This window comes from Longimicrobium sp., from assembly GCF_035474595.1.
Classification (GTDB): Bacteria; Gemmatimonadota; Gemmatimonadetes; order Longimicrobiales; family Longimicrobiaceae; genus Longimicrobium.
In genome coordinates this window covers 1-57,671 of the sequence record NZ_DATIND010000061.1, presented here as the reverse complement: position 1 = coordinate 57,671, position 57,671 = coordinate 1, and the positions used below count along the sequence as shown (strand labels likewise).

46 protein-coding genes (1 of these 46 running past the window's edge) are annotated in these 57,671 nt (G+C 71.7%); 26 read left to right on the top strand and 20 right to left on the bottom strand.

Annotated elements, in window-relative coordinates; all coding sequences use genetic code 11:
- The 8 genes from VLK66_RS10780 to VLK66_RS10745 form a co-directional block, all read right to left on the bottom strand.
- Positions 1 to 1,011, bottom strand: partial view of an MFS transporter gene (locus VLK66_RS10780; RefSeq protein WP_325309416.1) — the 5' portion only. Its footprint begins 420 nt before the window's first position; only the first 1,011 of its 1,431 coding nucleotides appear in the window; the start codon lies at positions 1,009 to 1,011; the stop codon falls past the left edge of the window.
- A gap of 375 nt (positions 1,012 to 1,386) precedes the next feature.
- The gene (locus VLK66_RS10775) at positions 1,387 to 3,012 is read right to left on the bottom strand and encodes an alpha-amylase family glycosyl hydrolase (protein ID WP_325309415.1); all 1,626 of its coding nucleotides are present in this window, start codon (positions 3,010 to 3,012) and stop codon (positions 1,387 to 1,389) included.
- A gap of 269 nt (positions 3,013 to 3,281) precedes the next feature.
- Positions 3,282 to 4,559, bottom strand: coding sequence for an alpha/beta hydrolase-fold protein (locus tag VLK66_RS10770; protein ID WP_325309414.1), 1,278 nt, complete (start codon positions 4,557 to 4,559; stop codon positions 3,282 to 3,284).
- Entirely contained in the window at positions 4,556 to 5,038 is a 483-nt protein-coding gene (locus tag VLK66_RS10765) for a hypothetical protein (RefSeq protein ID WP_325309413.1), read from the bottom strand. Before VLK66_RS10765 ends, VLK66_RS10770 begins: the two co-directional genes overlap by 4 nt.
- Before the next feature lie 5 nt (positions 5,039 to 5,043).
- Positions 5,044 to 7,089, bottom strand: coding sequence for a glycoside hydrolase family 97 protein (locus VLK66_RS10760; protein ID WP_414676467.1), 2,046 nt, complete (start codon positions 7,087 to 7,089; stop codon positions 5,044 to 5,046).
- A gap of 343 nt (positions 7,090 to 7,432) precedes the next feature.
- Positions 7,433 to 9,007, bottom strand: a complete 1,575-nt coding sequence (locus VLK66_RS10755; protein WP_325309411.1) for an alpha-amylase family protein — start codon at positions 9,005 to 9,007, stop codon at positions 7,433 to 7,435.
- Positions 9,008 to 9,122: 115 nt separating this feature from the next.
- Positions 9,123 to 10,694 carry a RagB/SusD family nutrient uptake outer membrane protein gene (locus VLK66_RS10750; protein ID WP_325309410.1) on the bottom strand — a complete coding sequence of 524 codons (1,572 nt, stop codon included), beginning with the start codon at positions 10,692 to 10,694 and terminating at the stop codon, positions 9,123 to 9,125.
- Positions 10,695 to 10,731: 37 nt separating this feature from the next.
- Positions 10,732 to 13,725 carry a SusC/RagA family TonB-linked outer membrane protein gene (locus tag VLK66_RS10745; RefSeq protein WP_325309409.1) on the bottom strand — a complete coding sequence of 998 codons (2,994 nt, stop codon included), beginning with the start codon at positions 13,723 to 13,725 and terminating at the stop codon, positions 10,732 to 10,734.
- 803 nt (positions 13,726 to 14,528) lie between these two features.
- On the opposite strand from VLK66_RS10745, the gene VLK66_RS10740 reads away from it, so the two are divergent.
- From VLK66_RS10740 to VLK66_RS10690, 11 genes are all read left to right on the top strand, one after another.
- On the top strand, positions 14,529 to 15,614 hold the full coding sequence (locus tag VLK66_RS10740; RefSeq protein WP_325309408.1) for an AAA family ATPase: 1,086 nt from the start codon (positions 14,529 to 14,531) through the stop codon (positions 15,612 to 15,614).
- Positions 15,615 to 15,915: 301 nt separating this feature from the next.
- Positions 15,916 to 16,821 carry a DUF58 domain-containing protein gene (locus tag VLK66_RS10735; protein ID WP_325309407.1) on the top strand — a complete coding sequence of 302 codons (906 nt, stop codon included), beginning with the start codon at positions 15,916 to 15,918 and terminating at the stop codon, positions 16,819 to 16,821.
- Complete coding sequence (locus tag VLK66_RS10730) at positions 16,794 to 18,224, top strand: BatA domain-containing protein (protein ID WP_325309406.1); 1,431 nt, start codon at positions 16,794 to 16,796, stop codon at positions 18,222 to 18,224. The genes VLK66_RS10735 and VLK66_RS10730 overlap by 28 nt, the downstream gene beginning before the upstream one ends.
- Positions 18,221 to 20,536: a hypothetical protein gene (locus VLK66_RS10725; protein WP_325309405.1), complete on the top strand. Its 2,316-nt coding sequence runs from the start codon at positions 18,221 to 18,223 to the stop codon at positions 20,534 to 20,536. The genes VLK66_RS10730 and VLK66_RS10725 overlap by 4 nt, the downstream gene beginning before the upstream one ends.
- Positions 20,533 to 21,216: a DUF4159 domain-containing protein gene (locus VLK66_RS10720; RefSeq protein ID WP_325309404.1), complete on the top strand. Its 684-nt coding sequence runs from the start codon at positions 20,533 to 20,535 to the stop codon at positions 21,214 to 21,216. Before VLK66_RS10725 ends, VLK66_RS10720 begins: the two co-directional genes overlap by 4 nt.
- 211 nt (positions 21,217 to 21,427) lie before the next feature.
- A complete protein-coding gene (locus VLK66_RS10715; protein ID WP_325309403.1) occupies positions 21,428 to 23,086 on the top strand; it encodes a hypothetical protein in 1,659 nt (552 codons plus the stop codon).
- Positions 23,087 to 23,448: 362 nt separating this feature from the next.
- Entirely contained in the window at positions 23,449 to 24,375 is a 927-nt protein-coding gene (locus VLK66_RS10710; RefSeq protein ID WP_325309402.1) for an NAD(P)-dependent oxidoreductase, read from the top strand.
- Between the two features lie 142 nt (positions 24,376 to 24,517).
- Positions 24,518 to 24,739, top strand: coding sequence for a hypothetical protein (locus tag VLK66_RS10705; protein WP_325309401.1), 222 nt, complete (start codon positions 24,518 to 24,520; stop codon positions 24,737 to 24,739).
- Between the two features lies 1 nt (position 24,740).
- A complete protein-coding gene (locus tag VLK66_RS10700) occupies positions 24,741 to 24,992 on the top strand; it encodes a hypothetical protein (protein WP_325309400.1) in 252 nt (83 codons plus the stop codon).
- A 44-nt stretch (positions 24,993 to 25,036) separates the two neighbouring features.
- Positions 25,037 to 25,261 carry a hypothetical protein gene (locus VLK66_RS10695; protein WP_325309399.1) on the top strand — a complete coding sequence of 75 codons (225 nt, stop codon included), beginning with the start codon at positions 25,037 to 25,039 and terminating at the stop codon, positions 25,259 to 25,261.
- Positions 25,262 to 25,361: 100 nt separating this feature from the next.
- Positions 25,362 to 25,583, top strand: coding sequence for a hypothetical protein (locus tag VLK66_RS10690; RefSeq protein ID WP_325309398.1), 222 nt, complete (start codon positions 25,362 to 25,364; stop codon positions 25,581 to 25,583).
- An 87-nt stretch (positions 25,584 to 25,670) separates the two neighbouring features.
- On the opposite strand, the gene VLK66_RS10685 is transcribed toward VLK66_RS10690, so the two are convergent.
- Positions 25,671 to 26,096 (bottom strand): GNAT family N-acetyltransferase, encoded by a 426-nt coding sequence (locus tag VLK66_RS10685; protein WP_325309397.1) that lies wholly within the window; start codon positions 26,094 to 26,096, stop codon positions 25,671 to 25,673.
- 233 nt (positions 26,097 to 26,329) lie between these two features.
- The gene (locus VLK66_RS10680; protein WP_325309396.1) at positions 26,330 to 28,522 is read right to left on the bottom strand and encodes an ATP-dependent helicase; all 2,193 of its coding nucleotides are present in this window, start codon (positions 28,520 to 28,522) and stop codon (positions 26,330 to 26,332) included.
- 371 nt (positions 28,523 to 28,893) lie between these two features.
- Here VLK66_RS10680 and VLK66_RS10675 point away from each other — a divergent pair, with 371 nt between their 5' ends.
- The 12 genes from VLK66_RS10675 (at position 28,894) to VLK66_RS10620 (ending at position 42,154) form a co-directional block, all read left to right on the top strand.
- Positions 28,894 to 30,492: a class I adenylate-forming enzyme family protein gene (locus tag VLK66_RS10675; protein WP_325309395.1), complete on the top strand. Its 1,599-nt coding sequence runs from the start codon at positions 28,894 to 28,896 to the stop codon at positions 30,490 to 30,492.
- Between the two features lie 221 nt (positions 30,493 to 30,713).
- Positions 30,714 to 34,049 carry an NYN domain-containing protein gene (locus VLK66_RS10670; RefSeq protein ID WP_325309394.1) on the top strand — a complete coding sequence of 1,112 codons (3,336 nt, stop codon included), beginning with the start codon at positions 30,714 to 30,716 and terminating at the stop codon, positions 34,047 to 34,049.
- On the top strand, positions 34,046 to 34,708 hold the full coding sequence (locus VLK66_RS10665) for a DNA-3-methyladenine glycosylase (RefSeq protein ID WP_325309393.1): 663 nt from the start codon (positions 34,046 to 34,048) through the stop codon (positions 34,706 to 34,708). Before VLK66_RS10670 ends, VLK66_RS10665 begins: the two co-directional genes overlap by 4 nt.
- A gap of 365 nt (positions 34,709 to 35,073) precedes the next feature.
- Positions 35,074 to 35,691 (top strand): hypothetical protein, encoded by a 618-nt coding sequence (locus VLK66_RS10660; protein ID WP_325309392.1) that lies wholly within the window; start codon positions 35,074 to 35,076, stop codon positions 35,689 to 35,691.
- Positions 35,692 to 35,724: 33 nt separating this feature from the next.
- The gene (locus VLK66_RS10655; protein ID WP_325309391.1) at positions 35,725 to 36,336 is read left to right on the top strand and encodes a hypothetical protein; all 612 of its coding nucleotides are present in this window, start codon (positions 35,725 to 35,727) and stop codon (positions 36,334 to 36,336) included.
- Positions 36,337 to 36,369: 33 nt separating this feature from the next.
- Positions 36,370 to 37,500 carry a hypothetical protein gene (locus VLK66_RS10650; RefSeq protein WP_325309390.1) on the top strand — a complete coding sequence of 377 codons (1,131 nt, stop codon included), beginning with the start codon at positions 36,370 to 36,372 and terminating at the stop codon, positions 37,498 to 37,500.
- Positions 37,497 to 38,234, top strand: coding sequence for a hypothetical protein (locus tag VLK66_RS10645; RefSeq protein WP_325309389.1), 738 nt, complete (start codon positions 37,497 to 37,499; stop codon positions 38,232 to 38,234). Before VLK66_RS10650 ends, VLK66_RS10645 begins: the two co-directional genes overlap by 4 nt.
- A gap of 10 nt (positions 38,235 to 38,244) precedes the next feature.
- Positions 38,245 to 39,027: an inositol monophosphatase family protein gene (locus VLK66_RS10640; protein WP_325309388.1), complete on the top strand. Its 783-nt coding sequence runs from the start codon at positions 38,245 to 38,247 to the stop codon at positions 39,025 to 39,027.
- Positions 39,028 to 39,116: 89 nt separating this feature from the next.
- Positions 39,117 to 39,338, top strand: coding sequence for a dodecin (locus tag VLK66_RS10635; protein ID WP_325309387.1), 222 nt, complete (start codon positions 39,117 to 39,119; stop codon positions 39,336 to 39,338).
- A gap of 476 nt (positions 39,339 to 39,814) precedes the next feature.
- Positions 39,815 to 40,777, top strand: a complete 963-nt coding sequence (locus VLK66_RS10630; RefSeq protein WP_325309386.1) for an SMP-30/gluconolactonase/LRE family protein — start codon at positions 39,815 to 39,817, stop codon at positions 40,775 to 40,777.
- Between the two features lie 251 nt (positions 40,778 to 41,028).
- Positions 41,029 to 41,388, top strand: a complete 360-nt coding sequence (locus VLK66_RS10625; protein ID WP_325309385.1) for a DUF4019 domain-containing protein — start codon at positions 41,029 to 41,031, stop codon at positions 41,386 to 41,388.
- A gap of 22 nt (positions 41,389 to 41,410) precedes the next feature.
- Complete coding sequence (locus tag VLK66_RS10620) at positions 41,411 to 42,154, top strand: hypothetical protein (RefSeq protein WP_325309384.1); 744 nt, start codon at positions 41,411 to 41,413, stop codon at positions 42,152 to 42,154.
- A 449-nt stretch (positions 42,155 to 42,603) separates the two neighbouring features.
- On the opposite strand, the gene VLK66_RS10615 is transcribed toward VLK66_RS10620, so the two are convergent.
- The 3 genes from VLK66_RS10615 to VLK66_RS10605 all read right to left on the bottom strand — a co-directional run bounded on the left by VLK66_RS10615 (position 42,604) and on the right by VLK66_RS10605 (position 47,178).
- Positions 42,604 to 43,971: a solute carrier family 23 protein gene (locus VLK66_RS10615; RefSeq protein ID WP_325309383.1), complete on the bottom strand. Its 1,368-nt coding sequence runs from the start codon at positions 43,969 to 43,971 to the stop codon at positions 42,604 to 42,606.
- A gap of 136 nt (positions 43,972 to 44,107) precedes the next feature.
- Positions 44,108 to 44,977, bottom strand: a complete 870-nt coding sequence (locus tag VLK66_RS10610) for a hypothetical protein (protein WP_325309382.1) — start codon at positions 44,975 to 44,977, stop codon at positions 44,108 to 44,110.
- Between the two features lie 248 nt (positions 44,978 to 45,225).
- Positions 45,226 to 47,178: a DUF885 domain-containing protein gene (locus VLK66_RS10605; protein WP_325309381.1), complete on the bottom strand. Its 1,953-nt coding sequence runs from the start codon at positions 47,176 to 47,178 to the stop codon at positions 45,226 to 45,228.
- Positions 47,179 to 47,563: 385 nt separating this feature from the next.
- On the opposite strand from VLK66_RS10605, the gene VLK66_RS10600 reads away from it, so the two are divergent.
- Both VLK66_RS10600 and VLK66_RS10595 read left to right on the top strand, forming a co-directional pair.
- On the top strand, positions 47,564 to 48,667 hold the full coding sequence (locus VLK66_RS10600; RefSeq protein WP_325309380.1) for a type I restriction endonuclease: 1,104 nt from the start codon (positions 47,564 to 47,566) through the stop codon (positions 48,665 to 48,667).
- Between the two features lie 300 nt (positions 48,668 to 48,967).
- A complete protein-coding gene (locus tag VLK66_RS10595; RefSeq protein ID WP_325309379.1) occupies positions 48,968 to 49,534 on the top strand; it encodes a hypothetical protein in 567 nt (188 codons plus the stop codon).
- Positions 49,535 to 49,857: 323 nt separating this feature from the next.
- Here the strand turns inward: VLK66_RS10595 and VLK66_RS10590 are convergent, their stop codons facing one another.
- Positions 49,858 to 51,288 carry a hypothetical protein gene (locus tag VLK66_RS10590; RefSeq protein ID WP_325309378.1) on the bottom strand — a complete coding sequence of 477 codons (1,431 nt, stop codon included), beginning with the start codon at positions 51,286 to 51,288 and terminating at the stop codon, positions 49,858 to 49,860.
- 340 nt (positions 51,289 to 51,628) lie between these two features.
- On the opposite strand from VLK66_RS10590, the gene VLK66_RS10585 reads away from it, so the two are divergent.
- The gene (locus VLK66_RS10585; RefSeq protein ID WP_325309377.1) at positions 51,629 to 51,835 is read left to right on the top strand and encodes a DUF1059 domain-containing protein; all 207 of its coding nucleotides are present in this window, start codon (positions 51,629 to 51,631) and stop codon (positions 51,833 to 51,835) included.
- Between the two features lie 359 nt (positions 51,836 to 52,194).
- Here VLK66_RS10585 and VLK66_RS10580 read toward each other — a convergent pair whose 3' ends face one another.
- From VLK66_RS10580 to VLK66_RS10555, 6 genes are all read right to left on the bottom strand, one after another.
- Positions 52,195 to 53,157, bottom strand: coding sequence for a hypothetical protein (locus tag VLK66_RS10580; RefSeq protein ID WP_325309376.1), 963 nt, complete (start codon positions 53,155 to 53,157; stop codon positions 52,195 to 52,197).
- An 80-nt stretch (positions 53,158 to 53,237) separates the two neighbouring features.
- Positions 53,238 to 53,687: a gamma-glutamylcyclotransferase family protein gene (locus VLK66_RS10575; RefSeq protein WP_325309375.1), complete on the bottom strand. Its 450-nt coding sequence runs from the start codon at positions 53,685 to 53,687 to the stop codon at positions 53,238 to 53,240.
- A 347-nt stretch (positions 53,688 to 54,034) separates the two neighbouring features.
- The gene (locus tag VLK66_RS10570) at positions 54,035 to 54,937 is read right to left on the bottom strand and encodes a surface-adhesin E family protein (protein WP_325309374.1); all 903 of its coding nucleotides are present in this window, start codon (positions 54,935 to 54,937) and stop codon (positions 54,035 to 54,037) included.
- A gap of 262 nt (positions 54,938 to 55,199) precedes the next feature.
- The gene (locus tag VLK66_RS10565; RefSeq protein WP_325309373.1) at positions 55,200 to 55,811 is read right to left on the bottom strand and encodes a multicopper oxidase domain-containing protein; all 612 of its coding nucleotides are present in this window, start codon (positions 55,809 to 55,811) and stop codon (positions 55,200 to 55,202) included.
- 204 nt (positions 55,812 to 56,015) lie between these two features.
- Positions 56,016 to 56,375 carry a hypothetical protein gene (locus tag VLK66_RS10560; RefSeq protein ID WP_325309372.1) on the bottom strand — a complete coding sequence of 120 codons (360 nt, stop codon included), beginning with the start codon at positions 56,373 to 56,375 and terminating at the stop codon, positions 56,016 to 56,018.
- On the bottom strand, positions 56,372 to 57,220 hold the full coding sequence (locus VLK66_RS10555; RefSeq protein WP_325309371.1) for a succinate dehydrogenase/fumarate reductase iron-sulfur subunit: 849 nt from the start codon (positions 57,218 to 57,220) through the stop codon (positions 56,372 to 56,374). Before VLK66_RS10555 ends, VLK66_RS10560 begins: the two co-directional genes overlap by 4 nt.
- Between the last annotated feature and the right edge of the window lie 451 nt (positions 57,221 to 57,671).

Sequence of the window (57,671 nt, the reverse complement as noted above, 5' to 3'; positions counted from 1 at the left end):
GTTGTGGATGAGCGGAACGCTCAGCAGGCCGATGGCGCCGCACACCAGCGCCAGGGCGTGCGTGGTCTTCCGGCTGCTGGCCGCCGCCAGCTTCGGCAGCGCGAACGCCACGGCGAAGCAGGTGATGGAGTAGATGGCGAAGCCCACGCCGCCCCACTCCGTGCCGCGCGCGTACTGCTCGCTCCCCGCCGAGGTCGCGCCGAACACGTGCCGGGCCACCGACGGCCCGAAGAACATCCACATGCAGAACAGCCCCAGCCAGGTGAAGAACTGCACCACCGCCAGCTGCTTCATGGTGGCGGGCATCTCGCGGATGGACGAGCCGATCTCGCCGAACAGCGTCCCGATCCCGCTCCGCCCCCGCTCCGCGCGGTCCAGGGCGCCCATGTCCTCGGGGGGGAACTCGGTGGTGGTGAACACCGTCCACAGCACGCAGACGATGAACACCACCGCGCCCGCCTGGAACGAGTACTTCACCGTGAGCGGGATCCCGCTGGCGGTGTTCCCGGTGACGCCCATCTGGCGGAGCAGGTACGGAAGCACGTTCGCCAGGCTCTGCCCCACGCCGATGAAGAACGACTGCATCACGAAGCCGGCGGTCCGCTGGCTCACGTCCAGCTTGTCGGCCACGAACGCGCGGAACGGCTCCATCGAGATGTTGATCGAGGCGTCCAGGATCCACAGCAGCCCCGCCGCCATCCACAGCGTGCGCGACGTGGGCATGAAGAACAGGGCGATGGAGGCCAGGATGGCGCCGACCAGGAAGTACGGCCGGCGCCGCCCCAGCGGCCCCCAGGTGCGGTCGCTGAGCGCGCCCACGATCGGCTGCACCAGCAGGCCGGTGAGCGGGGCGGCCAGCCAGAGGATCGGCACGTTGTCGGGCGTGGCGCCCAGCCGCTCGTAGATCGCGGACATGTTCGCGAGCTGCAGCCCCCATCCGAACTGGATGCCGAGGAAGCCGAAGCTCATGTTGAACATCTGCGGGAAGTTGAGACGCGGTCTCCTGGTCACGGCCGGCCCTCGGTTCGGATGGATGTGGAGATGGGGATGCTGGACGACGGCGAAGTCCTGAGTCCTGAGTCCTAAGTCCTAAGTCCTAAGTCCTAAGTCCTAAGTGCTGAGTGCTGAGTGCTGAGTGCTGAGTGCTGAGTCAACACAGCACGCCGATCGAGCAGTTACACCAGATCTGGCAATCACCTGTGCACTGGAAGCACCCAGAGAGACGTCATCCTGAGGCCGGCCACACCGCCGTTATCCCCGCACGAGCGGCTGCAGGCCGAAGGATCCATAGGCAAGGTCGCACGTGCGCTGCCGGATCGCACGATGGCTCCCCCGAATCCGGTATCACCACTTAGGACTTGGCACTTGGGACTTAGCACTTCTTTTCTACCGCCCCACGCGCGTGAGATCGAGCACGTGCACCTCGCCCGGCACCAGGGTGCCGAAGGGGACGTATCCGCTCACCGCACCGGCGCGGCCCACCGTCAGCGGCGTGGCGGAGGCGTGGGTCAGCAGGTCCGTCGGCAGGTAGCGGCCCGGCTGCAGCGCCCCGGCCGCGGCGGCCAGCGTCGCGCCGGAGACCGGCGTCTTCCCCAGGTTGGCGACGACGAGCACGGCGCGGCCGCCATCGCGGCGCAGGTACGCCGCCACGGCGTCGTGCGAGGCAGTCACGGGAATGAGCCTGCCGGCCGCCAGCGCGGGGTTGGCCGCGCGCCCGTGGATCAGGCCGCGGTAGAGATTGAGCAGCGAGCGGGGATCGCGCTCCTCCGCGGCCACGTTCGCGGTGGCCGAATCGGGCTGCAGCGCCTCCCACGGCTTCGCGGTGGTGAAGCCGGCGCCTGGCGCGCCGGTCCACTGCATCGGCGTGCGCAGGCGCTCGTCCGGCTTGTCGCCGCTCATCCCGATCTCCTCGCCGTAGTAGACGAAGGGGATGCCGGGAAGGGTGAGCAGGAGCACCGCCGCCAGCCGCGCCTTCGCCCGGTCGCCGCCGAAGACGGTCATCGTGCGCGTCTGGTCGTGGTTGCGCAGGAACGGCGAGTAGCGCGTGGGCGGAAGCGCCTGCTGCAGGCGGAGATAGCCGGCCAGCAGGTTCTTCGCCGAGCCGCGGTTCACCGCCGCCAGCAGCGAGTCCGACACCTCGAAGGTGAAGTACGACGTCAGCTGGTCGGGGTAGTACTGGAGCATCGCCGCGGTGCTGTCCCACACCTCGCCCACGGTGTAGGCGCCCGGCTTCACGCGGTTCACGTGCGCCGCGTACTCGCGCAGCAGCGCGTGCGTCCCCGGCGAGCCGGAGAGCACGGTGCCTTCCTCGACCAGGTACGGCACGGCGTCCAGGCGGAAGCCGTCGACGCCCATCTCCGTGAGCCAGAAGGTGGCGACCTTCTTCGCCTCCTCGCGCACCGCGGGCGTCTGGTAGTTCAGGTCCGGCATCCCCTCCCAGAACACCCCGTAGAAGTACTCGTCGCGCACGGGCGACTTGCGCCACGCGGGGCCGCCCCACGGCCCGGGCCCCGGCTCGGTGGGCGAGAAGCGGTACCAGCTGCGGTAGGGGGAACTGGGGTCGCGCAGCGCGGCCTGGAACGCCGGGTGCTCGCTGGACGAGTGGTTCAGCACCATGTCCACCAGCACGCGGATGCCGCGGCGGTGCGCCTCGGCCATCAGCCGCTTGAAGTCGTCGTTCGTCCCGTAGTCCGGCTCCACGCGGTAGTAGTTGCTGACGTCGTAGCCGTGGTAGCTGGGACTTTCGGCCACCGGCATCAGCCAGATGCAGTTGGCGCCCAGGTCGCGCTGCGACTGCGGGTTGCCGTCGTTGATGTAGTCCAGCTTCTGGATCAGCCCGTTCAGGTCGCCAATTCCGTCGCCGTTGCTGTCCTGGAAGGAGCGGACGAACACTTCGTAGCAGGTGCCGCCGCGCTCCCACGCCGTGTCGGGCGCGGCCGGCACCTGCGCGGTGGCGGGCACGGCGACCACCAGGGCGGCGATGGAGAGCGAGGCGAGTGCGTTCCGGCGCATGTCGGGTCCTCAGGTGGAGATGGCGCCGCGGGAGATGGGCCCGCGGCGGTTGGTCTGTCTCGCACGGACGTCGGGAGATGCGCCGCCGTCCGCGTCCTTCTCGTATCGATCCCTACGATCGCTGTGCAAACCGTAAAACGCACAGAGACGTCATCCTGAGGCCGACCACGCCATGTGTGTCCCCGCACCAGCGGTTGCAGGCCGAAGGATCTATAGCCGAGGCCGCACGTGCGCTGACGATTCGCACGATCGGCTCCGCGTTCCTGCCTTCAGTGCGTTCCCGTCGGAGTTGCGCGGGGATGGCGCGTCCGGCGCGCGTGCCGCCGCCCCGCGGACGCATCTCCATTCCCCGTCGTGGGAGATGCGAAGAGCCAGCGGTAGGCGAGCGGGAACTCGCGGCGCCAGAACCACTCGCTGTGCTGCCCGTCCGCGCGGACGGCGGAGTCCACCTGCGCTCCCACGCGGAAGCCGGACGCGGCGAGGGTGGCGATCATCCGCCGCTGGTCGTTCACGTACACCTCCGGCGTGTCGCCCTCGTGCGCGCCGGTGACGAACCAGATCCGCGTTCCCGGCAGCGGCGGCCGCGCCGCGCGCGCCATGGCGAAGATGGAATCGGAGAACCAGAGCGCGGGAGAGAACACGCCCGCCCGGCCGAAGACGCGCGGGTACTTCAGGACGGCGTAGAGCGAGATCAGCCCGCCCATGCTCGATCCCGCGATCCCCGTGTCCAGCCGGTCCGGCAGGGTGCGGAAGCGCCGGTCGACGAACGGCTTCAGCGTGTTCACCAGGAAGTCCACGTACACGCCGCCCTCGCCACCGCCGTAGCGCGCGTTGCGCCACGGCGAGTATTCGTCCAGCCGCTTCGCCCCGCCGTGGTCGACGGCGACGACGATGACGCTGCGGTCGCCGCGCGCGCGGAGGCTGTCCAGCGTCTCGTCCACCCCCCACTCGCCGAAGCCGCTCGTCGCGTTGTCGAACACGTTCTGCCCGTCGTGCATGTACAGCACGGGGTACCGGCGGTTGGACGATGCGTAGCCGGGCGGAAGGTAGATCCACACGCGCCGCGCCCGCCCCAGCTGCGGGATGGCGAAGGCGGTGTCCAGCACGGCGACCGAGGCCGTCCGCGAGGGGGCGCGCGGCTGGATCTTCGCGGGGTCCTGCCACGCGGCGACGGCCCCGGTCCACGCCGCCGCGCCCTCGGCGGGGACGATGAAGTGGCGGTTGTTCACGCCGCCGCCCGCGCTGTCCGTCTCCACCCGCTCCCACGAGCCGCGCGTGAACTTGAACTCGATCCCCCCGCGGACGTCCGCCGGAAGGGTGATGGAATACTCTCCATCTCCCGTCCGCGTCAGGCGATAGCTGGCGTTCGCCGGATTCCAGACGTTGAAGCTGCCGGCGACGAAGACGCTCGCCGTGTCCGGCGTCCCCGCCGGCACGCGCACCCGCATCGTCAGCTGCGCTCGCGCGCCGGTCGAGACCGCGAGGAGCGCGAGGACGGCCGCGGCGGCGGCCCGGCGGCCGGGGCGATCGACCGGCAGGCGGCTCACGGGCGGGACCGCTCCTCGCCCAGCGGCGCGCGCCCGACGGCCGCGCACGCGGCGACGGGGGCGCCCTGCGTGGCGCACTCCACCGCCGGCGCGGATGCGGGCGCGCACGCCGCGCGCAGCTCGCCCAGCAGCCCCGCCGCGGCGGCCACCATCCCCGGCTCCTCGTCGGCACCGGGGCGGGAGTACAGCAGGTAGTTGTAGCGCACGCTGGCCACGTGCGCCGAATCGCGGCGGGGGCGCAGAAGCTCCAGCGTCGCGGACCAGGTTCTGCCCGCGCCGTCGCGGAGGGTCACGCCGAACCCGTTTTCGGCGCCGGTCCACGATTGGCTGACGAAGCGCGACGTGGAGAGCGTCCGCGCCACGCACGCGGCCTCCGGCGCGGGCCCGAGCGGCTGGCGCAGCGTCATGGTGAACCCCGGGTCGCACGCGGCGGTGGCGAACGCGAGCAGGGTGGCCGGGGTGGCGAGACGGAAGCGCATGGCGGTCACGGCGCCGGGCGGATGCGGACGGCCTGCCCGCCGCCGGGGGCGAGGACGACGTGGAGCCGCGAGGCGGACGTCACGTTCTGCCGCGAGATGGCGACGGGGAGCGGGTTGTCGCGCCAGCTGGCGCCCGGCCCGTCGGCGTAGATCTCGGCCACGTAGCGGTGCCCCGGCGCCAGGAACCCGAGCGGCACGTCGAAGGTGCGCGCCTCCTCGTCGGTGATGGCACCCAGGAACCAGCTGTCCGCGCCCTTCTGCTTGCGCGCCACGATCACGTAGTCGCCGATGCGCCCCTGGATCACCCGCGTGGTGTCCCAGTCGACGGCGACGTCGCGGATGAACTGGAAGGCGGGCTGCCCCTGGTAGTTCTCGGGGAGGTCGGCCGCCATCTGGAAGGGCGAGTAGAGCACGACGTAGAGGGCGAGCTGCTTCGCGAGTGTCGTGCGCGGCCGCGCCTCCTCGGGGGTGTGCGGGTGCCCGCTCGACTTCAGCAGCAGGTCGAAGATCCCCGGCGTGAAGTCCATCGGCCCCGCCAGCATGCGGGTGAAGAAGAGGATGGTTTCGTGCTCGGGCGGGTTGCCGCCCTCGCCGCCCCACGCGTTGTACTCCATCCCGCGCGACCCCTCGCGCGCCAGGATGTTGGGGTACGTGCGCCGCTCGCCGGTGTCCTTCACCGGCTCGTGCACGTCCAGCATGATCCCGTAGCGCGCCGCCGTCTCGATCACGCGGCGGTGGTGGCGCACCATGTACTGCCCCTGGTGCATGTGCCCCTGGTCGGTCAGATCGCTCACGTAGCCGGTCTTCACCGCGCGCACGCCGACCCGCTGGTACAGCGCCATCGCCGAGTCCAGCTGCCGCTCGTAGCCGGTGACGTTGCCCCCCGTCTCGTGGTGGCCGATGAGCGTGATCCCCTTCGAGCGCGCATAGGCGGCCAGCGCGGGAAGGTCGAAGTCGGGATAGGAATGGGTGAAGTCGAAATTCGCCTTTCCCGTGTTGAACCAGTCCACGTCCCAGCCGAGATTCCATCCCTCCACCAGCGTCCCGCCGAAGCCGTTCGCCGCGGCGAAGTCCAGGTAGCGCCGGGTGTTCTCCGTCGTCGCGCCGTGCTTCGGCCCCGAGCCCCAGGTCCACGCGTTGAGGTGCATCGCCCACCAGATCCCGTTGTACTTCATGGGATGGATCCAGCCGGTGTTCCGGATGACGCTGGGGGGATTGAGGTTTAGGCCGAGGACGGACGGGGCGAGGTCCTCCACCCGGTCGGCGAGCTGGATGGTGCGCCAGGGGGTGACAAAGGGCGCCGTCCCGCGCACGGCCACGCCGTCGGCCCACTTCGCCAGCGTGGTGCGCAGCGTCCGGTTGTCGGTGCGGGCCAGGTACATCCCCGCGTAGTCCACCAGGTTGGCCTCGTGGATGACGACCTGCACGCCGCTGGTCGTCTGCAGGGTGAGCGGCGTCTGCACGGTGTCGAGGCGCGAGACGGGGCCGCTGCTGTACAGGCGCTCCTGGCGGTCGGGGTCGCAGCACTGTGCCGGGATCCACCAGGCGCGCGCGTTGTCGGCGAAGGCGAACTCGGTGAGCTCGTCCATCATCTCGTAGGCGCGGAAGCCGGCGCTGTCGGCCACCTCGTAGCGGAAGCCCACGCCGTCGTCGAACGCGCGGAAGACCACGGCGAAGCGGCGGCCGGGCGCGCGGTCCTCGGCCACGTTCACCCGCAGCTCACGGTGATGGTCGCGCACCCGCGCCACCTCGCCCCACGGCTGCGTCCACGTCTCGTCCGCCGAGTCGCGCGTGGCCGAGACGATGCGCAGCGACGTCCGCAGCGTGTCGCCGCCGCGGAAGGCGAAGCCCAGGCGCGAGGGGAGAAGGATGGGCCGGCCGTTGCGGCTGACCGCGTAGTACAGCTGCCCCTCGTGCGTCCCCACCGTCACCACGTTCCTGCCGTCCGGCGAGGCCACGCGCATCTCCTGCTGCGCCGCCCCGGCCGTGGCCGCGAACGCCGCCAGCGCCGCGCCCAGCGCCAGCACCCGAACCCTGCTCGGCATCTCCATCCCCTTCATCCGTAGTTGTGGAAGGGCGATTGAAATCGCGGCAACAACGGCCCGAAGTCCGCCTTCGCGGACTCCCACCCTGCCCATCTCCGCGCGTGTCAAGCCGCCAGACAGCCTCGAACTTGCCTCCCCCGCCTGAACCGAGCCGAACAGCCTCGCGCAGTTTGCGAGGCTTCCCGTAGTTGTTGTGACTTCAGTCGCCGGTGACCGGCTGCGCCCAGACTTTCCATTCAGGCCGGCCACACCATCGCTGCCCCCGCACGAGCGGTCGCAGGCCGAAGGACGTGTGGGCGAGGCCGCACGTGCGCCTGCCGGACCGCACGATCGATCCCGAATCCCGAGATCAGATCTTCGCCGCCGCGGTCACGGCGACCGCGGTGTTGGCGGCGAGGTCGAGCCGCGCCATCCCCGCGGCGTCGATCGTCACGCTCGCGCCCGCGCATCCCCCGCCCGCGCGGCCGCCCGCCAGCAGGTCGCAGTACGTCCCCGCCGGCAGCCCCGTCCCCACCGTCGCCGTCACCCTGGCGGATTCGCGGTTGATGGCGACGAATCCCCGGTCGCCGCGCGAGAAGGCGATGGCGTTGGCGCCGTCGTCCCACCAGTGGTTCACGTCCGTCCCCGCGACGAAGCGGCGGAAGGCCACCATGCGCCGGATGGCCGGGTCGCGGTGCTCGCAGACCCAATCCCCGTTCGCCGCCGTCTCCAGGCTGGCCGCGCAGGCGACGGGCTTCGTCCACCCGCCCGCGTCCGACGGCGGCCCCATCTCCCGCCCCGCCTGCGTGCTCCGGTCGAAGGCGTAGCCCGACAGCACCGAGGGGTAGCCGTACGGCTGCGCCAGCATCCACACGTTGGCCAGCCGGAACGCCGCGCCGTCGCGGTACGAGATGCCGCCCTGCCGCTGCGTGTCGTGGTTCTCCAGGAAGACGACGGCCTTGTCCGCCGGCATCAGTCCCCACGCGCTTTCCGAGAACCGGCTCCCGGGCGGACCGCCGGGGTTCAGCTGGGAGACGTGCTCGCCGTTCACGCCCAGGAACTTGTTCCCCGTGCCGCGGAAGACGAACTCGGTGATGTCCGCCGCGGCGCCGGAGCCGTATCCCACCCCGAAGTAGTCGCGCGGCCCCAGCGCCTCGCCGGCGCCGGCGGAGACCTCGGCGAACCAGTAGGGGAGGGGACGTCCTTCGGCCGCGAGCGTCCGGTCCACGCGGGCCACGATGGAGTCCAGCTCCACCTGCTGGACGTGCTTCGCCGCGTCGATGCGGAAGCCCGCCACGCCCATCCGCGCGAGCGAGACGAGGTAGTCGGCGATCTTCGCGCGCACGGACGCCGAGCCGGTGTTCAGGTCGGGGAGCCCGAAGAGCTCGCAATCCTGCACGTTGGCCGCGCTCGCGTAGTCGGCGACGGTGCAGGGCGGGTGGAAATCCCCGTCTCCGTAGAGACCCGGATAGCTGTACTTGCTGTACGCCGTCCCGTTGCTCCCCACGCCGGGGCTGGGGACGTTCGTCATGTGGTTGATGACCGCGTCCACGTAGATGGCGACGCCCGCCGCGCGGCACCGTCCGGCCATCTCCCTGAACTCCGCCCCCGTCCCCGAGCGGCTGCGCTCGACGGAGTACGAGACGGGCTGGTAGCGCTCGCTCCAGGTGCCGCCGGCCTGCACCGCGTGCTCCTGCGGGGGAGACACCTGGACCGCCGCGAACCCCGCGGGGCCGAGCACGTTCTCGCACTCGGCGGCCACGTCCGCCCACCGCCACTCGAACAGGTGCACGAACACGTCGCCCGCGGCCCCGTGCCCGCTGGGGCGGTACGTCTGCGGGAGCGCCGGACGCCCGGCCGGAGGCGTGGGGACGGGCGGCGGGGTGACGGAATCGCCGCCACCCCCGCACCCCGCGAGGAGGAGGGAGACGGCGGCGGCACCCAAACGCCGTGCAGCCCCGCCGCCGGGGCGACGGAGCTGCAGGCGGACCTCCGGACGATGGAAGAAGATCGAGCGCCCGCGCGGCCCGGGAAGGTGCCCCGGGCCGTGCGGAACGGGCTCAGTAGCCCGCATTCTGGTGCAGGTTGGGGTTCGCGCCCAGCTCCGACGAGGGAATCGGATACAGGTTGCGGAAGCCCTGCGTGGTGGTCCCCGCCTTCACGTTCCCCTTCCACTGCCAGACCCCCGCCGTGGTGAACTGCCCGAAGCGGATGAGGTCGGTGCGGCGGTGGCCCTCCCACAGCAGCTCGCGCGCGCGCTCGGCCTTCAGGAAGTCCAGCGTGAGCTGCGCGTCGGTGATGTTCTGGCTGGCGTCGCCGAAGGCCCGCTGGCGCAGCGCGTTCACGTACGCCAGCGCCTGCGCCCGCGTGCCCCCGCCGCCGCGCAGCACCGCCTCGGCGTACATCAGGTACGCGTCGCCCAGGCGGAACATGGGGTAGTCGGTGTCGGGGAAGCCCGCCGCCGACCCCGGCGCCCCGCCGGAGGTCACGTTCTGGTACTTCGGCGCGCCCACCCCGTCGGTGAAGTTGCCGATGCTGTTGATGTCGTTGGTCTGCCCGTTGGTGAAGAACATGTAGGCGCGCCTGTCGGAGCCGCTGTACAGGTTGTACACCTCGGGGCGCACCCGCACCCCCCACCACCCGCCGTCCAGCCCGTAGCTGGCCGGGTTCATGTTCCCGCCCACCGCCGCGTGCGTGAGGAAGGTCATCCCGCCGTAGGTCTGCGTGTGCAGCCCGTCGAAGGGAATGGCGAAGATGATCTCGGGCGAGGTGTGGTTGTCGGCCAGGAACAGGTGCTTGTAGCTGGGGTCCAGCGAGTAGGCCCCCGACGCGATCACGCCCTGCACCGCTGACAGCGCCTCGGCGTAGCGTGCCGTGCCGGTGTACACCGCGGCGTTCAGGTACAGCTTGGCCAGCAGCATGTCGACCGCGCCCTGGTCCACGCGTCCGTACTGGCCGTGGTGCGCCGCCGGCAGCTCCGGGCGGATGGCGTTCAGCTCGCCGACCACGTAGGTGAAGATCGCCGCGCGCGTGCTCTGCTGGGGCGGCGTGGCGCCGATGGCGAAGCTCTCGTCCACCAGCGGGATGTCGCCGAACAGGTCGATGCCGTGCCAGTAGCTGAGCGCGCGGAGGAAGCGCGCCTCGGCGCGGTACTGGTGCACGGTGCTCACCAGGTCGCTGGTGGCGCCGCGCGAGGCCAGCTTCTCGTCGGTGCTCTCGCGCAGGAACTCGTTCACCAGCCCCACCTGGAAGAACACCCGGTAGTACATGGCCGCCACGAAGGCGTTGCCCGGGCCCCACAGCTGGGTGTTCAGCTCGGGAAGGCCGGGGTCGCCCCAGGCGATGATGGCCTCGTCGGTGGGAAGCTCCTCCAGCTGCCAGAGCTGGCGCAGGTACGACGAGAAGCCCTCGTCGATCCCCTCGATGTCGCCCGACCCGGCCGGCCCCGACTGCCCGGTGAGCGACAGGCCGCCGTAGATCTTGGCCAGGAACGCCCGGTACGAGCTGGGGTCGTTGAAGATGTTGGCCCCCGTGGGGTTGCTCACGGGGTTGGTGGTGATGTCGGTGCACGCCGCGCTTCCCAGGAGGAGGAGCGCCGCGGCCAGGGCCGTGGTGCGCAGTCTCGTTTTCATCTCTCTATGTCCTCGCGAAGTCCGTGGGTTGCGCCGCTCAGAACGCCAGGCTCACGCCGGCCGAGAAGGTCCGGGAGCGCGGGTAGATGCTGTTGTCGATCCCGTTCAGCCCCGCCTCGGGGTCCACGCCGCTGTAGCCGGTGAGGGTGAAGGCGTTCTGCACCGTGCCGTACACCCGCGCCTGGCGCACCCCGCGCAGCCGCGGAAGGGTGTAGCCCAGGGTGATGTTGTCCATGCGCAGGAACGAGGCGTCTTCCACGTACACGTCCGAGTAGTACTGCGGCGCGGTGAAGTTGTACTTCAGCACCGAGGCGTGCAGGTTCAGCAGCCCCGCCGCGTTGTTCAGCTGGTTGAAGTAGCCGTTGGCCGAGGCCACGTTGTTGTACACGTAGCTGCCCAGCTGCGCGCGCATGGTGAAGCCCAGGTCGAACGAGCGGTAGCCGAAGTTCGAGGTGTGCGCCAGGATCCACTGCGGCGTGGGGCTGTGGAAGGGCCGGCGGTCGTCCTGGGTGATGGCGCCGTCGCCGTTGCGGTCCACGTACAGGTCGGTGTCGGGGCGCTGGTGCCCCTGGGCGTCCACGTCGGGCACCGGGTTGCCGCTGGCGTCGCGCCGGTGCTCCAGCACGTAGAAGGCGAACACCGGCACCCCCGGCTGCAGCACCTCGATGTTGCCGCCCACGCCCCCCGCGATGCCGCCCACCAGCTGCTGCTGCGCCGTGCTGGCGTTGGGGTTGATGGTCAGCAGCCGGTTCTTGTTGGTCGAGGCGTTGAAGCTGGCGTTGTACGACAGGCCGCGGGGGGAGCCGCGCAGCACCTGCGCGTTCACGCTCAGCTCCAGCCCCTTGTTGCGCATGCTGCCGATGTTGGTGGTCACGAAGTTCGACAGGTTCGTGCCCGCCGGCACCGCCGTGCGGAAGATCAGGTCCTTGGTGTCCTTCACGTAGTAGTCCACCGAGCCGGTGATGCGGTCGTCCCACAGCCCGTAGTCGAAGCCCACGTTGGTCGACGTGGTCTCTTCCCACTTGATGTTGGGGTCCACCGCGCTGGGGCGGATGGTGGTCACGAAGGTGTCGCCGAACTGCACCTGGCTCAGCGCGTCGCCGTAGCGGTAGGTGCTGGTCCACTGGTAGTCGGCGAACGACTGGTTGCCGTTCACCCCCCACGAGCCGCGCAGCTTCAGCTCCGACAGCGGCGTGCCCTCGGGGAACCAGGGCTCCTCGTTCACCCGCCACCCCAGCGCGGCCGCCGGGAAGTTGCCCCACTGGTTGCGGGGCCCGAAGCGCGACGAGCCGTCGCGGCGCAAGCTGAGCGTGAGCAGGTAGCGGTCCTTCAGCGTGTAGTTCACGCGGCCGAAGAACGAGGCCAGCCGGCTGTCGCGGATCGAGTCGAAGGGCACCACCTGCGTGGCCGTGGGCACGCCGTTGTCGCCCAGCAGGTTCGACGTCAGCCCCTTGGCGGTGAACGAGGTGTACTGCCCGCGCGTTTCCTCGTACGAGTAGCCGCCGGTGACGTCGATCTCGCTCGCGCGGATGCGGTTGTTGTAGTTCAGGAAGGCGTCGATCACGCCCGTCTGCTCCGACGGGTTCGAGCGGTAGGCCGAGCCCGGGGTGGTGCTGGTGATCTGCGAGTGCAGGGTGGTGGGGGTGAAGCTGCGCCGCTCCGAGCGGGCGTAGTCGTACCCCGTGCGCAGCGTGCCCGTGAGCTGCTCCAGGAAGGGCATCCGGTAGCGCGCCTCGATGTTGCCGATGCTGCGGAAGGTGCTGCCGTTGTCCACCACGCCGGCCAGCTGCGCCACCGGGTTGTCGGGCGCCTGCTGGAAGGGCTGCTCGAAGAAGCCGTTGGCCACGGTGATCGGCACCGTGGGGTCGTACACGGTGGCCGCGCCCAGCACGCCGCCGGGGGTGAAGTCGTCGCGGGTGCGCGCCGCGCGGATGGTGCCGCGCACGTTCAGCCGGTCCGAGAACAGGCGGTTGCTGTAGTTCAGCGCCGCCGACAGGCGGTCGGTCTCGGAGCCGCGCAGCACGCCCGACTGCTCCAGGTAGTTCAGCGACAGCCGGTAGCTCATGGCCGGGCCGCCCACGCCGCCGATGGCCAGCGCGTGCTCCTGCCCGAAGCCGTTGCGCTCCACCGCGCCGCGCCAGTCGGTGCTGGTGTTGCCCAGGAACTGCACGCGCCCCGGCGCGTGCGCCGCCACCACCGCGCGGAACTGGTCGGCCGACAGCATGTCGGGCCCGCGGATCACGTTCGAGGTCGACACCGAGTTGGTGTAGCTGAACGCGGGCTCGCGCGCGTTGCCGTTCCTGGTCTCGATGATGATCACGCCGTTGGCGCCGCGCGAGCCGTAGATGGCGGTCGACGCGGCGTCCTTCAGCACCGTCACCCGCTCGATGTCCTGCGGGTTGATGAAGTTCAGCGGGCTGCGCGAGATGTCGGACGACAGCCCGCCGCCCGGCTGCAGCGGCACGCCGTCCACCACGAACAGCGGCTCGTTGCTCGACGTCACGCTGGTGCCGCCGCGGATGCGGATGGCGCTGCCGCCGCCGGGCTGGCCGTTGTCGATCACCTGCACGCCGGCCACCTTCCCCTGGATCAGGTGCTCGGGGTTCACCACCCGGCCGGTGTTGAACTGCTCCTGGCCCACGGCCTGGATCGAGCCGGTCACGTCGCGCACCCGGCGCTCGCCGTAGCCGATGGCCACCACCCCCTGCAGCGCCACCGCCGAGGGCGACAGCGCGAAGTTCAGCGTGGCGGTCTGCCCGGCGGCCACGGCCACCGACTGCGTGGCCGGGGCGTGCCCCAGCACGGTGGCCGTCAGGCGCTGCGTGCCCGCGGGAACGCCGCTCAGCGTGTACCGCCCGTCGGGGCCGGTCACCGCGCGCAGCGTGGTGCCCGCCACGGTCACCGCCGCCCCGGAAAGCGCGCGCGCGCCCTCGGACGACGTCACGCTGCCGGTTACCTGCCCGGTCTGTGCGTACAGTGGTCCGCCCGCGAGCAGGGCGGCAAACACACTCAACACTACGTTCCGCCTCATCTTGGCTCTCCGAAGGAGGGTGGTCGGGCAGCCCGCGGGGGCTGCGGCAGGTGCGTCGCGCGCGGGCGCCCGGTGGTGGGCGCGGCGCCAGTTCGCACCCCGGGGTTCAGGGGCCGGTGGTCCCCGGCGGCCACGGGGCCACGCGCGGGGGCAATTTCACTGCGATGGGAATCGGGTGCCGGCCGGCACGCCGGAAGCGGACCCGCTCCCGCCCGGGTCCGCAGGGCCCCCGCCCGGCGGGGGTTCGGCGCGTTCGTCAAGAGATCCAACAAATTCAGCCCGGCGGTCCCGCCGCGGCGGCCGGCGGTCGAAGCGGGTCCACGACGTCGCGGACCTGCTTTTGTTAACGAATCCGACAAAATACCGCACGCACGCTCCGGCGGGGACGGACGGCTTCGGGAACCTGCTCGGAATGCGTGCGGGAAGATGCTGCGAGCTCGCGGTTTCTGCTGGGGCTTGATCGGGTGTATCGTAATCGCGCAAAGTTCTCGTGTCAACAAGATTTCGCATGGGTTTCGGAGCGCGTAAACCGATGGGGGGCAATGTAATCGTTTACATCGCGACCGCTCCTCGCGTCGGCCGGGAACCGGGTGCGGCGCACCGTCGGCGGGCCCGCCGGCGGCCGCCGGAAGCCGGTCCGCGGCGGGTGCATCGGAAGGCGCTCCGGCGGCGTCCGCACCGGGCGCGTTGCGGCGGCGCGAGGGGGGCGCGATTTTCCGCGTCTCGTCCCCATCCCCCAACGATCTCCGGCGTCCATGCGTCCTATCGGGGGAGGATCCTGGTCCTATCGGGGAGGATCCTGGGTGGGATGGCGATTGTACCGCAGCGCGCCGCCGGTCCCCATCTCCATTCCCCGGCGCGGCGAACGTTCACGCGAGGTGCGTCCCCTGGCTACTGCCGAGAAGGAAATCGAGACCCTGCTGGGCGATGCGGCGCGGCTGCGCGCGCAGGTGCAGCGCCGCATCGTGGGGCAGGAGCGGGTGCTGGAAGAGGTCATCATCTCCCTGCTGGCGGGCGGGCACGTGCTCCTGGTGGGCGTTCCCGGGCTGGCGAAGACGCTGCTGGTGCGCACGCTGGCGCAGGCGCTGGAGCTGGACTTCAAGCGCGTGCAGTTCACGCCGGACCTGATGCCGGGCGACATCACCGGCACGGAGGTGATCGAGGAGGACCGCTCCACCGGGCGCCGGTCGGCGCGCTTCATCCGCGGCCCCGTGTTCACCCAGGTGCTGCTGGCCGACGAGATCAATCGCACCCCGCCGAAGACGCAGGCCGCGCTGCTCGAGGCCATGCAGGAGGGGCGGGTGACGGCGGGCGGGGAAGACTGGGAGCTGCCGCGCCCCTTCTTCGTGCTGGCCACGCAGAACCCCATCGAGCAGGAGGGAACGTACCCGCTCCCCGAGGCGCAGCTCGACCGCTTCATGCTCGACATCCGGCTGGACTACCCCAGCGTGGACGAGGAGGTGGAGATCCTCCGCTCGACGACGGGGACGAAGGATGCCGACATCCAGCCGGTGCTGGACGCCGGGCGGGTGCTGACGCTGCAGCGGTGGGTGCGCGAGGTGCCGGTGGCCGAAAACGTTCTCTCCTACGCCGCCTCGCTGGTCCGCGCTACCCGCCCCGCGGACGCGAGCGCGACCGACGACGTGAAGCGCTGGGTGCGCTGGGGCGCCGGCCCCCGCGCCGGACAGGCGCTGATCCTGGGCGCAAAGGCGCGCGCCCTCCTCGCCGGCCGCTTCCACGTCACCCCGGACGACGTGCGCCGCGTGGCGCTTCCGGTGCTCCGCCACCGCGTGCTCGTGAACTTCCACGCCGAGGCCGAGGGTGTGGCGACCGACGACGTCATCGCCCGCCTGCTGGAAACGATTGCGCCGCCGCGGAGCGGGTTGTGAGCGCAAAGCCAGGACCCGTGCCCCGGCGGATGAATCCGCGGCAACAACGGCCCGAAGTCCGCCTTCGCGGACTCGAAATCCGGCATCGGGGCGACTCGGCCAGCGCGGGCGCATCCGGCCCGGTTGGAACGGCGGGTGAGCGGAAGCACATGCCTCACCGCGCGAATGGCGGAGAGGGAGTCCGCGAAGGCGGACTTCGGGCAGTTGTTGCAGCGAATTCATTCGCCCTCCCCAGCCTCAGCCTTCCCGAGCTCGGCCCGGCTCCATCGGCTCGGGTACACTCCGGGAGCGAGGGAGCGCCGTGACCTCCGCCCCCTCCACCGCCTTCCTCCCCCCCGGCCTCCTGGAGCGCCTCGGCGGGCTGGAGCTCATCGCGAAGACGGTGGTGCGTGGCTTCCAGGCGGGCATCCACCGCTCGCCCCTGCGTGGCGCGGGCGAGGACTTCGCGAAGCACCGCGACTACCAGCAGGGCGACGACGTCCGCTACCTGGACTGGAAGCTGTACGGGCGCACCGACCGCCTGTACGTGCGCGAGTTCGAGGAGCGCTCCAACCTCCAGGCGTTCGTGGTGGTCGATACCTCGGCGTCGATGGAGTACGCGGGCGCTGGCGGCGTGACGAAGCTGCGCTACGCCTCGTACGTGGCCGCCGCGCTCGCGCACCTGATGATCGGCGCGGGCGACTCGGTGGGGCTGGCCGCGTTCGGCGCCGAGGCGCGGCTGCTGCTGGCGCCAAGGGCGCGCTCGGGCCATCTCCACGATCTGCTGCTGTCGCTGGAGCGGCTGGCCCCGGGTGGCTCGGAAGGGGCGGCGGACGTGCTGGACCGGGTGGGGGTGACGATGCGCCGCGGTGGGCGCGTCATCCTCATCTCCGACCTGCTGGAGGACGACGGGGGCGAGGCGCTGGCCGCCGCCGCCGGCCGCCTCCGCGCGCGGGGGGACGAGGTGATGGTGCTCCGCGTGCTGACCCCCGAGGAGTCGGGCGAGGCGGCGCCGGACGCGGGGCTCTTCTTCGACCCCGAGCACCCGGCGCGGGAGGTGCCGGCCACGCCGCGGCTGGATCCCGGCTACGCGCGCCGCGTCGGCGCGTACTACGCGGCGCTGGCGGACCGGCTGCGGCAGCGCGGCGTGGAGTACGTTCCGCTCTCCACCGAGCAGCCGGTGGAGCAGGCGCTGGTCGCGTGGGTGAACCGGCGGCGCGGCGCGTGATCACCTTCGGCACCCCGGCGTTCCTCCTGGCTGGCGCCTTGGGCGCGCTCGTTCCGCTGGCGCTGCACCTGATCCGCCGCCGCCCGCCCAACCGCGCGCCGCTCCCCACGGAGCGTTTCCTAGCGCCCGACCCGCGCACCGCCGTGCGCGTGAGCCGGCCCACGGACCTGCTCCTGCTGGCGCTCCGGATGCTGCTGCTGGTGCTCGCCGGCGCCGCGTTCGCGCACCCGGTCTGGTTCCCGGCGGCGCGGGGGACGCGCGAGGTGGTGCTCCTCGATACCGGCACGGGAATGGGCGCGGCGTGGCCCCAGGCGGTCGCCGAGGCGCGCCGCCTCCTCCTCGGCGCGGATGGAAAGCCGCGGGGCGAGCTGGTCCTGTTCGATACGATCGCGGTCCCGATGCGCCGCCTCGACGCGCGGTCGTTCGCCTCGCTGCAGGCCACGCCGCCAACCGGCGCGGAGAGCCGCTACGCCGCCGCGCTGGAAATGATTCCCGCCGCCACGCGCGAGCTGCGCGGCGCGGACTCGGTGCGGGTGACGCTGATCACCCGCGCGCGCTGGGCCGCGTGGAGCGAAGGGCTGTCCGCGCTGCGACGCGCCGCCTGGCCGGGCGCCATCGGCCTCGTCTCCATCCCCGTCCCCCCGGCGACGGATTCGGCGCGCGGCGATACGGCCGCACGTGAAGCGATCCGCATTGCGGGAGATGCGCGTACTCCCGTGTCGTACACGAGGGCCGCGCTGCAGGCGACCGGGTGGAGCGTGCGTGACGTCCCCATCGCGGACGCAGTCTCTGTCGAGGGCGCGCGTCTCGTCGTCGTCGAGGACGCCGTCCCCGCGCCGCTGGCCGGCGCGGTCCGCCGCGGTGCGGAGGGTGGCGCGACGGTGCTGGTGACCGCGCCCGCCGCCGCGTCCCTCCGCGGCCTCATCCCCTGGCGCGGGACGCTGCGCGCGGACAGCACCGGCGGCGCGATGTGGCTGGCGTCCGGCGAGCACATCGGGCGCGCGGCGGTGCGGGTATCGGGAGATGCGGCGCCGGGCGCGGCCCTGATCGCGTCGTGGGAGGATGGCCGTCCCGCGGCCGCCGCGCGGCGGATGGGGCGCGGCTGCATCGTCTTCGCGGCGGCCGATCTGGAGCGGGGGGAGATGACGATGGATGCCGCGTACCCGCGCGTGGTCGACCGTTTCGCGCGCGGCTGCGAATCTCCCGGACCGGCGGACGGAGATGCGCCGCTCGACGCGGGGGCGCGGGCCGTGCTGCATGGATCGGGACCGGCCGCCGTCGCCGCGAGCGCCATCCCGGGCGCGGGGGGCGGCATCGCGCTGGGGCGCTGGGTGATGGCCGCGGCGCTCCTCGCCGCCCTGGCCGAAACGTTCTTCGCTTACTCCCGCAGGAGTGCGGCATGAGAACCGCCCTTCGCCGTCCACCGCCCGATGGCCCGCCGGTGCTTGCGCCGGTGGAGCGCATCATCGCGCGCGTGCGGCGGGTGTGGCGGTGGTCGGTGCTCGTCCGCGCGCTCGTCGTCGCCCCCGCGCTGCTGGCCGCTTCCGCCATCCTCCTCATCGCGCTGGACCTGCTCGTGCCGCTGCGCGCCGTGCTGCGCGAGGTGCTGCGCTGGGTGCCGCCCGCGCTGGCGGTGGGGACGCTGGCGTACGCAGCGTGGCGCATCGCGCGCCCGCCGTCGCCGCGCCGCTTCGCTCTCCTGGCCGAGGAGCGCCTCCCCGACCTCGACAACCGCCTGGTCACCGCCTTCGACGTGGCCGTCGGCGACCCGGAGTCGCTCGTCGCCCGCGCGTTCGTGGCCGATGCGGAGCGGCGCCTGGCCGGTGTCGAGGCGAACGACGTCGCCCCCTTCCGCATCCTCCTCCCCATCTCCGTCCTCGTCACCTCCTGGGCCATCGCGCTCGGCTTCGCGGCGGCGTTCCCGGTCGCCGCGCGCGAGGCGTGGGGGCGGTGGCTGCACCCGCGCGACGCGTATGAGCAGCGCTGGCGCGAAGTGCGCGCGAACACCCTCCCCGCCGTCCCCGAGCCGCCGATGCCGGCGTTCGACGAGATGCGCTGGCGCGTCGCCCCGCCCGCGTACGCCGGGCAGGGGGACGCGGACGGGCGCGGGGACGAGCCGCTGCAGGCGCTGGCGGGAAGCCGCGTGCGCCTGCGCTCGGCGTTCTTCGACCGCTGGGACGCGGTGCGCGCGGTCCGCATCGGCGGCGGGCAGCTCCCCGTGCACCGCTCGGGCGGCGAGTGGGCGGTGGAGTGGACGCAGTCCGCGAACGAGCGAGGCATCTCGCTCGAGGCGCTGGCGCACGGCGAGGTCGTCGCGCGCCGCGTCGTTCCGGTCACCGTCGTCCCCGACCGCGCGCCCGACGTGCAGCTCACCGCGCCGGAGCAGGACCTGGTGCTGGCCAGCGGCCACGGACGCATCCCCGTTCGCGCGACCGCGGCCGACGACTACGGCGTGGGCCCGTTCGCGCTCGCATGGAGCCGCACCCGCGGCAGCGGCGAGACCTTCCAGTACGTGGAGGGGGTGTGGCAGTTCGGCTCGCTCCGCCGCGGGGGGAAGACGGCCGCGGGCGAGCTCGTCCTCGACCTCGACGCCATGAAGCTGGAGCCGGGCGACGTGATCCACGTGCGCGCCGTGGCCACCGACCGCAACGACGTCACCGGCCCGGGCGAGAGCGTGTCGCGCACGCGGATGATCCGCATAGCCCGCCCGGAGGAGATGGACCGCGTGAACACCGACGTGGGCTTTCCGCTGGAGATGCCGAAGGACCCGCTCCTTTCGCAGCGCATGCTGCTCATCCGCACCGAGCGTCTGCGCGCGCAGCACGGCCGCATCCCCGAGCCCGAGTACCGCGCGAAGGCGGCCGAGATCGCGTCGGACCAGGAGCGGCTGCGCGAGCGCGTGGGCGAGCAGATCTTCACCCGGCAGACCAGCGCGCTGCAGGACCTGGGCGTGGAGCGCGGCTTCACCGAGGAGGGCGGCGCCGGCCACCACGACGCCGACCAGCCGGCGGCGGCGCCCCCAACCGGCCAGGGCGCGAACGGCGAGTCGTTCTCCGACCAGGTGCTGGCCGCCGCGTCCGCGGCCACGGGGCAGGGGACGATCGACGAGGTGTCGCACAAGCACGACGCCGACCCCATCCTGGACGTCAACCGCACGCTGCTGAGCCTGTACAACATCATGTGGGCGGCCGAGCGCGAGCTGAACCAGGGCTCGCCCGACGCCGCGCTCCCGCACGAGCGCGAGGCGCTGCGCGTCATCGACCAGCTGCGCAAGGCCGAGCGCATCTTCCCCAGCGGCAACGTGCGCGCCGATCCGGTCGACGTCGACTCGGCGCGCGGACAGGGGAAGCTGGACGATGCCGCGCCATCCGCCCGCGCCGCCGGCGCCCCGCTTCCCAACGCGGACGCGCTGCTGGCGGAGATGGACCGCGTCGCAGGGGCCGCCGCGGGAACGTCCCCCCGCGCGCTGTCGATGCGGCTCTCCGGGCTCGCCGCCCGCGCGCTGGCCGGCCCCGGCGCGGACCCGCAGGCGGCGGCGCTCCTTTCGCGCGCCGCGGGCGAGGCGCAGTCGGGGCGCACCGCCCAGGCTCGCGCCCTCCTCCTGCGCGCCCGCGCCCGCATCGCCCCCGGCGCGGCGACGCGCGCCCGCGCCCTTCCGTCCACCGCCGACCCGGCAGCGGCCGACTACTTCCGCCGCCTGGGGAGGGCGCCGTGAGGCGGTTCTTTTGCGCCGCCGCCGCACTGGCGCTGGCCGTCTCCGCGGCGGCGCCGGCGCGGCCGGCGCCGTTCGTGTTCGCCACCGCGCGCTACGACTCGGGGGACTGGGACGCGGCGCCGCTGGTGCCCACCAACGTCATCCACGCCGTCGCGCAGTACACGGCCATCCCGGTGGCGCCGCAGGGCGCGGTGGTGGACCTGGCCAGCCCCGAGCTCTTCCGCTTTCCGTTCGTCTACCTGACCGGCCACCTTCCGGTCCGTTTCAGCCAGCAGGAGAGCGCCAACCTGCGGGCGTACGTGCAGCGCGGCGGCTTCGTCTTCATCGACGACCACAACCACGACGTGGACGGGGCCTTCCACAGGACGGCCACGGCGGAGCTGCGCCGCATCTTCGGCGCGAACGCGCTGCGCGAGCTCCCCAACGGCCACGAGCTGTACCGCGCCTTCTTCACCTTCGCCGACGGGCCGCCCGCCACGAGCCACGAGCTGAACGGCTGGGGCGACAACATGGTGCACGAGCACCTGCTGAGGGTGGAGGTGAACGGGCGGCTGGGCGTGCTCTACAGCAACAAGGACTACAGCTCCGAATGGGGCTACCACTACCGCAACAAGCGCTTCCTGTCGCTCGACAACACGCGCTTCGCCGTGAACATCGTCGTGTACGCGCTGACGCGATGAGAGTGGGGACAGGGGACAGGACACAGGGGACAGGGGACAGCAGGAGGCCGTCCCCTGACGGGCTGTCTGCGGTGGCGAAAACCTCTGACGGAGCGCCACCAGGTTTGGGCGGGAGTCCGCGAAGGCGGACTTCGGGCCGTTGTTGCCGCGAATTCATTCGCCTTTCCCCGCGGGCCATCCCGACCCATTCCCGTTTGGCGCGCCCGCCGGCATGACGCGCCTCCCGCTCGTCCTCCGCGCCTGCGTCCTGGCGCTGCTGGTGCTCGCGCTGGCGCTGCCGTCGCTCTGGCGCCCGGCGAGCGTCGCGGGGCGCGTCGTCCGCCTCCGCACGGCGTCCGATCTCGCGAAGGCCGGCGCCCTCCTCGGCGGCCTCCCGCCCGCGGCGACGATCTACGAATCCGCCACACCGCCGTCGCCAAACGAGCTGGAGACGCTGGCCGCGGCGGCCGGGCGCGCGCCGCTCTTCGGCGTGCTTCCGGCCACCGCGCGGCTGGTGGACGCATCCGCGACGGCGCGCCCGCTTTCCGGCCGCGCCGCCGCCGTGTCGTTCCGGCTGCACGGCGCGCCCGGCGACAGCGCGCGCGTCTATCTCGCCGAGGCGGGCGGCGTGGTGGACAGCCTGCCGGTGAAGGCGGACGCGCGGGGCGAGGCATCGGGCGCGTTCCGCGTGCGTCCGGCGCTCGCCGGCTGGCGCGAGTGGCGGGTGCGCGCCGTCTGGCCGCGCGGCGACTCGGCGGTGGCGGGCGCCGCGGCGATGGTAGATTCGGCGGGGCCGCCGCGCGTGCTGCTGCGCGCCGGATTCCCCGACTGGGAGGCGAAGTTCGTCACCCGCGCGCTGGAGGAGAGCGGCGCGCGCGTGGAGCAGGGCCTGCCGCTCGGCCGTGGCCTGGCGGTGACGGAGGGCGCCGGCTCCGCCCTCACCCCCGCGCGCCTCGCCGCCGCCGACGCGGTGATCGTGCTCGACGGCGCGCCGCTCGACGCCGCCGAGGCGGCCGCGCTGGCGGAGTGGGCGGCGCGCGGTGGCGGCGTCCTGCTCGCCGGCGACCGCTCGGGAGCGCCCGGTTTCGGCCTCGTGCGTGCAGGTTCGCGCGCCTCGCCGGTGGACGGCTCCGCGATCCGGTGGGCGCTCCCGCCCGAGCTGGCGCCGCTCCCGGCGGACCGCGTCGCCGCGGCCGCGCAGCCGTTCGAGGCGGCGTTCGCGGGCTCCGTCGCGGGCGCATCGTCGCCCGCGGGCGGGCTGCTGGCGCTGCGCCCGCTGGGCCGCGGCCGCGCCGCCGCGCTGGCCATCACCGAGACGTGGCGGTGGCGGATGGAGGCCGGGCGCGTGGCCGAGCACCGCGAGTTCTGGCGCTCGCTCGCCGACTGGCTGTCGTCCGCGCGCCCGGAGCCGCTCTCCATCCAGCTCGCCGATGCGTCCGGCGCCACCGGCGTCCGCCGCGAGGTGCGCGTGTTCGACGCGCGCGAGCCGGATGCGCCGCCGCCGCCGCTCGTCGTCACCCGCCCCGATCGGGCCACGGACACGCTCCGCCTGACGCGCGACGCCGCATCGCCCGGCGTGCTGCGCGCCTCGTTCGTTCCCGCGGCGGAGGGCATCTACACCTTCGCGTTCGCCGGCCAGCCGCCACGCGCCGCCTTCCGCGCGACGCGCACCGCCAGCGCGTCCGCCGACGGCTGGGCGCGCCTCGCCGCCATCGCCACGCGCTCCGGCGGCCGCATGCTCCCGCCGGACTCCGTTCGCGCCACCGTCGCGAGCTTCGGCTCCGCATCCTCGGGCGGATGGCGGGGTCCCGGCCCGTGGCTCATCTTCGCCGCGATTCTGTTGTTCGGCGCGGCGGAGTGGGCGATTCGAAGGCTGACGGGGCGCGAGTGATGTCTGCCAGTTCGCGGGCCGGCCTCCCCACCGGCGGGTGAAGCCGCAGCAACAACGACGGGAAGCCTCGCAAACCGCGCGAGGCTGTTCGGCTCGGCAACTGGTTCCGGCTCCGGAGGACGCCTCCCCTTTCATCATCGTGGCCGTCCAGAGCGGCGGTGTTCGACTCAACTCAGGATGACGTCAGCGGGAAGAGCCAATCCAACCTCACGCTGAGTTCTCCCCCTCCCCCGCGGAGCGGGAAAGGGCCGGGGAGGGGGTCCGCTTGGCAGCACCGATCTTTCTTTGCTTTTCGCGGAGATGCTGGATCGTCAACCACACTCGCCGCATCGCAGGTGCGGCGATTTCGACAGCGAGGCTGGATGCGAATCTTCGTCACCGGCGCGACCGGTGTGGTGGGGCGCAGGGCGGTGCCGCTGCTCGTGGCGGCGGGGCACGAGGTGACGGCGGTCGCCCGCTCCGCGGAGAAGGCGGCGGCGGTGGAGAAGGCCGGCGCCCGCGCGGTGCAGGTCGATCTGTTCGACGCGGATGCGGTGCGGCGCGCGGTGGACGGGCACGAGGCGGTGATCAACCTGGCCACCGCCGTCCCGCCGAGCTCGCGCATGATGCTGCCGGGCGCGTGGCGGGAGATGGACCGCATCCGGCGCGACGCCTCGGCCATCCTGGTGGACGCGGCACTCGCGGGCGGCGTGCGGCGCTTCGTCCAGGAGTCGTTCGCGCCCATCTACGCCAACAGCGGCGACGGGTGGATCGACGAGACCGCGCCGGTGAAGCCCGCCGGCTACAACCGCACCACGCTCGACGCCGAGCGCTCGGCCGATCGCTTCACGCGCGGCGGCGGCACGGGCGTGGCGCTCCGCTTCGCCTACTTCTACGGGCCGGACGCGGGCGGCGCGACGCTCGACATGATCGGGTTCGTGCGGAAGGGCTGGTCGCCCGCGCCGGGGCCGGAGGGCTTCATCTCCTCCATCTCCCACGACGACGCGGCCACGGCGGTGGTGGCGGCGCTCGGCATCCCCGCGGGCATCTACAACGTGGTGGACGACGAGCCGCTGCGCCGCCGCGAGTTCTTCGGGTCGATGGCCCGGGCGCTGGGCGTCGCCCCGCCCAGGTTCCTGCCGAAGTGGGCGGGGCGGCTGATGGGCGGGGCGGGGGAGACGCTGGCCCGCTCGCTCCGCATCTCCAACCGCAGGTTCCGCGAGGCCAGCGGCTGGGCGCCAAAGTACCCAGGCGCCCGCGACGCCTGGCCCGACCTGCTCCGTGAGGCGGGAATCACCCCTTCCGCGTGAGGGTGTGGAACACACCCGGGTGGCCGACGGAAACAGACATTTCAAGTCATCAAAATTGCATCTGATCAAACCGCAAGGCGATGATGGCGCCGGCGGAGATCTCCTGCGTCCGGCGGTATGCCCCGCACGCGGAGGAAGAAGGATGAAAAAGCTTCGGCTGGATCCGGACGAGCTCTCGGTGGAGCCCTTCGAGGTGGAAGCGGCGGCGGCGGAGAGTGGCACCGTGATGGGCGCCGACGCGTCGTCGCCCAGGAACTGCACCGGGCCCGACGTAAGCTGCGGCTACCCCTACACCTGCGGCGGAACGAGCTGCGACTCGGGCTACCCGCTCTGCTACCAGTGCACCGCCCGCGTCTGCGAGTAGCATGCTCGCGGCTGGCCGGCGGATCACCAACGTGGAGGGAACGATGAAGAAGCTGCGGCTGGATCCGGAAGCGCTCTCGGTGGAGCCCTTCGAGGTGGAAGCGGCGAAGGAGGAGAGCGGCACGGTGATGGGCGCCGACGCCTCGACGCCGAGGAACTGCACCGGGCCGGACGCGAGCTGCGGCTACCCCTTCACGTGCGGCGGAACCAGCTGCCCCACGGGCTATCCTCTCTGCCGCTTCTGCGCCGGGTGACGATGGGCGGACCAACGGCGGCAACTCCCGATCGTGGAGGACCGATGAATCCGATGAAGAAGCTGCGGCTGGACGTGGAAGAGCTTTCGGTCGAGCGTTTCGAGCTGGAATGGGCGGGGGAGGCGAACGGCACGGTGCGGGGCAACGACTTCTCGCAAACCCACTGCGGGACGGCCGCCGAGGACAGCTGTGGCGATCCGCCCACCTGTGGCGGAACGAGCTGCGACTCGGGGTATCCGGTGTGCCGCCAGTGCCCGCCCATCGACTGAGCGGCACAGGGGCGCATCCGGCAGTGTCCACCAGGTGCGTTCTGATCGATCCGGGTGCGAACGCCTGCGCCCGAACGGCCCTGCAAACAGGAGAAAAGCCATGAAGAAGCTGCGGCTGGATCCGGAAGCGCTCTCGGTGGAGCCCTTCGAGCTGGAAGCGGCGGTGAAGGCGGACGGCACCGTGCTGGCCAACGAGGTCTCGGGCCCGGGCTGTCCCACCTCGGTGCAGTACAGCTGCGGGTACCCGCGCACCTGCGGCGGCACGAGCTGCGACACCGGGTATCCGGTGTGCTACCAGTGCACGGCCCAATGCACCGTGTGACCCGCTGAACGGACGGGACATACGCGGAGAAGCAGGGCAGCGGACGAACACCTCCGCTGCCCTGCTTCTCCGCGTGAGATCCGCCCGTCAGTCCAGCGTCTTCATGAAGAAGTGCCGCGCGTAGCCCGGCGGAAAGTCGTCGATCCGGCCGAACTCGCGGAATCCCATCTTCCGGTAGAACTCCGGCGCCTGGAAGGTGAAGGTGTCGAGCCACATCCCGCGGCAGCCGCGTTGCCGCGCCTCGGCTTCGGCGCGGCGCAGCAGCTCCGAGCCGTGGCCGCCGCCCCGGTGCGCGTCGCCGACCCACAGGACCTGCACGAACATCCATCCCATCAGCATGTCGGCGACCAGCCCGCCCGCGACCGCGCCGCCCTCGTCGCGCAGGAAGAACCGGAGCGTCTCGTACGCGTACTCGCCCACGAGGCGCCGGTTGTACGCGAACAACCCTTCGCCCACCGCGCGGACATCCTCTTCGGGCGCGTCCGGTTCCAGGCTGATGGTGAGATCGGACATCGCGGCAGGATGTTCGAGGATTTCGGAAGGAGACAGGGCTCGGTCCAAGCTTGGATCAGGCGACGTAACTGCTTACGCAACAATGCCGTAGTTGAAGTCCGCGAAGGCGGACTGTGTGCCGTTGTAGCCGCGACTTCAGTCGCATTTTTCCAACCACCACAACATCTCAATCCGATCAATCCGATTCTCCGACGCACTCCCGCACTCCCGCACTTCCGCACTCCCGCACTTCGTTACTGCGGCGCTCCCAGCATCTCCTTCATCTTGCTGAAGAAGTTGGCCTTCAGCTCCTTGCTGTCCTCCTCGCTCAGGCTGCTGCGCTTGCCGGTGCGGTACTCCAGCAGGTCGGCGGGCACCTCCTTCAGGAAGCGCGAGGGCTGGCGGGGGATGGAGTCGCCGCGCTGGCGGCGGGTGGCGCAGCCGGAGAGGGTGAGCCGGTGCCGGGCGCGCGTGATCCCCACGTAGAACAGGCGCCGCTCCTCGCTGATGGGGTCGGTGCCGTCGGCCGACACCGCCTGCACGCTGCGGGTGTGCGGCAGGATCTCCTCCTCCAGGCCCACGATGAACACGTGCGTGAACTCCAGCCCCTTGGCGGCGTGGAGCGTCATCAGCGTCACGCTGTTGGGCTCGTCGTCCTTCTCGTCCTTCTTCTCCTCTTCCTCCACCAGCGAGATCTTCTCCAGGAACGAGCGCAGCGTGGGCGGCTCCCAGTCGTCCTCCTCGTCGGGGAGCGGCTGGGCGCCCCACACGCGCTCCTCGTAGGTGCCCAGCGAGGCGATGAAGTCGCGCAGGATGTCGACCCGCACCTCGGCGGCGCGCTCGCTCTTCGCGTTGTCCGCGCGCACCGCCTCCTCCAGCCGCACGCGCGAGACGAGCTGCTTCGCGAAGCCGTGCAGCGTCCGCCCGCCGGTCTCGCCCGCGCGGATGGTGGCCTCGGTGGCGTGGTACTCGTGGCGCAGCTCGTCCATCATCTCCACGAAGTGCCGGATGGGCTCCTGCTGCGCGCGGCTCACGCCATCGACCTCCGGCGCGCGGCGCAGCATGTCGTACATCGGCACCCCGGCGGCGCGCGCGGCCTCGATCAGCTTCAGCTGCGTGGTGCGCCCGATCCCCCGCGTGGGGTAGTTGATGATGCGCCGGAGCGCCACCTCGTCGCGCGGGTTCATCACCACGCGCAGGTAGGCTACCGCGTCCGCCACCTCCTTGCGGTCGAAGTACGACGTCCCGCCCACCACGCGGTAGGGAACGTTGGCCGCCCGGATCGCCTCCTCCAGCGGCTTGGACTGGAGATTGGTGCGGTAGAGGACGGCGAAGTCGCTCCACTGCACGTTCTCCACGAGCCGGCGGATGGTGATCTCCTTCGCCACCATCTCGGCCTCCTGCTCCTCGGCCGAGCGGGCGCCGTCGTCCACGAACTCGTAGTAGTCCAGCTTGGGACCGGGCCCGTTGGAGGTGCGCAGCCGCTTTTCCCTGCGCGAGGTGTTGTTGGCGATGACGCCGTTGGCCGCGTCGAGGATGCGCTGCGTCGACCGGTAGTTCTCCTCCAGCACCACCGTCCGCGCGCCGGGGAAGTGGCGCTCGAAGTCCAGGATGTTGCGCACGTCGGCGCCGCGCCAGGCGTAGATCGACTGGTCGTCGTCGCCCACCACGCACAGGTTCTTGCGCGGGCCGCTGAGCAGCCGCGCCATCTCCAGCTGCGCGCCGTTGGTGTCCTGGTACTCGTCGATCATGATGTAGTGCCAGCGCTTCCAGTAGCTCTCGCGCACCTCGGCGTGCTCGCGCAGCAGCTTCACCGGCAGCAGCAGCAGGTCGTCGAAGTCGCACGCGCCGGCCGCCAGCATCGCCTCGCAGTAGCGCGGGTAGACGTCCGCCGCCAGCACCGCGTAGTCGTCGGACCGGTTGCCCTTCACCGGCCCCGCGGCCACCTCGCGGGCCGCGTCGGCGGGGGTGACCATGCTGTTCTTCCAGTCGGAGATCTGGAAGAGCACCTTCTTGTGGTCGAAGTTCTCGTCCCCCGCCGTCGGGGCGACGTGCACCTCGTCGGCGATGCGCTTCACCATCGCCAGCTGGTCGCCGGTGGAGTAGATGGAGAACGACTTCGGCAGCCCCACCTTCTGCCCGTGCTCGCGCAGGATGCGCGCGCCGAGCGAGTGGAAGGTGGAGAGGAGCACGCCCTTGGCGTCCTTGCCCACGATGCGCGCCACGCGCTCGCGCATCTCCGCCGCGGCCTTGTTGGTGAAGGTCACGGCCAGCACGCGGCGCGGGTCCACCCCGCGGTCGCGCACCAGGTACGCGATGCGGTACACGATGGTGCGCGTCTTTCCCGAGCCGGCGCCGGCCAGGATCAGCACGGGCCCCTCGGTGGCGAGCGCGGCCTGCTGCTGCTCGGGGTTCAGCTCGCGCAGGTACTGGGGGATGAACTGCAAGGGACCTGGTGCGAAAGTGCGAGAGTGCGAAAGTGCAGAACGGCGAACTCCTGAGTCCTGAGTCCTGAGTCCTGAGTCCTGAGTCCTGAGTCCTGAGTCCTGAGTCCTGAGTCCTGAGTCCTAAGTCCTAAGTGAACAGATGGCGATCTCCTGCGAAGCGCGGGAGAGAGGCACGGCCGGAAGGCGGAGACATCCGTCGCAAAGCTCCGAAATCGCCCTGCCAAAACCTGGGACTTAGGACTTGGGACTTAGGACTTTTCGGTTCCGAAGATACCCGGAAACCCGCCCCCGGTCAAAGTTTGACGCCGTTCGGCCCGGCCGCTATGTTTGTCGCGCCCGAAACCCACGCCGGCCACCCCAACGGAGGATCAATGACGCTACGAGACCGCTTCACGGGGCTCTCGGTCGCGGATGCGCTTGCCATCCGCGCCGGTGAGGACCCACGGCGGCCGTTCGTTGCGTTCGGGGACCGGCGCTGCACCTACGCGCAGATCGACCACCAGAGCAGCGCCCTGGCGGCCGCCCTGCACGAGCTGGGGATCGAGGCCGGCGACCGCATGGCGCTGACCCTTCCCAACTGGCCCGAGTTTGTGGTGGCGGCCTTCGCGGCGGCCAAGCTCGGCGCCGTCATCGTGCCGCTGAACCCGCGCTACACCACCCCCGAGCTGCAGTACATGCTGCGGCACTCGGAAACGGCGGTCGTCGTGACGGCCGAGAACTGGGAAGGGGTGGACTACCTGGCGCGCTACGAGGGCTTCCTGACCTCGCTCCCCGACCTGCAGTACGTGGTGAGCGTGGGCGAGGAAGACCTGTGGTACGACGACCGCATCCACCAGTTCGAGGACCTGGTGTCCAGCGGCGAGGGGCGCCCGTTCCCGCGCCACCAGGGCTTGCCCGACGAGCTCTTCGCCATCCTGTACACCAGCGGCACGATGGGAAAGCCGAAGGGGGTGGCGCTGAGCCACGCCAACGTGCTGACCACCGCCGCGGGCACGGCCGACGCGCTGGGGCTCACGGGCGACGACGTGGTGTTCGGCCTGAACTCGCTCTTCAACGTGTTCGGGATGGGCACCGGGATGATGGGCGCCATGATGGCCGGTGCGGCCATGGTGCTGCAGGACCACGACGGCGCCTCGGCCGCGCTGGAGCTGATCGAGCGCGAGCGGGTGACGGTGTACCACGGCGTGCCCACCAACTACGTGCTGGCGCTGAAGGAGATGGAGAACGGGTCGTACGACCTGTCCTCCGTGCGCACCGGCATCGTGGCCGGCGCCCCCGCGTCGGAAGAGCTGGTGATGCGCATCCGCCGCGAGCTGGTGCCCGACCTGAGGATCGGATACGGGCTCACGGAAACCAGCGAAACCGTGGCGCTCACCCGCAGCGACGACCCGCAGGGAAAGTCGGTGTCCACGGTGGGCCGCCCGCTTCCCGGCGTGGAGCTGCGCATCCACGACGTGGACGGCAGCGTGCTGCCGGTTGAGAGCGTGGGCGAGATCGCGGTGCGCGGGCCCTGCGTGATGCAGGGGTACTACCGCCAGCCCGGCGAGACCGCGCTGGTGTTCACGGGCGACCGCTTCTTCATGACCGGCGACCTGGGAATGGTCGACGAGGAGGGCTACCTCCACGTCCTGGGCCGGCGCAAGGAGATGATCATCCGTGGCGGGTTCAACGTGTACCCGCGCGAGGTGGAAGACCGGCTGCATGCGCACCCCGCCGTTCTCGACGTGGCCGTCGTCGGCCTGCCGGACGAGATCCTGGGCGAGGTGAGCTGCGCCTGCATCGTTCCCGTCGAGGGGGCGATCGTCACGGGCGAGGAAATCAAGGATTTCTGCCGTGAGGTGCTGGCGGACTACAAGGTCCCGGACCTGGTCCGCTTCCTCGACAGCTTTCCCATGACGGGGAGCGGCAAGGTGCGCCGCGTGGAGCTCGCGCGCATGATCAGCGCCGAGGAGAGCAGCCGCCGGCCGTGACTTCCCGTCAGGACCCTATTGTTGCGGACGGGCTTCTCCGGCTCTCGCCTGGAGAGTGCCCAGTGCTCAGTGCCCAGTGCCCAGTGGTTTACATTGAGTCCCCGGTGAGACGTCTCCCGGCTTGCTCGAAATGATCCCACTTGGCACTTGGCACTTGGCACTTGGCACTTCTCCCCGCGAAGCGGAGAAGCTCGCCGCGTGAACAGAAACGTGGACGAGAGATGACGACCTTCGTGCCGCGGAGCCCCCACCTGCTGGGTGGCGCTCCCGCAACCCCCGCCGCGCGCAACGCGGCCCTCCTGATCGACTTCGACAACATCACCCTCGGCGTCCGCAGCGACCTGGGCAAGGAGCTCAAGACGCTGCTGAACAGCGAGATCTTCAGCGGCAAGGTGGCGGTCCGCCGCGCCTACGCCGACTGGCGGCGCTACCCCAACTACGTGGTGCCGCTCACCGAGGCCAGCATCGACCTCATCTTCGCCCCCGCCTACGGCACCTCCAAAAAGAACGCCACCGACCTGCGCATGGCGGTCGACGCCATCGAGCTGGCGTTCATGCGCCCCGAGATCGGCACCTTCATCCTCCTCACCGGCGACAGCGACTTCTCGAGCTGCGTGCTGAAGCTCAAGGAGTACGGCAAGTACGTCATCGGCGTGGGGATGCGCGACTCCTCCAGCGACCTGCTGATCCAGAACTGCGACGAGTACTACTCGTACCACGCGCTGAGCGGGCTGGTGCGCGAGGGCGACCAGGGCACGCCCCGGCGCGACCCCTGGCTGCTGGTGCGCGAGGCGGCGCAGAAGATGGCCGCGTCGGGCGACTCGATGCGCACCGACCGCCTGAAGCAGGTGATGATCGACCTGGACCCCAACTTCGACGAGAAGGACGAGGGGTACAGCAAGTTCAGCAAGTTCGCGCAGGTGGCCGCCGAGAAGGGGCTCATCCGCCTGCACAAGGTGGAGAACGGGCAGTACGAGGTGGCGCCGGTCGACGACCTGGACGCCGCCGGCCCCGCCACGCAGCCGCGCTACGACCGCGAGGAGCGCTTCCGCGACCGGGACCGCGGGCCCGACCGCGACCGTGGCCGCGGACGCGGCGGGCGGGGGCGCGACCGGGACCGCGACCGTCCGCGCGACTTCGGGCGCGACCGCGACCGCGAGTTCGACCGCGAGCGCGAGCCGCGCGCCGAGCCCGCGCCGGTGCGCCTGCTGCGCGACGACGAGGAGCCGGCCGTCGCCGCCTCGGCCGCGCCCGCCGCGGAGACCGAGTCCGAGACCATCGCCGCCGCCTTCCCCGTGGGCGAGGCCCAGGTCGCCACGCCTTTCATCGAGGAGCCGCCGGCGCCCGCCACCCGCGAGGAGCGCGACGCGCTGTCGCACGCCTACGCGCTGCTGCAGCACGCCGTCCGCGCGCTGGTCAGCCGCCAGGGCCAGACCGCCCGCGACGGCGACGTGAAGCGCCGCATGATGGAGATGGACGGCGGCTTCGACGAGCACGCGCTGGGCTTCAGCAAGTTCAGCCGCTTCCTCCGCCAGGCGCACGAGGACCAGGTGGTGGACGTCCGGCGCCTGGCCGAGGGGCGCTACGAGGTCGCGCTCCCCTCCTCCGGCACCAAGCTGGCCCCGCCCGCGCTCACCGGCCCGCGCCCGGAGCCGATCACCGTCGACCGCGACGAGCCCCGCGTGGCCGCCGACTCGTCGGCTACGGCCGAGCCCGCGGAGCCGCGCGGACGTGACCGCGGGCGCGGACGTGGCCGTGGACGCGACCGCGGCCCCCGCGAGGGCGCGCCGCCGATCCTTCCCGGGCAGGTGCCGGGGGGCGAGGAAGAGCGTCCCGCCGCCGCCGCGCAGCCCGCGCCCGAAGCCGGGCAGCCGGAGACGCGCCGCGAGGAACCCCGTCGCGAGGAGCCCCGCCGGGAAGAGCCCCGGCGCGAGGAGCCGCGCCGCGAGGAGCCGCGCCGCGAGGAGCGCCCCGCCGCCGAGTCCGCGCCGCCGTCCTCCGCCTCGCGCGAGGGTCCGGCCGACGCGCAGCGCGGGCTGCGCCACCGCCACGGCGGACGCCGTCCCGCGTGGGCGTCGCCCTCCGGGCCGCCGCCGCTCCTTCCGGGGCAGGTGGTCCACGTCCCCGGCTCCGCTCGCCCCGAGCAGCCGGCGGAGCCGCAGCCCAAGCCGCGCGCGGAGGAGCCCGCCGCGCCGCAGCCGGCCGCCGAGGCGCCGTTCAGCGCCGAGGCGCTGGGGCTGCCGACCGACCGCGCGGGCGTCGAGGCGCACCTCGCCGGCTACCGCGGCGTGGGCGCGGCCACCGTCCGCTCGCTGGCCGAGGCCTTCGGCGGGCGGGTGTTCGAGACGCTGGAGAACGATCCCGACGCGGTCCGGGCGCTGCTCGGCCGCCGCGCCGGGCCGATCCTGGACCAGTGGACCGCCGACCGCGACGCCCGCCGCGCCGAGCGCGCCCAGGCGGCGCCCGCCGCCGAGGAGCCCGCGCCGCAGCCGACCGCGGAGGAGCCCGCGGAGGACGCGCGCGACTTCGCCGAGGCTGCATCCGCCATCGCCCCCGAGCCGGTGCAGGGCGAGACGGCGGAGGGGGATGAAGCGGATGCCGACGCGGTCGCCGGGGAGACGGCGGAAGAGGCCGCGCGGCGCCGCAGCCGCCGTGGCCGCCGCGGTGGCCGCAACCGGAACCGCAACCGCGCGGCGGGTGACGGCGATGCCGCGGGGACGACGGAAGCCCCGGCGGCGGAAGAGGCACCCGCCGCGGCGGCCGCTGACGAGTTCGCGCCCGGCGGTGAGGTCGCCGCCGCGGACGACGCGATCGCGGCCGAGCAGGAGGATTCGGATCCCACGCTTGCCTCGCAGGCGGCGCGCCCCGGCGGCCGTTCGCGCGGACGCCGAGGCCGGGGCCGTGGTGGTGCGCCGACCGACGCGCCCGCGGCCGAGACGGTGGACGTCGGCGGCATCGACGTTCCCGTGGGTCCGCAGGGGGAGACCGATCCCACGCTGATGGAGCCGGCGTCGCTCCCCGCGGGTGACGCGCAGCCGCGCGGCCGCTCGCGCGGGCGTGGCGGGCGGGGACGGGGTGGCGCGCAGGCGCCCGCTCCCGCGCCGCAGGCGGAGGCGCCGGCTCCGGCGCCCGAGCAGCCCGCCGCGGGCGGTGGCCGTCGTGGCCGCGGCCGCGGCGGCGCGCAGCAGCAGGCGACGGAGACCGCGCTCCCCGCCGCTCCGGCGGCGGAGGCGGGCGGTGGTGGACGCGGCCGCGCTGGCCGCGGTCCGCGCGCCGAGGCGGCTCCCGCCGCGCCGGCGGCGGAGGCCCCGGCGGCCGGTGGTCGTCGTGGACGCGGCCGCGGCGGTGCGCAGCCCGCGCCGGAGGCCGCTCCGCAGCCGGCGCCCGAGGCGGCGGCTGGCGGTCGCGGACGGGGGCGCGGCGGCAATCGCCCCGCGGCCGAGGCGCCGCAGCCCGAGCCGCCCGCGCAGGGCGGGGAAGGCGGCAAGGCGGGCGGAAGCCGGCCGCGCCGGGGACGCGGGCGCGGGGGACGCGGCGGCACGCCGCCCACCTCGTGAGCCGAAAGGCTTCCGCGAGCGCCGCGTCCGGTGAAGACCGGGCGCGGCGCTCGTCCGTTGTGGACCCCGCGCCGCTCCCGCCGGAGTTCTGCGCGCGCCCGGCCGAGACCGTCGCCCGCGACCTGCTGGGGACGCGGCTCGTCAGCGAGGTGGGGGGCGCGCGCGTCGTGGGGGAGATCGTGGAGACGGAGGCGTACGTCGGGCCGCACGACGCCGCGTCGCACGCGTGGGAGAAGTTCGGCCGCACGGCGAGGAACGACGTGATGTTCGGCCCGCCGGGGATCACCTACGTCTACCTGATCTACGGCATCAACTGGTGCATCAACGTGGTGACGGACACGGAGGGCTTCCCCGGCGCGGTCCTGATCCGCGCGGCGATGCCGGTGGAGGGGATCGAGACGGCGCGCGAGCGCCGGCCCGGACGCGCCGACCGCGAGCTGATGCGCGGGCCCGGGAACCTGGCGCGCGCGCTGGGCGTCACCGGCGCGCAGAACCGGCATCCGCTGGACGCGCCGCCGCTCTGGCTGGCCGCCGGCCGCGCCGTTCCCGACGCAGAGGTTTCTATCGGGCCGCGGATCGGCATCCCCGCGCACCGGGCGGCGGACTGGCCGCTCCGCTTCTGGATCTCCGGATCGCGCTGGGTGTCCAAGAACTCTTGAGCGCCGCGCATCGGACGCAACGGACGTGTGGCCTCGGCTATGGATCCTTCGGCCTGCAACCGCTTGTGCGGGGGAGACTCTGCTGTGGTCGGCCTCAGGATGACGTCTCTGTGCGTTTTTCGAATGCACCGACGATAGCCAAATCGAGACGTCATCCTGAGTCGAACACCACGCTTCGCGCGACGACGATGGATGAAAGGGGAGGCGTCCTCCGGCGCTGGAACCGGCTTCCGAGCCGAACAGCCTCGCGCAGTTTGCGAGGCTTCCCGTAGTTGTTGCTGCGGCTTCAGCCGCCGGTGGGGGGCGGAACCGTAATCTTCACGCCAGCAGAAGCATCTCCCGCAACACCTTCCATTGCCGCCCCGATGGCATCGCGCGCCGCGCTTCCCATCTCCATTCTGCTGTTGCTGCTGAGCTGCCCGGGACCGCGCGTGCCCGAGGTCCGCGCCGCGGCGCCCGTCTACCGTGCCCCCGCGACGCTCCACGTCGTCGCTCCGCCGGCGAGGGAGATCGTTAGCGAGCAGGTCGCGCCCTACGGCTGGGTCGTGCAGCTGCGGCGCCTCCGCGGCCCGCTGCTGAACCGGTGGCGCGTGACGGTGGACGGCCGCGAGGTGCTGTCGGCGGAGATGGCGAGCCTCGGCGTCAGCCACGTCCTGCCGGCGCGCGACGGAGTGCTGGTGCTGCTGGAGGTCACGCCCGGCGGCGTGGCGTGCGAGTTCCTGTACCGCGTCCTCGAGCTGCGGTACGAGCAGCCGCCGCGCATCACGGATGAGTTCGGCACCTGCGCGGCGCCTGCGGACGTCCGCCTGGTGCACGGGCGGCTGCGCGTCTACACCGGCCCGTATCTTCCCACCTACATCGGCCTGATGGACCCGCAGCCGTCCGGAATCCATCCCGAACCGGCGCGGATGGACGAGTACCGCGACGGGCGCATGGTCCCGGTCGCGCGCGGCGCCGCGGCGGACCGCCTCGGCGGACGCTGACGCCGGACTCATCACCCTCTCCCGTCCCGTCCGATGCACCCGTCCGCGCGGCGGATCGCCCTGCTCCTCCTCCTGGCCTCCTGCGGCCGCGGCGACGCGCGTGCCCACTCCCCCGCGCGGCGCGATTCCGCGGCGGCCAGGCGCGATACGGCGCCTGCGGCCGCGGACGGCGAGGTGGTGACGGAGACGTTCGGGTCGGATCGCGACCGGGGGGTGTTCGCGATTGCGAAGCGCGCGAACCACTACCGCGTGCTGGTGAACGGCCGCGCGCTCTGGGAAGAGGACGTCGAGAGCGTGCGCATCCACGCGCTGATGCAGCCGGCCGACGGGAGCGCGCTCGTGGTGCTGGCGGTCACCCCCGGCGGCACCGCGTGCGACCAGATGTTCCGCGTGGTGGAGCTGCGGTACTTCCAGCCGCCCCGCATCACCCCGGAGTTCGGCACCTGCGACTCCGCTCCGGAGGTGGGGTACGTGCACGCGCGGCTGCGGATCTTCTTCGAGGGGTGGCTCCCGGCCCGCCTGGCCCTGCTGGACACGCTTCCGCCGGACGTCGAGTGGCCGCCGGACGAGCTGCTCGAATACCGGGACGGGGCGATGGTGACCATCGCCCGCGGCCGGGAGGCGGACCGCCTCGCCGGCCGGTGACGCCACGCCGGACACCTTCTCTTCACCCGCCCCATGCCGCGGCGCCTCGCGATCCTCATCCCCCTGCTCCTGGCCGGCTGCGCGCGCCCGGACGCGCCGCCGCCGGCACCCGCGCGCTCGGCCGCCGCGGCGCCATCTCCCGTGCTGTCCGCGGCGTCGGCGGATTCGGGGGATGATGCCGACGCGGACACCACCGGGCCGTGGCCGCAGGACGCTTGGCTGCGTGAGAAGGTGAGCGCGGGCGCTGGGGTGATCGCCATCGTCCGCGACTCCATCCCCCGCCGCGCCTTCCGCGTGTTCGTGGACGGCGGCGAGGTGCTGGCGGACAGCGCCGCGCGCGACGTGCGGCTGCTTTCCGTGACGCAGAGCTTCTATCCGCGGCTCGTGGCGGTGCTGGAGATCGTGCCCGGCGACTCCGCGTGCGCCGCCTACCGGGTGCTGGACGTGCACGCGGAGCGGCCGCCGCTGCTGACGCGCGCGTTCGGCAGCTGCGGCCGCCCCGCGCTCTCGTGGGGCGAGGACGTGGTGCGGATGGACTTCCCCCCGCACGGCGGCGCCCGGCCCGCGGAAGCGTACGAGTACCGCGACACCACGCTGGCGCGGCTCGCCGCCGGACGGCGCGAGGAGTTCCCCGCCACGCGCGGGGATGGCGACGCGTGGCGGCCTCCTTCCGAGCGGATGAGCCGCCTGCGCGGGCGCCTGGCCACGCCCGACGGCGTGCTGGAGATCACGCGCGGCGCGACGGAAGGCGGGAACGTCAGCCACCACAACACGGTGGCGGTGGACGGCCGGACGGTGCTCACCGAGGAGTTCGGCCTGACGATGGAGGTGTACGCCCTGGTCCCGCGGACCGCGGCGCACGGCACGCTGGCCGTGCTGCTGCGCGAGGATGGCGGCAACGCGTGCGAGGCGCTCTTCCGCGTGGTGGAGATGCGGCTCCATCGCCCGCCGCGCCTGACGGAGGAGTTCGGCAGCTGCGCGGCGGCTCCTACGCTGGTCACCCGCGACGGCGGGGTGCGCCTGGAGTTCGCCCCCTATTGGACGCACTGGCAGGAGGCGGAGCCGGGCTTCCGCCGCCCGCCCGGGCAGGCGTACGAGTACCGCGCCGGGCGGATGGTGCGCGTCCCGCTCCGGTCGGCAACCGCCGGGAGGAAGGGACGATGACGCGGCGGCGCCTTTCCTCCCTCGCTGTATTCGCCGCGCTGCTGCTCGCCTCCGCGTGCCCGCGGCCGGATGCGGGCCGCGCTCGCGCACCGGCGAAGGATGCTCCGCCAGCCAGGTCGGCCACTCCGGCGCCCGTCTCCAGGGAGCCCACGGCGGCGGATTCGGCGGCGGCGCGCGCCCGCATTCTCAACCCCGGCGTCGACACCGCGTGGGTGGAGCCGCGGTTCGCGCGGCGCAACGTGGAGCGGCAGCGCCTCAGCACGCTCGACGGGACGATGACCATCACCGCCGACAGCATCGGGGGCGAGATCCCGGTTGAATCCACCTACCACCTGGCGGTGAACGGCCGCGAGATCCTGGCCGAGGAGCAGATCATCGACCTGGGCGTGTACCAGTTCCTGCAGAGCTACCACGCGCAGGCGGGGAGCTTCAACGAGAGCGGCGCCGTCGCCGTCCTCGACGCGAGCGCGTACGGCAACACCTGCCCGGCCATGTTCCGCGTCCTGATGATGCGCTTCGGCAGGCCGCCGCTGCTCACCCCGCGGTTCGGGAACTGCTCGGAGAGCCCGCAGATCCTGCGTTCCGGGGGACGGCTGCGCATGCGGTTTCCCGGCTTCTACACCTACTGGCAGTCGCGGCAGAGCGGCTTCCGCGCGCCCCCCGACGAGCTGTACGATTACCGCGGGACGGAGATGGTGAAGCTTTCCCCGCCTCCGCGGGCGGGCGACCGATGAAAGGAGCGGGATGACGGACCGGGACGGGTTGATGGACTTCGCCGCGCGCACGCTGCGGGCGGCGGGGGAGCTGACGCTGGCGCACTTCGGGCGCGCCGCGGTGGAGTACAAGTCCAACCAGACGGAGGTGACCGCCGCCGACCTGGCCGCCGAGGCGCACGTCCGCGCCGCCATCGCCGAGGCGTTCCCCGAGGACGGGATCCTGGGCGAGGAGGAGGACGACGTCCCGTCCAGGAGCGGCCGGCGCTGGATCGTCGACCCGATCGACGGGACGCGCTCGTTCGCGGTCGGCGTGCCGCTGTACTCCATGCTGCTGGCGCTGGAGGAAGATGGGGCGCCCGTGCTGGGCTGCATCCACCTCCCGGTGACGCGGCAGACGCTGGTCGCGGCCACCGGCGCCGGCGCGTGGATGAACGGCGAGCGCGCCCGCGTCTCGGAGTGCGACGCGCTGTCCGACGCGCGGCTGGTCACCAGCGGGTTCGAGTACTGGCGCGACAGCTCCACCGACGAGCACCGCGCCGGCTTCGAGCGGCTGGTGAAGGCCACGCGCTTCGCCCGCACCTGGGGCGACGGCTACGGCTACTTCCTGGTCGCCACCGGCCGCGTGGAGCTCTACTGCGACCCCATCTGCGGCGCCGCCTGGGACATCGCCCCGATGAACGTCATCCTCGCCGAGGCCGGCGGCCGCATCTCCCGGTTCGATGGCCAGCCCATCGCGCCGATGACTTCGGTGCTCGCCGGCAATCCCCATCTCCACGAAGCTGCCGCGCGGATGCTGCTGGCCGGCAGCTGAACGACTGCGCGTGACGCCCATGGAACACCGCTTGCCGCGCATCCGGCCGTCAGCGCAGGACGAATGACTACCCGGGCGGAGGGAGCGTGATGGGCGGCGCGTACAAGGCGATCGAGATGGTGGGCACGTCGGAGCAGAGCTTCGACGATGCGACGCGCTCGGCGGTGAAGCGAGCGGGCGAGACGATGCGCAACCTGGAGTGGCTGGAGGTCTGCGAGCAGCGCGCCTACATCGCGGGCGGCGAGATCCGCGAGTTCCAGGTGAAGGTGAAGGTCTGGTTCAAGCTCGACGACGGCTCGAAGGAGAGCTGATCTCCATCTCCACCAGCATCGGACGGCGGCGCTCCGCACAGGCGCCGCCGTCGCGCGTTGCCGGATTCCTTTCGCAGATCAAGACCCGAGAGACGTCATCCTGAGGCCGGCCACACTGTACTCTTCGCATGCGCGAATGCGTGCAGGCCGAAGGATCTATAGCACGTCCCACACGTCATTTGCGGCGACGAGCGGCGGCTGCCTGGCACGTTCTGGCGCGCATCGCCCAGCTGACGTGCTGGGCCGTTATGGATCCTTCGGCCTGCACGCATTAGTGCGGACGCGGGTCCGGTGTGGCCGGCCTCAGGATGACGTCTTCTCGGGTAGATGCGTACATCAACCCCGACGCTGTGGGCTGATGAAGATCCGCATCTTCCCTCCGATCCAATGGAATGCATGGGATCGGCACGCGTCTCGCGGTTGGGGGCGTCCTCGAAGTGCTGTTCCGGATCGCGTGACTGGCGGGGAGACGAGCCATGATGCCCATTCTCCGTACCCTCTTCTGCGCCGCGCTGGCGGTCGCCGGCATCGCGGCGTGCGCGCGCTCGGGCGGCCCCGCGCCGGCGGGCGACCGCGACGCGCGCGCGAAGTTCGTGCACGCCATCGACGGCTTCTACGGCCCCGAGTCGGCGAAGTACGATCCCGAGCAGGACGTGTGGTTCATCAGCAACATGCTGGGGTACGGGTCCGACCACGACGGCGCGGGGTACATCGTCCGCGTTCCCGCGGCCACCTTCGGCCCCGTGCAGATGTTCGTCGTGGGCGGCAGGAACGGCGCGACGCTCGACGCGCCCAAGGGGATGGCCATCCACGGCGACACGCTGTGGGTCGCCGACATCGACGTGCTGCGCGGCTTCGACCGGCGCACCGGCGCGCCGCTGGCGACCGTCGACTTCCGCCCGCAGCACGCCACGCTGCTGAACGACGTGGCCGTGGGCCACGACGGGCGGCTGTACGTGACCGACACGGGGATCGGGATGACGCCCATCGGCGTGACGCACCCCGGCGGCGACCGCGTGTTCGTCGTCGGCCCCGACCACGCGGTCGGCGTGGTGGCCGCCGGGCAGACGCTGGGGCGCCCGAACGGCATCGCCGCCACGCCGCGCGGTCAGGGGGTGACGGTGGTCTCGTTCGACCCCTTCCGTAGCACCGTCTACACCTTGGACCTGCGCGGGGAGACGGCGCAGCTGAAGGTGATGGCCACGGGGAAGGGGAAGTACGACGGGATCGAGCCGCTGCCGGACGGGCGGGTGCTGGTCGCCTGCTGGAACGACTCGAGCGTGCACGTGATCTCGCCGGGCCACGACAGGCAGATCATCCGAGGCCTCTCGCAGCCGGCCGACATCGGCGTGGACACGCGGCGCGGCATCGTCGCCATCCCCCAGTCCGTCCGCGACCGCGTGGAGTTCTGGAAGCTGCCGCCGGAGCAGGGGGATTGAGATTTTCGAGCCGGTCACCGGCGACTGAAGTCGCAGCAACAACTACGGGAAGCCTCGCAAACTGCGCGAGGCTGTTCGGCTCGGTTCAGGCGGGGGAGGGCGAGTTCGAGGCTGTCCGGGGGCGTGATACGCACGGAGATGGCAGGAGTGGGAGTCCGCGAAGGCGGACTTTGGGCCGTTGTTGCCGCGATTTCAATCGCCCTTCGTGACCGGGATCGAACCGCAATCGAACGAAAATCGGGGACGGGATCGTGGACGAAACACAGATGATCGGCGACGCCTCGGCGGCGGCGGACGCGTGGCTGGAGCGCATCGACGCGGGCGACGTGGAGGAAACGTGGGCGCGCACCTCGTCGCTCTTTCGCCAGCTGGTGGATCTGCCGAAGTGGAAGGCCTCGTTCGAGCAGGTGACCAGCATCTTCGGGCGCCCGCTCTCGCGCGAGCTGAGCGACACGCAGCACCGCCAGTCCATCCCCGGCGGCCCCGACGGCGAGTACGTGGTGCTGGAGTACGCGACGGAGTTCGAGCGGAAGAAGGAGGCGGTGGAGACGGTGGTCACCGCGCTGGACACCGACGGCGAGTGGCGCGTCGGCGGCTACTTCGTGCGCTGACGGCCGGCACAATGGGAGAAGGATGACGTTTTCGCTACGGCGGTTCGACCTTCCCGAGATGCTGCGCTGCGGGCTGGACCTGCGGCGCGACACCAAGGACGCGGCCACGATGGAGGAGGCCGCGCGGTCGCTGGTGCGCTACTTCCACGAATCGTTCGTGGACGAAACCGGCGAGCGCGAGTGCGCGCTGGTGCGCTTCTACAAGACGCACCCGTACGGCGGGCTGGGGCCGGAGCTGCAGTCGTTCGCGGCCGGGCTGATGGGCGGGCGCGGCCCGTGGGACGAGATGAAGGCGCTGGTCCTGCTCGCCTCGGCCGGGCAGGAGCCGGAGTGGAACGATCCGCGGCAGTCGCGCGGCCACCGCGCCATCCCGCTCCCCAGCGCGCGCATCGTGGAGCAGGCGCCGATGATCGCGCAGCTGGTGCGCGAGATGGGGCTGGACCTGGACGACGTGGTGGCCCCGCGCCCGGAGCTGATCCGCGGGCTGGAGGGGAAGACGTACAACATCTTCTACGTGGCCGACGCGCTGGGGAACCCGGCCATCCCCGCGCAGGACTTCGTGCGCTCGTACGGCATCCGCTCGGTGGTGGGCTGCGGCGGCATCCACATGACCGGCGACCTGTACGCCATGATCCTCTTCTCCCGCGTGCCCATCCCGCCCGAGTGCGCGGACCGCTTCCGCAACGTGGCGCTCGACGTGAAGCTCGCCATCTCCCGCTTCCGCGACGACGCCGTCTTCGACGCGCCCGCGGCCGTGACCGGCTGATCTCCCGAGCACCGGGAATGGAATTCCCGGGCAACAACAGCACGAAGTCCCTGCGGGACTGTGGCCTCGGCATCCATTCGCTCCGGATGCCCGGAGCGAGCCGGAGCCGGTCGCCGAGCCGGACAGCCTTGCTCGCCGGGAATGGAATTCCCGGCCAACAACAGCACAAAGTCCCTGCGGGACTGTGGCCTCGGCATCCACTCGCTCTGGATGCCCGGAGCGAGCCGGAGCCGGTCGCCGAGCCGGACAGCCTTGCTCGCCGGGAATGGAATTCCCGGGCAACAACAGCACAAAGTCCCTCCGGGACTGTGGCCTGGCATCCATTTGCTCCGGATGCCCGGAGCGAGCCGGAGCCGGTCGCCGAGCCGGACAGCCTCGCGCGGTTTGCGAGGCTTCCCGTGGTTGTTGCTGCGGCTTCAGCCGCCGGTGAGCGAGAGGTGAGCTCTCGCTCAGTGGCTGATCGCCGCCTCGGGATTTGATTCGGGAGGAAGAGAGACCGCGCCGTCGGCGGAGGCCGGGTCGCTGCGCGGGCGGCCGCCGCCCAGCAGCTGGTAGAGGATGATGGCGCCGAACGTGGCGGTGCCGATGCCGCCGATGGAGAAGTCGCCCAGCTTCAGCTCCAGGTTCCCCGCGCCCAGCGTCAGCGTCACCGCCGCGACCACCAGGTTGCGGCTGTCGGAGAAGTCCACCCGGTTCTGCACCCAGATCCGCCCGCCCGTGGCCGCGATCAGCCCGAACAGCACAATCGACAGCCCGCCGAGGACGGGGACCGGGATGGTGCCGATCAGCGCGCCGAACTTGGGGCTGAACCCCATCGCGATGGCCACCACCGACGCCACCACGAAGATCAGCGTCGAGTAGATCCGCGTCACCGCCATCACCCCGATGTTCTCGGCGTAGGTCGTCACCCCGGTGCCGCCGCCCGTGGCCGCCACCATGCACGCCACCGCGTCGCCCAGGAAGGCGCGGCCCAGCCAGCGGTCCAGGCTGCGCCCGGTCATGGCGCCCACCGCCTTCACGTGCCCCAGGTTCTCCGCCACGAGGATCACGGCGACGGGCGCGAACAGCGTCATCACGTCCTTGCGGAACACCGGGGCGGAGAAGTGCGGCAGCCCGATCCACGGCGCGGCGGCGAGCGCGGTGAAGTCGATCGCCTTTCCCATCCCCATCCAGTTGGCCAGCAGCGCGTAGAGGGCGTAGCCGATCACGCCGCCCAGCAGGATGGGCAGGCGCCGCAGCATCCCCGGCGCGTACACGGCCACCGCGGCCGCGGCCAGCGCCGTCGCCAGGCCGATGGCGGTGGCGAACGGGCTGCCGCCCACGTCGCGGATGGCCACCGGCGCCAGGTTCAGCCCGATCACCGCGACCACGGCGCCGGTCACCACCGGCGGCATCAGCCGCTCCACCCAGCGGTAGCCGGCGAACATCACGATTACCCCGATCACCGCGTAGACCGCCCCCGCCGCGATGATCCCGCCCAGCGCCACGCCGATGTTGGGGTTGGGCCCCGGCGGCCGGTACCCGGTAGACACCAGCACCACCGAGACGAACGCGAAGCTGGAGCCCAGGTAGCTCGGCACCCGCCCGCCCACCACCAGGAAGAAGATCAGCGTGCCGATGCCGGAGAAGAAGATGGCGGTGTTGGGGTCGAAGCCCATCAGGATGGGCACCAGCACCGTCGCGCCGAACATGGCGAACACGTGCTGGATGCCGATCACCATCGTCTGCCCCCAAGGCAATCGCTCCTCGGGGCCGATGACGCCTTCCTCCTTCAGCTTCCAGTGCGGCAGGAACCCTCCGTCGTCGCGATCGGGCATGCGTGTCCTCAAGGGTCGGGAGATGGGGATGGAGATGGGAGATGGACGGGCAGGATGGAGACAAGCATGCGGCGCCGCGCCGTTTTCGCAAGGGAGCCGCGGGATTTCGCTCCCGCGGACCCTCGACGGACGGCGATCAGCGGGCCGGGCGGAGCACCGACGCCGCGGCGCAGGCGGCCTTCAGCCCGCGGGCGTAGTGGCCGTCCGGGCGCGGCGTCTCCCATGGAAGCCCGTTGTAGGTGTCGGCGTGGCGGACGGCGCCGTGCAGGCGCATGCTGCGCGCGGCCAGGCGCGTGCGCCCCTGCGCGCAGTCGAAGTCCATCTCGTACTCGGCCGAGTCGAACGAGGCCGAGTCCGGCCCCACCGGCCGCACGTACTCGATGCGGAAGCGGCCGTGCAGCACCCCGCCCGCGCGCCGCGCCAGCCTGGCCGTGTCGACCGACGTGCGCGCGAGGCCGGTGTGGCGCACGATGGTGTAGCCCGCCGGCAGCGCGGGGAGCGACAGGTCGCTGGAATCGCGCACCGTCTGGTAGCGGCGGTCCATCTCGTCCAGCTCGCCCGGTCCCATCCAGTCGAGCTCCACGTGCCGCACGGCGCCGTCGAACGAGACGTACATCACCAGCTCCGACAGCCCCGCCTCCCAGTGCGCGTACGTCGCGGTGACGGAGTCCGGCTTTCCGTGCGCCGCCGTGAACGAGTCCACCAGCGCGGCGAAGCGCGGGTCCACCGCCGCGCGCCGCGCCATGTCCGCGACCACGATCCCCACCAGCCGCCCGTCCTGCATCTCCGCCTTCAGCAGCGTGCCGTCGCCGCGATGGAAGTACAGGTCGTGGAACCGGTCCTCGCGTCCGTACGTGAACCCCTGCGCCTCCAGCCGCGCCCGCGCGCTGTCCGCCGGAACGCGCCAGGGAATCCCCGCATACAGCAGCGCAGGCGGCGGCGAGGTGGCCGCGGCGGCGCTCGCGCACACGGCGAGAGACAGCAGGAGCCGGATGGGATTGAACATGGGGAGAAGGGGGCGGAATGGAGATGAAGAGCACGCGGAGAATCGATTGACTTCCGCCCAAGCTACGTTCGCCGTGAATCCTCCACCATCCTTGACCTCACGCGGAGCCGCCGAGACGCGGAGGAGCAGGACGAACACCTCCGCGTCTCCGCGTCTCCGCGTGAGATCCCGCGATGCCGGGGAGACGCAGAAGAACCGGCCGGAGCACGTTCGCGCTCCGGCCGATTTCCATCTTCCGTCCCTTACCGTCAGCGTGTGTTCGCCGTGGCCAGGAAGTACTCGCGGAAGTACGTGGCGGGGATGGTGCCCATCCGCATCAGCCGCTCGTGGAAGTCCTTGGCGGTGTAGGCGCTGCCCTTCGCCTGCCGGTACGCGTCGCGGAGCGACTGGATGGCCGTCTTCCCCAGGTTGTAGGTGATGGCCTGCGTGGGCCACTTGCTGTAACGGTAGATGGCCCGCTGCGCGCCCTCGGCCACCGCCTTCGCCGCCGGGTCGCTCGCCGCCTTCGCGCGCGCGCCGGGGAAGAAGTTCACGTTGGCGTTGAAGTAGTCCACCGCCTGGTCGAAGGTCATGCGCCCGGTGTGAAGCCCCACGTCCACCACGATGCGCACGGCGCGCAGGAGCTGGCCCTGCAGCTCGTACATGTACTCGCCCGGCGTGTAGAAGCCGTACGGACGGTCCGCCGTGGCCTCGCTCATCAGCTCCTCGGCGTACAGCGCCCACCCTTCCGCCGCCATCGAGTCCTCCCACATCGAGCTGCTGTCCTCCACCGCGCCCGGCGTCAGCCAGCGGATGTTGGAGATCTCGTTCGCGTGCTGCGTCATGTACTTGAAGTGCCAGTCGTGCCCCGGGAACCCCTCGTGGATGGCCGTGTCGGCCACGGAGGAGCGGTTGTTCTCGCGCAGCGCGGCCGGATCGTTCCCCGTGGGGGTGAGATAGAACCGCCCCACGCCGGTCTTCTTGAACGGCGGCGCCGAGTAGTACGCCGCGTCGATGGTGCTGCGCAGCACCGGGGGCGTGGGGTACACGTCCAGCCGGTAGTCGGCGGGGATGTCGAAGAGCTGGCGCTCGCGGCCGTACGTGACGGCGCGGCGGCCGGCGTCCACGTACCACTGCAGCAGCTCCTCGTCGCTCCGCGGCGCGTCCTTTCCCAGCGACTCCATCACCGCGCGCACGCTGGCGTTCTTCTCGTCGCGCGTGCCGAACGGCAGCCCCAGGTTGTTCTGCCGGGAGATGGCCTGCGCCACCTCGTAGATGCGGTTCTGGTAGACCTCCACCTGCTGCTGGCCGTAGTCGTACAGCTGCGCCGCCGTGCGCGTCTCGCGCAGGTTGTTGCGCAGCCGCCACTCGTACTCCTGCGTGCCCACGGCGAAGCGGTCGGTGCGGTCGGTTCCGTAGGTCTGCTGCAGGAACTCCGCGAAGCGCGTCCACGCCTGGGCCGCGGCGGCCGACGCCTGCCCGATGCGCGCCAGCATGGCCCCGCCGAAGCCGCGGCTGCCGATGAACTTTTGCGCCTGCTCGCCCAGCGTGGTGCGGAAGTAGTCGGCGTTCGAGCGGCTGCCGGCGATCCCGTCGCGCTCCACCATCCGCCAGTCGGGCAGGTTGCCGCGCTGCTTCCCCGCCAGCAGGTTCGCGCGCGCGGCGTCCAGGTACGCGGGGATGCTGGCGACGCGCTTCGCCACCATCTCCCACTCATCCTCGGTCCCCAGCAGCCCGTTGCCGGCGTCGGTCATCTGCTGGATCTGCCAGTCCACGCCGCGGAAGGGCTCGGCCACGTAGGTGTCCACCGAGCGCTCGTAGTAGCGCTGGTCGCCCACCTGGTGGAGGATGAAGTCCAGCTGCGCGCCCAGCACCTCCCAGTCGATGCGCTCCTCGGCCGTGAGCGTCGACGGGGCGATGGCGTCGCGCGCCGCCTTGATCTCGCGGTAGAAGGCGAGCTCGCGCTGCAGCGCGGCCCGCGTCCAGTCGCGGTAGCGGGTGTTGATGTCGCGCAGCTCGGGCGAGTACGCGTCGCCGCCGAGATACGTCGCGGTAACGGGGTTGAGATCGAGCACCTTCACGAAGTAGCGGTCGCGCAGCCGTCCGAACGCGCTCTGCGCGCCGATGGCCTGCGCCAGCAGGCCGCCGCGGTCCAGCTGCGGAAGGATGCCGAGTGCGAGCGCGGCCTGCGCGCCCTGCCGGAAGAACGAGCGTCGGTCCAAGGGAGCCCCGGGGTGCGGGTCGTACGATGCGCGGCGAATCGGATGCGCCGCGGGTGGATCGGGCAGATCCGGAATCCTGCGGCTCCGCCCGCGCGCGCACAAGTAGCGCGGGTGGGAATGGAGATCAGGATCGGCCATCGGCGGGAGATGAGATCCCCTTTCGTTCCACGATGTTCCCGCTCGCTTCCCAGGCATCGCTGGATCTCACGCGGAGACGCGGAGACGCGGAGGTGCACGCCAAGCGCCTCCGCGTGAGATCTGCCCAGTACGAGAACATCCGTCGTCAGGTCCGTCGAACGGGTGCGAAGAGCGGCCCGAGGCAGTATTCTCTTCATTGTCCCGATCGACGCCCTCCGCTCCACCCTTCCCCATCCCCCGAATCTCCATGGACTTCATCGACATGCTCCAGGCGCTGGCCACGCGCGTCTCCAAGCAGGTGAACATGCTTCTCACCGAGGAAGCGACCAAGAACGCCATCGTGATGCCGTTCATCAACGCGCTGGGCTACAACGTGTTCGACCCGGCCGAGGTCACGCCCGAGCTGAACTGCGACGTCGGCATCAAGAAGGGCGAGAAGGTGGACTACGCGGTGCTGAAGGACGGGCAGGTGGTGATGCTGTTCGAGTGCAAGTCGGTCGGCACCAACCTGGACCGCGTGACGCCCACGCAGCTCTTCCGCTACTTCACCGTCACGCAGGCGCGCGTGGGCGTGCTCACCAACGGCGTCATCTACCGCTTCTTCAGCGACCTGGAGGAGCCGAACAAGATGGACACCAAGCCGTTTTTGGAGTTCAACCTGTTCGACATCCAGGAAGCGGTGGTGAGCGAACTGAAGAAGATGACCAAGCCGCACTTCGACCAGGCGGCCATCGTGGAGACGGCGGGGGAGCTGAAGTACGCGCGCGAGATCAAGCGGGTGATGGCCGAGCAGCTCGCCGCGCCGTCGGACGACTGGGTGCGCTTCTTCATCGGCGCGGTGTATACGGGACGGGTGACGCAGGCGGTGCGCGACCAGTTCAAGCCCATCGTGCAGAAGGCCGTGCGCCAGTTCGTGAACGACCAGATCAGCGACCGCCTGAAGTCCGCGCTGGAGCGCGACCCGGCCGAGGCCGCCGCGCAGGAAGCCGCCGCCCCCGCGCCCGCCGAGGCGCCCGCGAAGGAGGCGGAGGTGGTGACGACGGACGACGAGCGCGAAGCCTACTTCATCGTGAAGGCCATCCTGCGCGAGGAGGTGGACCCGGCTCGCATCACCCCGCGCGACGTGAAGAGCTACTTCGGCATCCTGCTGGACGACAACAACCGCAAGCCGCTCTGCCGCCTGCACTTCAACACCGCGCAGAAGTACGTGGGCTTCTTCGACGCCGGCGACCGGCAGGAGGAGCGTGTGGCCATCGACCGCATCGACGACCTGTACCGCTTCGGCGCGCGGCTGAAGGCTACGCTGCGGCTGTACGAGCCGGCGAAGAAGGAGGAGAAGGCGGAGAAATAGCGTCCCCCGAACACCCGCCGCAGGGTGGCCGGGGTGGGGCAGGGGAGATACATTCGCCCCCTGCCCTGGCTGCTGCGGAGTGACGACGGGACGGGTGCGGTGGACTGGAGCAGCCAGGGCGCCTTCGACGACGAGAGGCCGGCTTCCCGCGCGGGGAGCCGGCCTCTCGTCCGTCGGGGGGTGATGCGGAGCGCGCGGGCGACGTCCGGCTTTCGCCGCGCGGCGCATCGTGCAAGATTGAGCGTGAAATCTCCCGCGCGATTCATCTCATCCGATCCCCCACGCCACCTCCGCGATCCCATGAAGCGCACGCTCCCGCTCGCCGCACTGGCCCTTGCCGCCGTAGCCGCCGCCTGCGCGTCGGGCGGCACCCCGGAGCCGGCCACGACCCGCACGGTCTTCACCAACACGCAGCGCGGCATCGCCATGCCCGAGGGCGGCACCGACATGGCAACGCTGACCGCCACCGGCGTGGCCGCGCAGACCACGATGAGCACCGACTCGACCATGCGCGCGCTGGCGGCGGCGTACACCATCCTGCACGTGCCGCCCACGCTGGTGGACCCGGACGCGCACCGCGTGGGCAACCCGCGCATGGCCGTGCGCTACAACCTGAACGGCGAGCCGCTGAGCCGCTTCGTGAACTGCGGCGAGACCATGACCTCGGTGCGCGCGGACCGCGAGCAGATCTACCTCGCCGTCATCTCCACGGTGCGTCCCAACCCCGGCGGCGGCAACACGGTGGAGACGACGGTGCAGGGCGTGGCGGTGGACCGCACCAGCGGCAACAGCAACGGCATGGTCCCCTGCTCGACCACCGGCACGCTGGAAAGCCGCATCCACCGCACCGCACTCGGCATCCGCTGACCGGTTCGCGCGCGGAAACGCACGCCGCGGAGGAGCAACATCGCTCCTCCGCGGCTTTCGTTTTTGGATCGGGATCCGGCCGCCGACGCGGGCCAGCCCCCCTCACCGGCGGCCGAAGCCGCAGCAACAACCACGGGAAGCCTCGCAAACTGCGCGAGGCTGTTCGTGCGGCGACCGGCTCCGGTTCGCTCCGGAGGATCCCAGGCGAGTGGATGCCGATGCCGCAGTCCCGAAGGGACTTTGTGCTGTTGTTGCCCGGGAATTCCATTCCCGGTGAGCGAGGCTGTGCGGTGCGGCGACCGGCTCCGCTGCGCGGATGCCCCTCAGCTGGCAACGGCGCGGGAGACCAGGTCGGCGAAGCGCGGGTCGGTGCGGATGGGGTCGAGCAGGCGGTCGCCCTCCAGCGTGGTGCGGCGCACCGCCTTGCCCTCGACCGCGCAGGCGAGCGCCTCGAGCGCGCCGGGCGCGTCGTGCGCCTGCGCCAGCGCGCGGGCCAGCGGGTAGCAGACGAAGGCGTTCTCCGGGCGGAGCTGGCGCGCGACGCGGAGCGCGGCGACGGCCGAGGCCCAGCGCTGCGCCTGGATGAAGGCGCCCGCCTGGTCGCTCACCTCGATCATGGCGATGTTCAGCATGCGCGTGGCGGTGTGCGACGCATCGCGGTCGGCCGTGCTGTCCTGCTCCTGCCGCCGCAACTCGGCGATGCGCAGCGACGCCGCCGCGCGCGAAGGCACCGTCGCCGGGTCGCTGCCCAGCACGGCGCGGAGCGAGGGGAGAGCGTCGCGATACTGCTGGTACTGCTGCGCCAGCGCCCGGTGCCGCGCCCGCTCGCGCGCCACCGCCGGGTCGCTCGCCAGCGCGGCCATGCGCGCCTGCACGGCCGCCACGTCGTGCAGCCCCTGGAAGTCGGCCAGGAGCGCGCGGTATTCGCGCAGCGCCTCGCCCTTGCGCCCCGCAGCGTCGGCGGCCTCGGCGCGCGCGAGGCCGGCGCGGAAGAGCGAGTCCACGAAGGCGGTGTCGCGCGGCGCGGCGCCCCCCTGGATGGCCTGCAGCTGCAGCCAGTCCAGCGCCTGCGCGGCCACATCCTCGGGCGGCCACTGGTGCCCGCCCGAGAAGCGCGCCAGCCGGTGCGGGAAGGGCGTGGCGTCCAGCGCCGAGTCGACCGCCGTCACCTCGTCCAGGTTGAAGTCGGTGCTCCCCGTGGTGGCGAAGAAGGCGAACGGGTGCGCGCCGCGCAGGCTGGCCATCCACAGCACCGGCGTCTGCGGGAACCCGGCCCCGGCGCCGATGACGCCGGCCACGTTGGAGTCCAGCGTGCGCGCCACCAGCCACGCGTACCGGGCCATCCCCGAGAACCCGCCGAAGTACAGCCGCCGCGGGTCCAGCGACAGCCGCTGCTGCGCGTCGGCCAGAATGGCGTCGACAGTCACGTCGTTGCGCGCCATGGCGGCGGCGTCGCCGTTGCCGACCTCGTAGCCGCTCATCAGGATCCAGCCCCGGCGCTCGGCGGCGGCGCGGAAGCGCTCGACGGGCACCAGCGCGCGCCCGCCGGGGTCGATCAGCACCAGCAGCGGCCACTGCTCGCCCGAATTCCACCGCGACGGGAGATACAGCGCGTAGTGCCGCGACGTGTCCGACGCGGACTGCACCCGCTCGACCACGGTCCCGCGCGGAAGCGCGTCGTCCTGCGCGCGCGCGGCGCGGGCGCCCGCGAGGGTGGCGATGGAGAGAAGTGCGGCGGCGGACAGGGTCTTCATCGCGGCGGCGCTCGGGTGGGGCAGGGGGATCCACAGGAATGATGATGCGCCCGCGCCCGATCGCCAAGCCTGCCGTGGCGAAGCGCGGATTTCGCCGCGCGAACCGCCGCGGGCGAGGGGCAAGAAGAAGTGCGGAAGTGCGTGAGTGCGGAAGTGCGTTCAGCCTCGGTGTGGAGCCGCCTCTCGCGCGAACAGCCACGCACTCACGCACTTCCGCAAGTTGTGGCGGCTCAAAAGTTTGCTTTCGCGGGGGAGACGAAGCGCGCATCTTCCCCCCTGCCGCCGCCGGGGGAGTGACGACGGGCTGGTGCTGCCGGACCGAGACACCTGGGAGGGTACGATGGGCGACGCGAGGAAGATGGCCGACTGCAGGATGTTCCCCAGCGACAGCGGGTGCACGCTGACGATCTCGGGGAGCGAGGACGAGGTGATGCGCGTGGCCCTGCGCCACGCCGTGGAGGAGCACGGCCACCAGGACACCCCCGAGCTGCGCGACCAGCTCCGCAGCATGCTGGTGGACGAGCGCGCCGCGGCTGTTACGTCCTGAGAAAAGAAGTGCGGGAGTGCGTGAGTGCGGAAGTGCGTTCGGCTCGGGTGTGAGCCGCCCTTCTCGCCCTCCGGACCACCGCGTGAGGGATGCGCGCCCGGAGGGCCGGGAACCCGGCGGGGCGGCCGCGGGGATGTGGGAGATGCGAGACGGGGCCGCGGACGCGGCGAATCCGCCGGGGGCCCGGCGCCGTTGGCAACGGTAGTATCGTTGCCTACGGCGTGCGCAGCCCGTTTTGGCGCCTCGGCGCCAAACACGCCCAAACCCGATTCGTCGTTGTTCTTACGATGTCCGACATGAAGAAGCGCCGGCCCCGAAGCTCGGGACCGGCGCTTTCCGTCACACAGCCGACGACTCGCTCAGTGGTCCTGGTACGGGCGGCCGGACTGGATCAGGCGCTGGCGGGCCGTGTTGCCGGGCACCGCGATGTGCGTGGCCGGGTCGTACTCCTTGCCCACCGCCGGGCTTCCCTGCGGCACCCAGATCTGCACCAGCGTGTTGGTGTAGCTGTACGGCAGGTAGCGGATGTAGTAGCCGTCCGGGTGCAGGCTCCAGCGCCCCGACGGAACCGCGCGGCTCCCCTCGCCCATGGGCGCCATTCCGGCCAGCACCGCCACGCGCTCCAGCTGCTGGTACGAGGTGCCGGGCTGGGTGACCAGCTGGCGCAGCTGCGCCTCGGCCTGGAACACCTGCCGGAGCAGCGGCGGCATGCGGTTGGTGGCCGCGTCCAGCGCCGGGCCGGGAACCAGGTCCAGCGCGGTGCGGTTCAGCGCGGCCAGCTGGCGCGGCGTGAGCAGCTGCGAGGCCGTCTGCTTGAGGTTGGTGTCCAGGTCCTCGAACTTGCTGCGCGCGATGATGGCCCACAGCAGCACCTGCACGTCGTGCTGCGGGATGTTGGGGCGGTTCACCGAGTTGCGCACGATGGTCATCACCGCGTCCTCGGCCGGGCCCTTGGGCGGCGCGTAGAGGTAGCCGTCGCCGCCGCCGGGGCCGTGCGTGCCCGCGTGCAGGCAGTAGCTCTGGTCGTGGAACTCGTAGTACCCCGGCTGCAGCACGAACCCGCCGTTGGGGGTGCGCTGCAGCTGCATCAGCGAGCGCTTGGACTCGCGCGGGGTGAAGTTGTCGAGCGAGTCCACCGCCCAGCGCGCGTCGGGCAGGCTGGTGGTGATGGGCGCGTCACCGCGCAGCACGGCGTCGAGGTTGGCGCGGCCGGCAAGGCGGCCCGCGGCGCGGCCCAGGCCGCCGATCTGCGCGTCGGCGGGCACGGCCAGCGCGGCCAGAAGCGCGCCCGCGCCCAGCACGGCAAAGCTTCGTCGGGTCATCAGGTTGGACATCGGGGGTTTTCCTCGCGGTGGAGGGGACAGCGGTGGGACCATCGGCGAACCGCCGATGGAGTAAGAAGTTATCCGGGTTCCGCCGGGTGCGCCAGTCCGGTCGCGCCCCGTCCGTTCCCCGCTTCGCCCGCCGCCGAACCCGAGCGCGGCCAGTCTCCGTGGCGGATCCACGGCAGCCCCTCCGCGCTCGCGGCGTACAGATACGCGTGCGCCCGCAGCGGAGTTTCGCCCGGCATCTCGACGTCGACGGGAGAGAGCCGGAAGTCGCTCCCCTCGTACGCGTCGAGCGCGGCCATCACCTCGCCCGCGGAGCCGGCGTCGAGCTCGAACAGGTCGCCGCGCACCACGTCGCCCGCGTCGGCGCTGGCCACGGCGCCCGCGTACCACGAGATGGCGTAGAGCCGCGCGCGGATCGTTCCCGCGCCCAGGTAGCGCGAGCGGGCGTGGAGAAGGCGCGCCATCTCGTTCTCCTCGCCCTGCCGCAGCGAGCCGTAGACGAAGAGCCTCCTGATCTCCATGACCAGCCTCGCGGTTGAACCAATCGATCAATCGCGTACGGACGTCATCCTGAGGCCGGCCACGACGTAATCCGTTTCACACAGGCGCTTGCAGGCCGAAGGATCTATCGCCGGTCCAGCACGTGAGCTTCCGATTCCACGCCGCAGCCGTCTTCCGGATCGCGCATCATCGCCATCGTCATACGGAATTCGGGGATCCATCGTGCAACCCGGCGGCGCACGTGCGACCTCGCCGATAGATCCTTCGGCCTGCAACCGCTTGGTGCGGAGCCAACGACGGCGTGGCCGGCCTCAGGATGACGTCCCTTCGTGCGTTCGGAATGCACAGGTGATCGCCAGATCCGGCGTCAGTCCCGCCGCCCCGACGCGGCGGAGCAGATCGCCTGGATCACCTGCTCGCCCATCGTCTCGGGGACGGTCGGCTCCCAGCGCGCCTGCGGCGGGGTGAGCGACTTCACCACGCGGGTGCCGTCGTACTCCACCAGCTGCAGCGTCATCATCCGCCCGCCGCTGCAGTCGATGCGCTGGTGCTCGATGGTGTAGGAGTACCGGCTGCCGTCGTCGTTCTCGGCATACTCGGCGTGGTCCCACCGCGTCCACACGTCCAGCGTGCCGTCGGAAAGGCGCGACGCGGTGGCGGGATCGAAAGCCACGCCCATCTCCGTGCCCACGGCCAGCGCCTCCCACCGCGAGTTCAGGATCCGCGCGGCGTACCACGCATCGGCGTCGTCGCTCCCGACCTCGTCGCCCTCGCTCTCCGACGCCGCGAGCATCTCCCCCACCTTCGCCCGCGCCTCGGCGCTGAAGTAGAACTCCACCAGCCGGCCGCCCTCGCGCGCCAGGAACAGCTGGTCGCCCGAGGGGAAGCTCCAGTACGTCAGGCGCGCGCTGGCGCTGTCGGGCTCGCCCAGCGCCTCGCGCAGCTGCTGCGCGCGCGCGTCGAACGCCCCGCGGATCTCCGACGCCTGCAGGTGCGCGGCGAAGGTCATCGCCTCCAGTCCGCCGCCGTCGTCGAAGCCCGCGTACAGCGAGTCGCCGCGCGCGTTGGCGAACGCCCGCGCCGAGGCGCCGCGCGAGCCCGCGGGCGCGAACCCCATCCCCTGCAGCACCGACGCGGTGCGCGCGTACGGCTCGCCCCAGGCGATGCCGGGAAAGGTGAGCCGCTGCTCCGTCTCCGGCTTCTGCGCGTGCAGCGCGCCGGCGGTAGAGAGCACGAGGGCGAGGAGGAGCGAACAGAGCTTGAACTTCACGGGATCATCGGGAGATGGAGATGGACGGATGGAGGCGCGTCCCCGGGGTGCCGAGGGAGGAAGTCGCGGCCGGTGCTCGAATGGAGACGCGCGAACATGCGGGGCGTGGCAAGATGTTGGATGGCAAAAGATTACAAAACCTGGCGAATCGCGCCAGTCCCCGGCGTGCCGGCTCCTTGTCCCGCCGGGGGATGGAGATGGACGACGAAGCGCCCGGCGTGCGTGGCCGGGCGCTTCTCCATCTCCCGCCGGCTGATGCCGGTCAGTGCAGCGCGCCGCGCTTGTAGATGAGCATCGGGCCGATGAGCCCCGCGTCGCCGCCCGTCTCCTGCCCGGTGCGCGAGTGGTAGAGCCAGAGCACCGAGCCGTGGTCGTCCGCCCCCGGCCCCACCTGCGACGGCACGGGCCAGTTGTAGACGCGCGTCTCGCCCGGCGCCACCGGCGCGTCGTCGCCGTCCACGCCCAGCCCCGCCGCGTCCGACGAAGGCGTGGCGGAGAGCGCCGCGTCCATCTCCGCGTGGTGCAGCACCGCGTCGGGGTGCACGTTGGCGGGGAAGCCCACGCGGTTGCGGAACACCACGCGGATGGTGTCGCCCACGTCGGCGCGGATCAGCGGGCCCAGGAAGGCCAGGTGCTTCCACTCCACCGGCCGCGGCTTCACGCGGGTGAACGAGGCGTCGGTGTACTCCTGGTACACGGCCGTGCGGTACCCGGCCTGCGCCGCGCCCCCCGCCGGCGCGTACGACACCTCGTCGGCGGCGATGTAGTAGGTGCGCACCTGTCCCGCTGCCGGGCGCATGTACTTGTAGGCGCCGAGGCCGCCGGTAACCGCGAGCACCGGCACCGCGAGCGCGAGGACGACGGGAATGCGCATGGGACCTCCTGGGCACTGCTGGCGGGGGCTGCGTGCGGGCCGCGAGCATGCGGTCCCGCGAGAGGGGAAATCAATCTAACCCGTTGCGATGAAAAGCGGGAGGTGCTTTCACCTCCGCGGATCGAACCCGCGGTGTTTCCCCCCGGAACGACGCGGGGACCGCGCCTCGCGCGGTCCCCGGTCCGGGACGATCGGGATCGCCCGCTACTCGTCCATCCCGTGGCGGGCCCAGCCCTCCACGTAGCGGAGCACGGTGTGGTTCTCGATGGAGGTGAACCAGCGGTCGTGGATCTCGCGCCCCTCCACCGTCTTCACCAGCCACTCGCGGAACTTCTGCGGGCCCTCCAGGTCGGTCCAGTAGGCCTCGTTCACGAAGCGGGGGCGGCCCCGCACCTCGTGCGGCATCAGGTAGCTGCCGGTGAAGCCGTCCAGCAGCTTCCAGCTGCGGCGCTCGCTGCAGCCGAACTGGCGCGCGGCCACGTCCAGCTTGGCGTCGAGCCACTCGATGAAGCTCTGCTCGTCCACCCCGCGCTTCACGTCGAACAGGTGCACCACTCGGATCATCCGTTCCTCCTCCCGAACACCAGTTGAACGAGCTTCTTCACCGGGTCGTAGTGCCGGTCCACCACCCGCTCCTTGAGCGGGATGATCGCGTTGTCGGTGATGCGGATCCCCTCGGGGCAGACGTCGGTGCAGCACTTGGTGATGTTGCAGTAGCCGATGCCGCCCTGGTCCTTGAGATAGCGCGTGCGCTCGGCCGTGTCGAGCGGGTGCATCTCGTACACCGCCGCGCGGGTCAGGAACGCCGGGCCCATGAAGCGGTCGTGCTTGCCGTGCGAGCGCAGCACGTGGCACACGTCCTGGCACAGGAAGCACTCGATGCACTTGCGGAACTCCTGCGGCCGGTCCACCTCGTGCTGCTGCATCCGCCAGGTGCCGTCGGGCGCGTCGGGCGGGCGCGGCTGGAACGGGGGGATGGTCTTGTGCACCTCGTAGTTCCACGACACGTCGGTCACCAGGTCGCGGATCACCGGGAACGCCTTCATGGGCGTGAGGGTGACGGGCGCGTCGTCGGGAAGCTGGTTCAGCCGCGTCATGCACATCAGCCGCGGCTTGCCGTTGATCTCGGCGCTGCACGAGCCGCACTTCCCCGCCTTGCAGTTCCAGCGCACGGCCAGGTCGCCGGCCGACTCGGCCTGGATGCGGTGCACGGCGTCGAGCACCACCATCCCCTCCACCACCTCGGTCTCGTACTCCTGGAAGCCGCCGCCCTGCGCGTCGCCGCGCCAGATGCGGAAGCGCCGCGTGCGCCGCGACGCCTTCGCGTCCTGCGCCGTCTGCTCTGCCGCGAACGAGTCGCCGTGCGCCAGCGCCGGTGCGGGAATGGCGTTCGTGCCGGTGGTGCTCATCCCACCTCCGTGATCGTTTGTCCGAACTCCGCCCTCTCCAGATTCCATCGAACCCGAGACGTCATCCTGAGGCCGGCCACGCGGTAACCTCCGTCTGCGCCAGAGCTCGCAGGCCGAAGGATCCATAACCCGTCCCGCACGTCAGTCGCGGAGCTGCGCCTGCCTTTTCCCGCGTCCGAACCTGATACCAGATTCGGGGATCGATCGTGGAATCCGGCAGAGCGCGTGCGACCTCGCTCATAGATCCTTCGGCCTGCAACCGCTCGTGCGGGGCAACTACGGTGTGGCCGGCCTGAATAGAAAGTTCGCGGCCTGGCCCCCACCGGCGACTGAAGTCGCAGCAACAACTACGGGAAGCCTCGCAAACTGCGCGAGGCTGATCCGCTCATTCTGTGGCATCAGCGCTCACGACCAATCTCCTTTCATCCGCCGTGGTCGCGCGCAGCGCGGT

Coding starts and splice junctions, on each gene's coding strand:
- VLK66_RS10710 (WP_325309402.1), top strand. CDS start 23,449: ATGCGAATCTTCGTCACCGGCGCGACCGGTGTGGTGGGGCGCAGGGCG.
- VLK66_RS10610 (WP_325309382.1), bottom strand. CDS start 44,977: ATGTTCAATCCCATCCGGCTCCTGCTGTCTCTCGCCGTGTGCGCGAGC.
- VLK66_RS10715 (WP_325309403.1), top strand. CDS start 21,428: ATGACGCGCCTCCCGCTCGTCCTCCGCGCCTGCGTCCTGGCGCTGCTG.
- VLK66_RS10700 (WP_325309400.1), top strand. CDS start 24,741: ATGCTCGCGGCTGGCCGGCGGATCACCAACGTGGAGGGAACGATGAAG.
- VLK66_RS10750 (WP_325309410.1), bottom strand. CDS start 10,694: ATGAAAACGAGACTGCGCACCACGGCCCTGGCCGCGGCGCTCCTCCTC.
- VLK66_RS10705 (WP_325309401.1), top strand. CDS start 24,518: ATGAAAAAGCTTCGGCTGGATCCGGACGAGCTCTCGGTGGAGCCCTTC.
- VLK66_RS10650 (WP_325309390.1), top strand. CDS start 36,370: ATGCCGCGGCGCCTCGCGATCCTCATCCCCCTGCTCCTGGCCGGCTGC.
- VLK66_RS10695 (WP_325309399.1), top strand. CDS start 25,037: ATGAATCCGATGAAGAAGCTGCGGCTGGACGTGGAAGAGCTTTCGGTC.
- VLK66_RS10645 (WP_325309389.1), top strand. CDS start 37,497: ATGACGCGGCGGCGCCTTTCCTCCCTCGCTGTATTCGCCGCGCTGCTG.
- VLK66_RS10565 (WP_325309373.1), bottom strand. CDS start 55,811: ATGCGCATTCCCGTCGTCCTCGCGCTCGCGGTGCCGGTGCTCGCGGTT.
- VLK66_RS10600 (WP_325309380.1), top strand. CDS start 47,564: ATGGACTTCATCGACATGCTCCAGGCGCTGGCCACGCGCGTCTCCAAG.
- VLK66_RS10580 (WP_325309376.1), bottom strand. CDS start 53,157: ATGACCCGACGAAGCTTTGCCGTGCTGGGCGCGGGCGCGCTTCTGGCC.
- VLK66_RS10630 (WP_325309386.1), top strand. CDS start 39,815: ATGATGCCCATTCTCCGTACCCTCTTCTGCGCCGCGCTGGCGGTCGCC.
- VLK66_RS10640 (WP_325309388.1), top strand. CDS start 38,245: ATGACGGACCGGGACGGGTTGATGGACTTCGCCGCGCGCACGCTGCGG.
- VLK66_RS10675 (WP_325309395.1), top strand. CDS start 28,894: ATGACGCTACGAGACCGCTTCACGGGGCTCTCGGTCGCGGATGCGCTT.
- VLK66_RS10775 (WP_325309415.1), bottom strand. CDS start 3,012: ATGCGCCGGAACGCACTCGCCTCGCTCTCCATCGCCGCCCTGGTGGTC.
- VLK66_RS10685 (WP_325309397.1), bottom strand. CDS start 26,096: ATGTCCGATCTCACCATCAGCCTGGAACCGGACGCGCCCGAAGAGGAT.
- VLK66_RS10585 (WP_325309377.1), top strand. CDS start 51,629: ATGGGCGACGCGAGGAAGATGGCCGACTGCAGGATGTTCCCCAGCGAC.
- VLK66_RS10615 (WP_325309383.1), bottom strand. CDS start 43,971: ATGCCCGATCGCGACGACGGAGGGTTCCTGCCGCACTGGAAGCTGAAG.
- VLK66_RS10745 (WP_325309409.1), bottom strand. CDS start 13,725: ATGAGGCGGAACGTAGTGTTGAGTGTGTTTGCCGCCCTGCTCGCGGGC.
- VLK66_RS10765 (WP_325309413.1), bottom strand. CDS start 5,038: ATGCGCTTCCGTCTCGCCACCCCGGCCACCCTGCTCGCGTTCGCCACC.
- VLK66_RS10575 (WP_325309375.1), bottom strand. CDS start 53,687: ATGGAGATCAGGAGGCTCTTCGTCTACGGCTCGCTGCGGCAGGGCGAG.
- VLK66_RS10595 (WP_325309379.1), top strand. CDS start 48,968: ATGAAGCGCACGCTCCCGCTCGCCGCACTGGCCCTTGCCGCCGTAGCC.
- VLK66_RS10635 (WP_325309387.1), top strand. CDS start 39,117: ATGGGCGGCGCGTACAAGGCGATCGAGATGGTGGGCACGTCGGAGCAG.
- VLK66_RS10690 (WP_325309398.1), top strand. CDS start 25,362: ATGAAGAAGCTGCGGCTGGATCCGGAAGCGCTCTCGGTGGAGCCCTTC.
- VLK66_RS10670 (WP_325309394.1), top strand. CDS start 30,714: ATGACGACCTTCGTGCCGCGGAGCCCCCACCTGCTGGGTGGCGCTCCC.
- VLK66_RS10725 (WP_325309405.1), top strand. CDS start 18,221: ATGAGAACCGCCCTTCGCCGTCCACCGCCCGATGGCCCGCCGGTGCTT.
- VLK66_RS10760 (WP_414676467.1), bottom strand. CDS start 7,089: ATGGAGATGCCGAGCAGGGTTCGGGTGCTGGCGCTGGGCGCGGCGCTG.
- VLK66_RS10620 (WP_325309384.1), top strand. CDS start 41,411: ATGACGTTTTCGCTACGGCGGTTCGACCTTCCCGAGATGCTGCGCTGC.
- VLK66_RS10555 (WP_325309371.1), bottom strand. CDS start 57,220: ATGAGCACCACCGGCACGAACGCCATTCCCGCACCGGCGCTGGCGCAC.
- VLK66_RS10660 (WP_325309392.1), top strand. CDS start 35,074: ATGGCATCGCGCGCCGCGCTTCCCATCTCCATTCTGCTGTTGCTGCTG.
- VLK66_RS10655 (WP_325309391.1), top strand. CDS start 35,725: ATGCACCCGTCCGCGCGGCGGATCGCCCTGCTCCTCCTCCTGGCCTCC.
- VLK66_RS10590 (WP_325309378.1), bottom strand. CDS start 51,288: ATGAAGACCCTGTCCGCCGCCGCACTTCTCTCCATCGCCACCCTCGCG.
- VLK66_RS10560 (WP_325309372.1), bottom strand. CDS start 56,375: ATGATCCGAGTGGTGCACCTGTTCGACGTGAAGCGCGGGGTGGACGAG.